This window comes from Streptomyces sp. NPDC030296 (assembly GCF_055572815.1).
Genome location: NZ_JBVICQ010000009.1, coordinates 227,281 through 283,378 on the forward strand (window position 1 = coordinate 227,281; position 56,098 = coordinate 283,378).

At 72.2% G+C, this 56,098-nt stretch carries 49 protein-coding genes and 5 pseudogenes (2 of these 54 running past the window's edge); 27 read left to right on the forward strand and 27 right to left on the reverse strand.

Annotated elements, in window-relative coordinates; all coding sequences use genetic code 11:
• A pseudogene (locus tag ACZ4Z3_RS26205) lies at positions 1-159 on the reverse strand (sigma-70 family RNA polymerase sigma factor); its annotated part reaches 383 nt to the left of the window's first position; the annotation flags it as partial.
• Between the two features lie 110 nt (positions 160-269).
• On the opposite strand from ACZ4Z3_RS26205, the gene ACZ4Z3_RS26210 reads away from it, so the two are divergent.
• Entirely contained in the window at positions 270-1,313 is a 1,044-nt protein-coding gene (locus ACZ4Z3_RS26210) for a MerR family transcriptional regulator (protein WP_468503294.1), read from the forward strand.
• Between the two features lie 47 nt (positions 1,314-1,360).
• Here the strand turns inward: ACZ4Z3_RS26210 and ACZ4Z3_RS26215 are convergent, their stop codons facing one another.
• On the reverse strand, positions 1,361-2,728 hold the full coding sequence (locus tag ACZ4Z3_RS26215; protein WP_468503295.1) for a cryptochrome/photolyase family protein: 1,368 nt from the start codon (positions 2,726-2,728) through the stop codon (positions 1,361-1,363).
• A gap of 115 nt (positions 2,729-2,843) precedes the next feature.
• Positions 2,844-4,376 carry an SDR family oxidoreductase gene (locus tag ACZ4Z3_RS26220; RefSeq protein ID WP_468503296.1) on the reverse strand — a complete coding sequence of 511 codons (1,533 nt, stop codon included), beginning with the start codon at positions 4,374-4,376 and terminating at the stop codon, positions 2,844-2,846.
• A gap of 133 nt (positions 4,377-4,509) precedes the next feature.
• Here ACZ4Z3_RS26220 and ACZ4Z3_RS26225 point away from each other — a divergent pair, with 133 nt between their 5' ends.
• Positions 4,510-5,007: a MarR family winged helix-turn-helix transcriptional regulator gene (locus tag ACZ4Z3_RS26225; RefSeq protein WP_468503488.1), complete on the forward strand. Its 498-nt coding sequence runs from the start codon at positions 4,510-4,512 to the stop codon at positions 5,005-5,007.
• 131 nt (positions 5,008-5,138) lie between these two features.
• Positions 5,139-7,223, forward strand: a complete 2,085-nt coding sequence (locus ACZ4Z3_RS26230; RefSeq protein ID WP_468503297.1) for an MMPL family transporter — start codon at positions 5,139-5,141, stop codon at positions 7,221-7,223.
• A gap of 19 nt (positions 7,224-7,242) precedes the next feature.
• On the opposite strand, the gene ACZ4Z3_RS26235 is transcribed toward ACZ4Z3_RS26230, so the two are convergent.
• Entirely contained in the window at positions 7,243-8,157 is a 915-nt protein-coding gene (locus tag ACZ4Z3_RS26235; protein WP_468503298.1) for a LysR family transcriptional regulator, read from the reverse strand.
• 143 nt (positions 8,158-8,300) lie between these two features.
• On the opposite strand from ACZ4Z3_RS26235, the gene ACZ4Z3_RS26240 reads away from it, so the two are divergent.
• From ACZ4Z3_RS26240 to ACZ4Z3_RS26260, 5 genes and pseudogenes are all read left to right on the forward strand, one after another.
• On the forward strand, positions 8,301-8,378 hold the full coding sequence (locus ACZ4Z3_RS26240) for a putative leader peptide (RefSeq protein ID WP_359700135.1): 78 nt from the start codon (positions 8,301-8,303) through the stop codon (positions 8,376-8,378).
• Between the two features lie 321 nt (positions 8,379-8,699).
• Positions 8,700-8,956 (forward strand): annotated as a pseudogene (locus tag ACZ4Z3_RS26245) (dimethylsulfone monooxygenase SfnG); the annotation flags it as partial.
• A 73-nt stretch (positions 8,957-9,029) separates the two neighbouring features.
• Positions 9,030-9,584: an NADPH-dependent FMN reductase gene (gene ssuE / locus ACZ4Z3_RS26250; protein WP_468503299.1), complete on the forward strand. Its 555-nt coding sequence runs from the start codon at positions 9,030-9,032 to the stop codon at positions 9,582-9,584.
• A 139-nt stretch (positions 9,585-9,723) separates the two neighbouring features.
• Positions 9,724-10,397, forward strand: a pseudogene (locus tag ACZ4Z3_RS26255) (acyl-CoA dehydrogenase family protein).
• Positions 10,398-10,447: 50 nt separating this feature from the next.
• Complete coding sequence (locus ACZ4Z3_RS26260) at positions 10,448-11,590, forward strand: LLM class flavin-dependent oxidoreductase (protein ID WP_468503300.1); 1,143 nt, start codon at positions 10,448-10,450, stop codon at positions 11,588-11,590.
• Positions 11,591-11,608: 18 nt separating this feature from the next.
• On the opposite strand, the gene ACZ4Z3_RS26265 is transcribed toward ACZ4Z3_RS26260, so the two are convergent.
• From ACZ4Z3_RS26265 to ACZ4Z3_RS26275, 3 genes are all read right to left on the reverse strand, one after another.
• Positions 11,609-12,520: a GNAT family N-acetyltransferase gene (locus tag ACZ4Z3_RS26265; RefSeq protein ID WP_468503301.1), complete on the reverse strand. Its 912-nt coding sequence runs from the start codon at positions 12,518-12,520 to the stop codon at positions 11,609-11,611.
• A 102-nt stretch (positions 12,521-12,622) separates the two neighbouring features.
• Positions 12,623-13,276, reverse strand: a complete 654-nt coding sequence (locus ACZ4Z3_RS26270) for a dihydrofolate reductase family protein (RefSeq protein ID WP_468503302.1) — start codon at positions 13,274-13,276, stop codon at positions 12,623-12,625.
• 89 nt (positions 13,277-13,365) lie between these two features.
• Positions 13,366-14,409 carry an acyl-CoA dehydrogenase family protein gene (locus ACZ4Z3_RS26275; protein WP_468503303.1) on the reverse strand — a complete coding sequence of 348 codons (1,044 nt, stop codon included), beginning with the start codon at positions 14,407-14,409 and terminating at the stop codon, positions 13,366-13,368.
• A 242-nt stretch (positions 14,410-14,651) separates the two neighbouring features.
• Here ACZ4Z3_RS26275 and ACZ4Z3_RS26280 point away from each other — a divergent pair, with 242 nt between their 5' ends.
• The 5 genes from ACZ4Z3_RS26280 (at position 14,652) to ACZ4Z3_RS26300 (ending at position 20,269) form a co-directional block, all read left to right on the forward strand.
• The gene (locus ACZ4Z3_RS26280) at positions 14,652-15,539 is read left to right on the forward strand and encodes a glycoside hydrolase family 19 protein (protein WP_468503304.1); all 888 of its coding nucleotides are present in this window, start codon (positions 14,652-14,654) and stop codon (positions 15,537-15,539) included.
• 109 nt (positions 15,540-15,648) lie between these two features.
• Positions 15,649-17,016 carry a phospholipase gene (locus tag ACZ4Z3_RS26285; RefSeq protein WP_468503305.1) on the forward strand — a complete coding sequence of 456 codons (1,368 nt, stop codon included), beginning with the start codon at positions 15,649-15,651 and terminating at the stop codon, positions 17,014-17,016.
• A gap of 142 nt (positions 17,017-17,158) precedes the next feature.
• Positions 17,159-18,412, forward strand: a complete 1,254-nt coding sequence (locus ACZ4Z3_RS26290) for a hypothetical protein (RefSeq protein WP_468503306.1) — start codon at positions 17,159-17,161, stop codon at positions 18,410-18,412.
• A 170-nt stretch (positions 18,413-18,582) separates the two neighbouring features.
• Positions 18,583-18,975: a VOC family protein gene (locus ACZ4Z3_RS26295; protein ID WP_099970141.1), complete on the forward strand. Its 393-nt coding sequence runs from the start codon at positions 18,583-18,585 to the stop codon at positions 18,973-18,975.
• 223 nt (positions 18,976-19,198) lie between these two features.
• Positions 19,199-20,269 (forward strand): adenosine deaminase, encoded by a 1,071-nt coding sequence (locus ACZ4Z3_RS26300; RefSeq protein ID WP_468503307.1) that lies wholly within the window; start codon positions 19,199-19,201, stop codon positions 20,267-20,269.
• On the opposite strand, the gene ACZ4Z3_RS26305 is transcribed toward ACZ4Z3_RS26300, so the two are convergent.
• A complete protein-coding gene (locus ACZ4Z3_RS26305; protein WP_468503308.1) occupies positions 20,251-20,766 on the reverse strand; it encodes a mycothiol transferase in 516 nt (171 codons plus the stop codon). The two genes, ACZ4Z3_RS26300 and ACZ4Z3_RS26305, sit on opposite strands and share 19 nt — an antisense overlap.
• 407 nt (positions 20,767-21,173) lie before the next feature.
• On the opposite strand from ACZ4Z3_RS26305, the pseudogene ACZ4Z3_RS26310 reads away from it, so the two are divergent.
• Positions 21,174-21,368: pseudogene (locus ACZ4Z3_RS26310) on the forward strand (transcriptional regulator); the annotation flags it as partial.
• Between the two features lie 111 nt (positions 21,369-21,479).
• Here the strand turns inward: ACZ4Z3_RS26310 and ACZ4Z3_RS26315 are convergent.
• Positions 21,480-22,372, reverse strand: a pseudogene (locus tag ACZ4Z3_RS26315) (LysR family transcriptional regulator).
• Between the two features lie 127 nt (positions 22,373-22,499).
• On the opposite strand from ACZ4Z3_RS26315, the gene mgrA reads away from it, so the two are divergent.
• Entirely contained in the window at positions 22,500-23,498 is a 999-nt protein-coding gene (gene mgrA / locus ACZ4Z3_RS26320; protein ID WP_468503309.1) for an L-glyceraldehyde 3-phosphate reductase, read from the forward strand.
• A gap of 74 nt (positions 23,499-23,572) precedes the next feature.
• On the opposite strand, the gene ACZ4Z3_RS26325 is transcribed toward mgrA, so the two are convergent.
• The 6 genes from ACZ4Z3_RS26325 to ACZ4Z3_RS26350 all read right to left on the reverse strand — a co-directional run bounded on the left by ACZ4Z3_RS26325 (position 23,573) and on the right by ACZ4Z3_RS26350 (position 32,439).
• Positions 23,573-24,433, reverse strand: a complete 861-nt coding sequence (locus ACZ4Z3_RS26325) for a 3-hydroxybutyryl-CoA dehydrogenase (protein WP_468503310.1) — start codon at positions 24,431-24,433, stop codon at positions 23,573-23,575.
• Between the two features lie 46 nt (positions 24,434-24,479).
• Complete coding sequence (gene icmF, locus ACZ4Z3_RS26330) at positions 24,480-27,707, reverse strand: fused isobutyryl-CoA mutase/GTPase IcmF (RefSeq protein WP_468503311.1); 3,228 nt, start codon at positions 27,705-27,707, stop codon at positions 24,480-24,482.
• Positions 27,708-27,820: 113 nt separating this feature from the next.
• Complete coding sequence (locus ACZ4Z3_RS26335) at positions 27,821-28,939, reverse strand: PDR/VanB family oxidoreductase (RefSeq protein ID WP_468503312.1); 1,119 nt, start codon at positions 28,937-28,939, stop codon at positions 27,821-27,823.
• A gap of 16 nt (positions 28,940-28,955) precedes the next feature.
• The gene (locus ACZ4Z3_RS26340; RefSeq protein ID WP_468503313.1) at positions 28,956-30,146 is read right to left on the reverse strand and encodes an acetyl-CoA C-acyltransferase; all 1,191 of its coding nucleotides are present in this window, start codon (positions 30,144-30,146) and stop codon (positions 28,956-28,958) included.
• 60 nt (positions 30,147-30,206) lie between these two features.
• Positions 30,207-30,812, reverse strand: a complete 606-nt coding sequence (locus ACZ4Z3_RS26345) for a histidine phosphatase family protein (RefSeq protein ID WP_468503314.1) — start codon at positions 30,810-30,812, stop codon at positions 30,207-30,209.
• Positions 30,813-30,900: 88 nt separating this feature from the next.
• Positions 30,901-32,439 carry an AMP-binding protein gene (locus tag ACZ4Z3_RS26350; protein WP_468503315.1) on the reverse strand — a complete coding sequence of 513 codons (1,539 nt, stop codon included), beginning with the start codon at positions 32,437-32,439 and terminating at the stop codon, positions 30,901-30,903.
• Between the two features lie 192 nt (positions 32,440-32,631).
• Between ACZ4Z3_RS26350 and ACZ4Z3_RS26355 the strand changes: the two genes are divergently transcribed.
• From ACZ4Z3_RS26355 to ACZ4Z3_RS26365, 3 genes are all read left to right on the forward strand, one after another.
• Positions 32,632-33,912: an acyl-CoA dehydrogenase family protein gene (locus tag ACZ4Z3_RS26355; RefSeq protein WP_468503316.1), complete on the forward strand. Its 1,281-nt coding sequence runs from the start codon at positions 32,632-32,634 to the stop codon at positions 33,910-33,912.
• Positions 33,913-34,180: 268 nt separating this feature from the next.
• A complete protein-coding gene (locus ACZ4Z3_RS26360; protein ID WP_468503317.1) occupies positions 34,181-34,945 on the forward strand; it encodes an SDR family NAD(P)-dependent oxidoreductase in 765 nt (254 codons plus the stop codon).
• A 3-nt stretch (positions 34,946-34,948) separates the two neighbouring features.
• A complete protein-coding gene (locus ACZ4Z3_RS26365) occupies positions 34,949-35,746 on the forward strand; it encodes a ThuA domain-containing protein (protein WP_468503318.1) in 798 nt (265 codons plus the stop codon).
• A 59-nt stretch (positions 35,747-35,805) separates the two neighbouring features.
• Here ACZ4Z3_RS26365 and ACZ4Z3_RS26370 read toward each other — a convergent pair whose 3' ends face one another.
• From ACZ4Z3_RS26370 to ACZ4Z3_RS26385, 4 genes are read right to left on the reverse strand one after another with little or no spacing between them, the layout of a single operon-like run.
• Positions 35,806-36,849, reverse strand: a complete 1,044-nt coding sequence (locus tag ACZ4Z3_RS26370) for an NAD(P)-dependent alcohol dehydrogenase (RefSeq protein ID WP_468503319.1) — start codon at positions 36,847-36,849, stop codon at positions 35,806-35,808.
• Complete coding sequence (locus tag ACZ4Z3_RS26375) at positions 36,846-37,979, reverse strand: ABC transporter permease (RefSeq protein ID WP_468503320.1); 1,134 nt, start codon at positions 37,977-37,979, stop codon at positions 36,846-36,848. Before ACZ4Z3_RS26375 ends, ACZ4Z3_RS26370 begins: the two co-directional genes overlap by 4 nt.
• A gap of 33 nt (positions 37,980-38,012) precedes the next feature.
• The gene (locus ACZ4Z3_RS26380) at positions 38,013-39,524 is read right to left on the reverse strand and encodes a sugar ABC transporter ATP-binding protein (RefSeq protein ID WP_468503321.1); all 1,512 of its coding nucleotides are present in this window, start codon (positions 39,522-39,524) and stop codon (positions 38,013-38,015) included.
• Positions 39,521-40,663: a sugar ABC transporter substrate-binding protein gene (locus tag ACZ4Z3_RS26385; protein WP_468503322.1), complete on the reverse strand. Its 1,143-nt coding sequence runs from the start codon at positions 40,661-40,663 to the stop codon at positions 39,521-39,523. The genes ACZ4Z3_RS26380 and ACZ4Z3_RS26385 overlap by 4 nt, the downstream gene beginning before the upstream one ends.
• Before the next feature lie 437 nt (positions 40,664-41,100).
• On the opposite strand from ACZ4Z3_RS26385, the gene ACZ4Z3_RS26390 reads away from it, so the two are divergent.
• The 4 genes from ACZ4Z3_RS26390 to ACZ4Z3_RS26405 are packed head-to-tail and all read left to right on the forward strand — an operon-like array spanning position 41,101 to position 44,079.
• Positions 41,101-42,510, forward strand: a complete 1,410-nt coding sequence (locus ACZ4Z3_RS26390; protein ID WP_468503323.1) for an aromatic ring-hydroxylating oxygenase subunit alpha — start codon at positions 41,101-41,103, stop codon at positions 42,508-42,510.
• Positions 42,507-42,821, forward strand: a complete 315-nt coding sequence (locus ACZ4Z3_RS26395) for a 2Fe-2S iron-sulfur cluster-binding protein (RefSeq protein WP_468503324.1) — start codon at positions 42,507-42,509, stop codon at positions 42,819-42,821. Before ACZ4Z3_RS26390 ends, ACZ4Z3_RS26395 begins: the two co-directional genes overlap by 4 nt.
• 6 nt (positions 42,822-42,827) lie before the next feature.
• Entirely contained in the window at positions 42,828-43,043 is a 216-nt protein-coding gene (locus tag ACZ4Z3_RS26400) for a hypothetical protein (RefSeq protein WP_055716137.1), read from the forward strand.
• Between the two features lie 4 nt (positions 43,044-43,047).
• Positions 43,048-44,079, forward strand: coding sequence for an NADP-dependent oxidoreductase (locus ACZ4Z3_RS26405; protein WP_468503325.1), 1,032 nt, complete (start codon positions 43,048-43,050; stop codon positions 44,077-44,079).
• Positions 44,080-44,132: 53 nt separating this feature from the next.
• On the opposite strand, the gene ACZ4Z3_RS26410 is transcribed toward ACZ4Z3_RS26405, so the two are convergent.
• The 4 genes from ACZ4Z3_RS26410 to ACZ4Z3_RS26425 all read right to left on the reverse strand — a co-directional run bounded on the left by ACZ4Z3_RS26410 (position 44,133) and on the right by ACZ4Z3_RS26425 (position 48,382).
• Entirely contained in the window at positions 44,133-44,447 is a 315-nt protein-coding gene (locus ACZ4Z3_RS26410; RefSeq protein WP_055537338.1) for a putative quinol monooxygenase, read from the reverse strand.
• A 70-nt stretch (positions 44,448-44,517) separates the two neighbouring features.
• Entirely contained in the window at positions 44,518-46,254 is a 1,737-nt protein-coding gene (locus ACZ4Z3_RS26415; protein WP_468503326.1) for a PEP-utilizing enzyme, read from the reverse strand.
• Between the two features lie 32 nt (positions 46,255-46,286).
• Positions 46,287-47,111 carry an SDR family NAD(P)-dependent oxidoreductase gene (locus ACZ4Z3_RS26420; protein ID WP_468503327.1) on the reverse strand — a complete coding sequence of 275 codons (825 nt, stop codon included), beginning with the start codon at positions 47,109-47,111 and terminating at the stop codon, positions 46,287-46,289.
• On the reverse strand, positions 47,108-48,382 hold the full coding sequence (locus tag ACZ4Z3_RS26425; RefSeq protein ID WP_468503328.1) for an aromatic ring-hydroxylating oxygenase subunit alpha: 1,275 nt from the start codon (positions 48,380-48,382) through the stop codon (positions 47,108-47,110). Before ACZ4Z3_RS26425 ends, ACZ4Z3_RS26420 begins: the two co-directional genes overlap by 4 nt.
• A 220-nt stretch (positions 48,383-48,602) precedes the next feature.
• On the opposite strand from ACZ4Z3_RS26425, the gene ACZ4Z3_RS26430 reads away from it, so the two are divergent.
• From ACZ4Z3_RS26430 to ACZ4Z3_RS26445, 4 genes are all read left to right on the forward strand, one after another.
• Positions 48,603-49,058 carry a VOC family protein gene (locus ACZ4Z3_RS26430; RefSeq protein ID WP_468503329.1) on the forward strand — a complete coding sequence of 152 codons (456 nt, stop codon included), beginning with the start codon at positions 48,603-48,605 and terminating at the stop codon, positions 49,056-49,058.
• Between the two features lie 96 nt (positions 49,059-49,154).
• Positions 49,155-50,156, forward strand: a complete 1,002-nt coding sequence (locus ACZ4Z3_RS26435) for a thiamine pyrophosphate-dependent dehydrogenase E1 component subunit alpha (RefSeq protein WP_468503330.1) — start codon at positions 49,155-49,157, stop codon at positions 50,154-50,156.
• Between the two features lie 4 nt (positions 50,157-50,160).
• Entirely contained in the window at positions 50,161-51,186 is a 1,026-nt protein-coding gene (locus ACZ4Z3_RS26440; RefSeq protein WP_468503331.1) for an alpha-ketoacid dehydrogenase subunit beta, read from the forward strand.
• Positions 51,183-52,838 carry a 2-oxo acid dehydrogenase subunit E2 gene (locus ACZ4Z3_RS26445; RefSeq protein ID WP_468503332.1) on the forward strand — a complete coding sequence of 552 codons (1,656 nt, stop codon included), beginning with the start codon at positions 51,183-51,185 and terminating at the stop codon, positions 52,836-52,838. Before ACZ4Z3_RS26440 ends, ACZ4Z3_RS26445 begins: the two co-directional genes overlap by 4 nt.
• Positions 52,839-52,976: 138 nt before the next feature.
• Here the strand turns inward: ACZ4Z3_RS26445 and ACZ4Z3_RS26450 are convergent, their stop codons facing one another.
• Entirely contained in the window at positions 52,977-53,588 is a 612-nt protein-coding gene (locus tag ACZ4Z3_RS26450; RefSeq protein ID WP_468503333.1) for a TetR/AcrR family transcriptional regulator, read from the reverse strand.
• Positions 53,589-53,729: 141 nt separating this feature from the next.
• Between ACZ4Z3_RS26450 and ACZ4Z3_RS26455 the strand changes: the two genes are divergently transcribed.
• Positions 53,730-54,386 carry a TetR/AcrR family transcriptional regulator gene (locus ACZ4Z3_RS26455; protein ID WP_468503334.1) on the forward strand — a complete coding sequence of 219 codons (657 nt, stop codon included), beginning with the start codon at positions 53,730-53,732 and terminating at the stop codon, positions 54,384-54,386.
• A 37-nt stretch (positions 54,387-54,423) separates the two neighbouring features.
• On the opposite strand, the gene ACZ4Z3_RS26460 is transcribed toward ACZ4Z3_RS26455, so the two are convergent.
• The 3 genes in view from ACZ4Z3_RS26460 to ACZ4Z3_RS26470 are tightly spaced (at most 18 nt apart) and all read right to left on the reverse strand, a layout consistent with a single transcriptional unit that may run on beyond the window.
• Positions 54,424-55,578: a thiolase family protein gene (locus tag ACZ4Z3_RS26460; protein ID WP_468503335.1), complete on the reverse strand. Its 1,155-nt coding sequence runs from the start codon at positions 55,576-55,578 to the stop codon at positions 54,424-54,426.
• Positions 55,575-56,000, reverse strand: a complete 426-nt coding sequence (locus ACZ4Z3_RS26465) for a Zn-ribbon domain-containing OB-fold protein (RefSeq protein ID WP_468503336.1) — start codon at positions 55,998-56,000, stop codon at positions 55,575-55,577. Before ACZ4Z3_RS26465 ends, ACZ4Z3_RS26460 begins: the two co-directional genes overlap by 4 nt.
• A gap of 18 nt (positions 56,001-56,018) precedes the next feature.
• On the reverse strand, positions 56,019-56,098 hold the 3' portion of the coding sequence (locus tag ACZ4Z3_RS26470; protein ID WP_468503337.1) for an acyl-CoA dehydrogenase family protein. It continues 1,039 nt past the right edge of the window; only the last 80 of its 1,119 coding nucleotides appear in the window; its start codon lies off the right edge, out of view; its stop codon occupies positions 56,019-56,021.

Consider the following 56,098-nt stretch of genomic DNA (forward strand, 5'->3'; position numbering starts at 1 on the left):
GCTGGGTGACGTCCTCCGCCTCCGCCGTGTCGCCGAGGCTCCGCCGGGCGAGCGCGTGCACCAGCGCCGACCGGCGTTCGTACGCGACCGCAGACATGTCTCGTCGCCCACCGCCAGACCCCGCGCCGGTTCGTCGTCGGCGGGCGGCGCGCCGTGCACACAGGGCTCATGAGGACGGCTCCTCGCGTAGCCGGTGGGAATGCCGTCATCGTGCGAGGCGGGGCAGAACCCCCTCAACTCGCATCGATTCTGCATCGTACAGTCGTCGTATGGGTCTGTTCAGGGACGAAACCCCCGTCGACGCGGGGCTCACCACCGGGGCCGTGGCGCGGAGACTGGGCGTGTCGCCCACGACCCTGCGCTCCTGGGACCGGCGATACGGCATCGGGCCCGCCGTCCGCCCCGACGGGCGGCACCGGCGCTGGACCCCGCAGGACGTCGCGATGGTCGAGACGATGTGCCGCCTGACCTCCGCCGGGGTGCCGACGGCGGAGGCGGCGCGCGCGGCGAGGAAGGGCACGGGAGAGGGCGCCCCCGATGACTGGGAGGACGGCGGAGACCTGGGTGTTGCCGTGAGCGGTGGACGAGCGCCCGCCCGCGCACGGCCGCAGCCCCCGGCCCCCACTGCCTCGGCCGCCGGGGCCGCCGCTCCCTCCGCCGCCGATGTGCGCCAGGCGTGCCGGGGGCTCGCCCGGTCCGCCGTACGGCTCGACGCGCCGGCCGTCGAGGAGCGGCTCGCGGGGGTCGTCGAGCAGTACGGCCTCACGGTCGCCTGGCAGGAGGTGATGGTGCCGACGCTGCACGCGGTGGGCCGCAAGTGGGAGTCGTCCGGGGACCGCTACGTCGAGGTCGAACACCTGCTGTCGTGGCACGTCTCCACGGTCCTGCGCCGCTGCGCCCGACCCGCCGGATCACGGCACGAGACCGCGTCCCCCGGCCCGGTGATCCTCGCCTGTGTCCCCGGTGAACAGCACACCCTTCCGCTGGAGGCCCTCAACGCCTCCCTGAGTCAACTCGGCCTGCCCAGCCGGATGTTCGGCGCCGCCGTACCCGCCGAGGCCCTCGTCGCGGCGGTCGACCGGCTGGGGCCGACCGCCGTCGTCCTCTGGGCGCAGGCCCGCTCCACGGCGAGCGTGCCCCTGGCCCGCCATGTCGCGGCCGCGCGCTGGGGCGTGAAGGGCGCGCGCCGCCAACCCGTCGTCGTGCTCGGCGGCCCCGGCTGGCACGGGCGCCCCGCGGAGGACATGGTCCGCCCGTCGGCGCTCGGCGAGGCGGTGGACGTACTCACCGACCTGTACGGCCGGGCCTCCTGAGCCGCCGGGCGCGGCGACGCGCCTGTCTCCGGCGTGTGGTCCGGGAGTTACCGCGCCCCCGTGCGCCCGCGCAGGAAGCGCTCCCGGCCCTCGGCGAGGTCGACGATCGGGTCCGGGTAGTCCAGCGCGGCGCGGTCCAGGCCCTGGAGCTTCCACGGCTCGTGCACGGCCGGTCCGGCCACGTCCGCCAACTCCGGTACCCAGCGTCGTACGTACGCCCCGTCGGGGTCGTACCGCTTGGCCTGGGCGACCGGGTTGAGGATCCGGTTGGGGCGGGTGTCGGTGCCGGTTCCGGCCATCCACTGCCAGTTGAGCTGGTTGTTGGCCATGTCGCCGTCGACCAGCAGGTCCAGGAAGTGCCGGGCGCCGACCCGCCAGTCGACGTACAGCGTCTTGGTGAGGAAGCTCGCGACGAGGAGGCGGCCCCGGTTGTGCATCCAGCCCTCGTGGAGGAGCTGGCGCATGGCCGCGTCCACCACGGGGTAGCCGGTGCGGCCCTCCCGCCAGGCCCGGACCTCCTCCGGCGCGGACCGCCAGGTGTCGTGCTTGGCCCGGTAGTCCACGGCGGCCGCAGCGGGCCGGGCGGCCAGCACCTGGCGGTGGAAGTCCCGCCACGCCAGCTGCCGTACGAACGCCTCCGCGCCCGGACCGCCCACCCGGCGGGCCCGGTGGACCAGCTCGACGGGGGAGAGGGTGCCGAAGTGCAGATGGGGCGAGAGCCGCGAGGTCGCGTCGCCCGCCAGGTCGTCGTGGCGGTCCTCGTACACGGCGATGCCCCACCGCAGCCAGTCCGCGAACCGTGCGCGGCCCTCCCTCTCGCCCCCCGCGGCCAGCCCCGGCGACAGCCCCGCCAGCGCGTCGCGCGCCGGGAGTTCCTCCGAGCCGACCCCGTCCGGCACCCGCACGGTCCGCGGCGCGGCCAGCGGGTCGCGCAGCCGCTGCCGCGACCAGTGGCCGAAGTACGGCGTGAAGACCGCGAAGTGGTCCGCGGAGGCGGGGGCCACCGCGCCGGGATCCACCGCGCCCACCACCGTGTCGTGCACGTGCAGGCGTACGCCCTCCGCCTCCAGGGCGTGCCGCAGCCGCTCCTCGCGCCGCCGCGCGTACCCGCTGACGTCCGCCGCCACATGCACCTCGTCGGCGTCCGCCTCGGTGGCCACCTTGCACACCTCCCGCACCACGTCCCCCGAGCGCACCACGAGTCGGCCGCCCCGCTCCCGCAGTCCCGAGTCGAGATCGCGGAGGCAGTCGGCGAGGAACGCGAGCCGGTTGGGCACCGCGAAGCCGGCCTCCGCCACGGCCCGGTCCCGCACGAACAGCGGGACCACCTCACGCGCCCCGTCGAGGGCGGCGCGCAGCGGCGGATGGTCGTGCAGCCGCAGGTCGGAGGTGAACAGGACGACCGAGACGTTCATGGGGGCTCCGGGGGCGAGAAGACGGATCACCTGCTGCTTCCGGGCAGCGGCCTCCGACGGATGCGCCGGGCGTGTGCCGTGACGGGTGGTCCTCCGGGGCGCGTCACGGCGCGCGTCACCGTGTGGGGGCTCGCTCGCTCGCGCGGGCGGCGGCGTCCGACACGGCGGCCCGCGCGATGTTGCGGGCCATGCCGCCGAACACGACGGAGTGGAAGGGGGCCACGCTCCACCAGTAGGCGTGACCGAGCAGCCCGCGCGGATGGAACAGCGCGCGCTGGCGGAAGACCGTGCGGCCGGCGTCGTCCGTGTCGGCGTACATCTCCAGCCACGCCAGACCCGGCAGCCGCATCTCGGCCCGCAGCCGCAGCAGCCGCCCCCGTTCGATCTCCTCCACCCGCCAGAAGTCGAGCGAGTCGCCCACCCGCAGCCGGGTGGCGTCCCGGCGGCCCCGGCGCAGGCCCACCCCGCCCGCCAGCCGGTCCAGCCAGCCCCGTACGGCCCAGGCGAGCGGGAAGGAGTACCAGCCGTTGTCGCCGCCGATGCCCTCGATGACCCGCCACAGGGACGCGCACGGGGCGTCCACGCACAGCTCGCGCCGGTCCGTGTAGAGGCTGCCGCCCGCCCAGTCGGGGTCGGTGGGCAGCGGATCGCTGGGCGCGCCGGGCAGGGAGGCGGACGACCAGCGGGTGGTCACCCGGGCCTCGCGCACCCGCCGCAGGGCGAGCCGCACCGCCTCGTCGAAGTCGACCGGATGGCCGGGCGGGTCCGGCACGTACCGCGCGATGTCGTGTTCGTGGCACACCACCTCGTGCCGCAGCGACTCGGTGAGCGGGCGGGCGATGGAGGCCGGCACGGGCGTCACCAGCCCGACCCAGTGGCTGGACAGACCGGGGGTGAGCATCGGCACGGACAGGATGAGCCGGGGCTGCAGCCCGGCGACGGCCGCGTACCTGATCATCATCTCGCGGTAGGTCAGGACGTCCGGGCCGCCGATGTCGAAGGCCCGGCTGACGTCGTCCGGCAACCGGGCGCAGCCCACGAGGGCGCGCAGCACGTCCCGGACGGCGACGGGCTGAATCCGGGTGTGCACCCAACTCGGCGTCACCATCACCGGGAGACGCTCGGTGAGATAGCGCAGCATCTCGAAGGAGGCCGACCCCGAGCCGATGACGACCGCCGCCCGCAGCACGGCCGTGGGCACACCGCAGCCCAGCAGGATCCGCCCGACCTCCGCGCGGGAGCGCAGGTGCGGCGACAACTCCTCCTCGGGCACGCCGTGCGGGGTGAGACCGCCCAGGTACACGAGCCGGCCCACGCCCGCGGCGCGCGCCCGCCCCCCGAAGATCCTCGCGGCCCGCCGGTCCGTCTCCTCGAAGTCGTCGCCCGTGCCCAGCGCGTGCACCAGGTAGTAGCCGACGTCGACCCCGCGCATCGCCCGGGCCACGGACTCCGCGTCGGTCACGTCCCCGCGGACCACCTCGACCGCCTCCGCCCACGGATGGTCGCGCAGCCGCTCCGGGGAGCGGGCCAGACAGCGCACCCGGAAACCCGCCTCCAGCAGTTCCGGTACGAGCCGGCCGCCGATGTATCCCGTCGCACCGGTCACCAGGCACAGCGGCCCGGCGCCGCGCTCGACTTCTCCCGTCATCGGTCCCTCGGTCCTCCGCGTCGGCGTCCCCCGGTCATCACTTCCCCCTCGGGGCCGGTCCCGGACGCACCGGCGGTCCGGCGCCGCGCGATCGAGTGATCGGTACGCCGACTACCCTTGCCGCGTGGCCACAGTGAACGACCCGCGACGGGGGACGGGGGACGCGGAGCGGGGTCCCGCCGCGGCGGCGACCGATCTGCACGCCTTCGCCGTCGCCCTGCGCCGGATGAACGGCGAGATCAACCGGCTCGTGCACGCGTTCGCGGGTGACCACGGGCTGCACGCGACGGATGTCCAGGCGCTCGCGGCGATCCTCGACGCGGACGCGCCCATGACTCCCAAACGCCTGCGCGAACACCTCGGACTGACCTCCGGGGCCGTCACCGCCTGCGTGGACCGGCTGGAGCGCGCCGGACACGTACGCCGGGTCCGGGAGAGCGCCGACCGCCGAGTGGTCCACCTGTACTACGCGGCCGACGCCCGTTCGGCGGCCCGCACCTACTTCCGGCCCCTTGCGGAGGCCACCCAGGCGGCCCGCTCTCGCTTCACCGGCGAGGAACTGGCCGTCGTCCTGCGGTTCCTCGCGGCGATGAACGAGGAACTGGGCATGGGCGCCGACCGCCACCGCTGATCGTGCGGCGGGTGCATCCGAAGGCCGGGCGACCGTGGAAGAACAGGCACCGGCTATGATCGCGGCCACCCAACAAGTTCAATCATTGAGATTGTTTTTCGTTGAGTCATCTTTCTTCCGCCTGGAGCACCATGCCCACCACCCCCCGACGCGCCCGCCGGCTCGTCCCCCTCCTGCTGATCGCCGTCTGGCTCGTCGTCGGAGGCGTCCTCGGCCCCTACGCCGGGCGCCTCGGCGAGGTCGCCACCAACGACCAGGCCGCGTTCCTGCCGCGCAGCGCCGAGTCCACCGAGGTCATGGCCGCGCAGCGGGCCTTTCGTCAGGGGGAGACGCTCCCGGTGATCGTCGTGTGGACGGGGGAGGACATGCCCGAGCGCCGGGCCGCCGCCGACCGCGCCCTCGCCTCCCTGGCCGGCACCCCCGGCCTGGCCGGACGGGTCTCGCCCGCCCTGCTCTCCGACGACCGGAAAGCCCTCCAGGGCGTGATCCCGCTACGGCCCGACCTGGGCGACGACCTGGCCGGCACCCTCGACGGGATCCGGGCCTCCGCCGAACGCGTCCCCGGCACCACCGTCCGGCTGGCGGGGCCCGCGGCCAGCCAGGCGGACCTGGCGGACGCCTTCGCCGGCATCGACGGCCTCCTGGTCGCCGTCGCGCTGGTCACCGTGCTGGTGATCCTGCTGCTCGTCTACCGCAGCGTCCTGCTGCCGCTGCTGATCATCCTCGGCGCCGTGTTCGCCCTCGGTCTCGCCTGCGCCGTCGTGTACGCCCTCGCCGACCGGGGAGTCGTCCGCGTCGACGGACAGGTCCAGGGCATTCTCTCCATCCTCGTCATCGGCGCGGCCACCGACTACGCCCTTCTCCTCACCGCCCGCTTCCGCGAGGAACTCGCCGCCGGAACCGACCGCTTCACCGCGATGCGTGAGGCCCTCCGGCGGTCCTGGGGCGCGATCGTGGCGAGCGCCGGGACCGTCGCGCTGGGCCTGCTCGCCCTGCTGCTCAGCGACCTGACCAACAACCGGGCGCTCGGACCCGTCGGTGCCATCGGCATCGGCTGCGCCGTCCTCGTCACGCTCACGTTCCTGCCCGCCGTCCTCGTCGCGCTGGGCCGCGCCGCCTACTGGCCCGCGAAGCCCGGCGTCCGGCCCGCGTCCGCGTCGACCGGCGAGGGCGTGTGGCGACGCGTCGCCGCCCTCGTCGACCGGGCACCGCGCCGGGTCTGGGCGGTGACCCTGGCCGCCCTGCTCGCCGGGGCCGCCTTCGCGCCGACGCTCACCTCCAAGGGGGTCCCGCTCGACGAGACCTTCGTCAACGACGCCCCGTCCGTCGCCGCCCAGCAGACGCTCGGCGACCACTTCCCCGGCGGCTCGGGCAACCCCGCCGTGGTCATCGCCGACGCCGACCGCCTGGACCGGGTGCTCGCCACGGCCCGGGACACCGACGGGGTCGCCTCGGCGGCCGCGGTCAGCGGCTCCGCGCGACCCGGCGGCCGGCCCCTGGTCGTCGACGGGCGCGTCCGGGTCGACGTCACCCTCACCGCCGCGGCGGACAGCGACGCCGCGAAGGACACCGTGGCGCGGCTGCGCACCCAACTGCACGCCGTACCCGGCGCGGACGCCCTCGTCGGCGGCTACACCGCCCAGCAGTACGACACCCTGCGCACCGCCGAACGCGACCGCACCCTGATCGTCCCGGTCGTCCTCGCGGTCATCCTCCTCATCCTGGTCGGCCTGCTGCGTTCGTTGCTGCTGCCGCTGCTGCTGGTCGCCACGGTGGCCCTGAACTTCCTCGCCACGCTGGGCGTCTCCGCGCTCGTGTTCCAGCACGTGTTCGGGTTCACCGGCACCGATCCGTCCGTGCCCCTCTACGGCTTCGTGTTCCTGGTCGCCCTGGGCGTCGACTACAACATCTTCCTGATGTCCCGGGTCCGCGAGGAGTCCCTGCGGCACGGAGCGCGCGAGGGCGTGCTGCGCGGGCTGGTCACCACGGGTGGCGTCATCACCTCCGCGGGCGTCGTGCTCGCCGCGACCTTCGCCGCGCTGGGTGTCATCCCGCTGGCCTTCCTCGCCCAGATCGCCTTCATCGTCGCCTTCGGCGTGCTCCTCGACACCCTCGTGGTGCGCTCGCTGCTGGTGCCGGCCCTGGTCCGGGACATCGGGGAACGCGCCTGGTGGCCGAGCCGCATGAGCCGCGGCACGACCGTGGCCGACGGCTGAGAATCGGGGGCCCTCGGGGTCATGGTCCGGTCCGCGCGCCCAGCTCCCGTGCCCGGCGCACGAACGCCTCGCGCAGCTCCCGGGCCGCGCGCGGCACAGACTCCGCACGGCGCCGCTGGAGCATCAGCAGCACCCGGGTCCGGTCGTCCGCGACCGGTCGGTGGGTGAGTACCCCACGCCGCTCCAGCGGATCGCCGACGACGCTGAAGTCCGGCAGGACCGTGGCCCCGAGCCCTTCCGCGACCAGCAGCTTGCCCATCTCCGCGCCGTCCGTGGAGTACGCGAAGGAGGGCGTACGGCCCTCCAGCAGCCGGTGGACATAGCGGTGCATCACATACCCCGAACGCATCCCGATCAGCGGCACATCGAGCAGATCGTCCGGTGACACCGAGGGCAGGGACGCGGGGGGGCTGTCCGGGCGGACGACCACGACGGGGCGGCCCCGCAGCAGCTCGACGGCTTCGAGCCCGGAGGGCACGTCGTCACCGTCCAGGTGGTTGACGAGGCCGAGGTCGAAGGAGCCCTCCAGCAGGGCCCGGTGGATGTCGGTCTGCTGGGCGCCGACCACTTCGACCTGGGTGACCGGGTGCGTGGCGCGGAACTCCCGCACCACGGGGATCAGCAACGGCACGGTGGCCGCGTTCACCGTGCCGACCCGCACCATCCGGCTGATCCGGTGCTGCTCGCCCGCCGCCGCCCGCAACCGGTCCACCGCGTCCAGCACCTCTGCGATGAGCGGCAGCAACTCCCGGCCGGACGCGCTCATCGTCGCACCGGACCGCTTGCGCTCCGGCAGATCCACCCCGAGTTCCCGCTCCAGGTTCCGCTCGGTCTCGCTCAACGCGGGCTGCGGCAGGCGCGGTTCCTCGGCCGCGCGGCACAACGACCCGAGTCTCGTCACCGCCGCCAGGTATTCGAGCTGTTCGGTTCGCACCGCAGCAGAATGCGTGCGGATTTCCGGGCCGTTCAAGGGTTTCCCTGTCACACCTTCGTGAAATTCAACGGTCCGCGATACGAGACCGGTCGGGTTCTCCTTGACTGCCGTCACCGGCGACTGCCACGATCGACGGCATGAAGATGCGACTGGAACTCACGCGGCGACGCCATGTCGACCTCGCACGCGTCTCCAGCGCCTCCTGTCGCGCCACGGCCTGATCGCCTCCCCTCTCTCCGCGATTCGCCGCGCACCCCTCCCTTTTCCCGCCTGAATTCAGCGCGCCCCGCACGCTTTTCGCGGCTCTCGCGCGCCCGTGAATTCGGCGTGCCCGAAACCATTCCGCGACAGGAGTTTCCGCATGCCCGCCGCACCCCTGAAATTCGCCTACCGGGTCCCCAATGTCAGCGAAGGACTCGTCACCAGCAAGATCGAGCAGCGCACCGACTGGGACTACGCCTACAACCGTGAACTCGCCGTCCTCGCCGAGAACAACGGCTTCGAGTACGCCGCTCTCGGCGAACCCTGGCTGGAGCACGACGAACGAGGACCTGATCCAGTACAACGACGGCTTCCGTACGGGGCTCATCGGCACCCCCGAGCAGATCGCCGAGCGCGTCGTCGCCTACAAGAAGCTCGGCGCGTCGACCTCTTCCTGCTGGGCTTCCTCCACTACCACGAGGAGGTCGAGTACTTCGGCCGCCGCGTCCTGCCCCTCGTACGCGAGTTGGAGGCGCAGCTTCCTGAGACCGGGCCCGAAACCGAGGCCGAGGCAGTGACCGTCCCCGCGCACGTCTGACCGCCCCACTCGACCGTACGCCTTCCCGGGACGCCGCTCTCGCCGCGGCGCCCGTTCCACAGAAAGAGAAGCCATGGCCACCGTCCTGTCCGTCTCCGGCAGCCCCTCCGTCTCCTCCCGCACCGCCAGGCTGCTGCGTCACCTCGACGCCCGCCTGACCGCCCACGGGCACGAGGTCGTCCCGCTCGACGTCCGCACCATCCCCGCCGACGCCCTCCTCGGCGCGGACTTCACGCACCCGGCCGTCGTCGAGGCCGCCGCGCTGTTCGAACGCGCCGACGGCGTCGTCATCGGCACCCCCGTCTACAAGGCCGCCTACTCCGGAGTCCTCAAGGCCCTGCTCGACCTGCTCCCGCAGTACGCCCTCACCGGCAAGACCGTGCTGCCCCTGGCCACCGGAGGCAGCACCGCCCACGTCCTCGCCCTCGACTACGCGCTGCGTCCGGTCCTCAGTTCCATGGGCGCCCGGCACATCGTCCCCGGCTGGTTCACCCTCGACAAGGAGATCACCGTGGCCGAGGACGGCAGGGTCACGGTCGCCCCGGCCACGGCCGAGGCGCTGGGCCAGGTCGTCGACCAGTTCCTGACCGCCCTCGGCCCTGTGCCCGTCCTGGCCGCGGCGAGCTGACACCGTGACGGGCGCACCGACCGACACGCGGACCGGCACACCGACCGGTACGCAGATCAGCACACCGACCGCCGTCCCGACCGACGCTCCCACCGACGGGCCGACCCACGCCCCGGCGGGCGCTCCCGCCGCCGAGGTCATCGCGGACGACGCCGAGGCCCTCACCGTCGCCGCCGAACTCGCCGAGGAGTTCCGCGCCGGCGCCTCCGAGCGGGACGCCGAACGACGGCTGCCCCGAGCCGAGTCGGACCGGCTCTCGGCCTCCGGGCTGCTCGCCGTCACCGTTCCCGCCGAGCACGGCGGAGCGGACGTACGCCAGGAGACCCTGGCCGAGATCTTCCGGCTGCTCGCCTCCGCCGACGCCAGCCTCGCCCAGATCCCGCAGGCCGCCGCCTTCGTCCGCACCACGAGCCGGCCGTGGTTCGAGGCCGAGGTCGAGACCCCGGCCGAGGACCCGCTCCTCGTCCAGCGCTTCGGTGAACTCGCCGTCGGGCACGGGCGTCCCGCGCGCTGCTGCGGGAGGCCGCCCCGCGCCGTGGACGCGGCCCGCGCCGATCTCACCGACGACTCGGCGGCCGAGGCCTCCATCGCCGTGGCCGCCGCGAAGGCGCACGCCGCGCGGAGCGCCGTCGAGGTCGCGAGTTCCCTCTTCGAGGTCTGCGGCACCCGCTCCGCCCTCGCCTCCCTCACCTGCACCGCTACTGGCGTGACGCCCGCACCCACACCCTGCACGACCCGGCCCGCTGGAAGGTCCAGCACATCGGCCGGTACGTGCTGAGCGGCACCCGGCCCCCACGCCACGGCCTGCTCTGAGCGGCATCCCCGACGACCTGATCCGGACCTTCCCGAACGGAGACCCCCACGTGTCCCTCGCCTTCCACTGGTTCCTGCCCACCAACGGCGACAGCCGCCACGTCGTCGGCGGCGGCCACGGCACCCCCGCCACCGAGTCCGGCCGGGACCGGCCGCCCACGGTCGCCTATCTGGGCCAGATCGCCCGCGCCGCCGAGGACCTCGGCTTCGTCGGCGCGCTGACCCCCACCGGCGCCTGGTGCGAGGACGCCTGGCTGACCACGGCCATGGTCAGCCAGCACACCGAACGCCTGCAGTTCCTGGTCGCCTTCCGCCCCGGCTTCGTCTCGCCCACCCTGGCCGCGCAGATGGCGTCGACCTTCCAGCGGCAGTCCGGCGGGCGGCTCCTCCTCAACGTCGTCACCGGAGGCGAGAGCCATGAGCAGCGGGCCTACGGCGACTTCCTCGACAAGGACGACCGGTACCGCCGTACGGGTGAGTTCCTGGAGATCGTGCGGGATCTGTGGGCGGGGAAGACCGTCGATCTGAAGGGCGAGCACCTGCGGGTCGAGGACGCCAAGCTGGCGCGGGTGCCCGACCCGGTGCCGGAGGTGTACTTCGGCGGCTCCTCGCCCATCGCCGGGGAGATCGCCGCCCGGCACGCCGACGTCTACCTCACCTGGGGCGAGCCACCGGCCCTGGTCGCCGAGAAGATCGCCTGGATCAAGGGGCTCGCGTCCGAACGGGGCCGCACCCTCCGCTTCGGGATCCGGCTGCACGTCATCACCCGTGACACCGCCGAGCAGGCCTGGGCGGAGGCGAACCGCCTGCTCGACGGCTTCGACCCGGCCACCGTACGGTCCGTGCAGGCCGGGCTCGCCCGCAGCGAGTCCGAGGGCCAGCAGCGCATGCTCGCCCTGCACGGGGGCCGCCGCGACAGCCTGGAGATCCACCCCAACCTCTGGGCCGGGATCGGCCTGGTGCGCGGCGGCGCGGGGACCGCCCTGGTCGGCAGCCACGCGGAGGTCGCCGAGCGCGTCAAGGAGTACCACGCCCTCGGCATCGACGAGTTCGTCCTGTCCGGGTACCCGCACCTGGAGGAGGCGTACTGGTTCGGCGAGGGCGTCCTCCCGCGGCTCGCCGCCGAGGGCCTGTGGCGGCACCCCTCCGCCGGGCGGGCCGCGCCGCCGGCCCAGGTGCCGTTCGCGAGCTGAGGGGACGTCACGTCGTCGTCAGGGACGGTGCTCCCAGTGGCGGTCGGTCCGGGTCAGTTCGCGGAAGCCCGCCGAGGTCAGCCGGTCGATCGCCGCCCGGTCGGCCGCCGCCTCGTAGGCCAGCAGACGGTCCACGCCGCACAGGCGCAGCCAGTCGGCGGCCTGCCCGAGAAGCCAGTGCTCCAGTCCGTCCGTGTGCGCCGAGGGGGCGATGCTGAGGTTGCCGATGTCGGCGAGGCCGGAACCGCGGGTGTGGCGCTCGGGGCGGAACAGGGCGGTGTCCACCTCTATGAAACCGATCACCCGACCGGCGGCGCGGGCCGTGAGGCGGGTGCCGCACTCGCCCAGCGTGCGGTCGACCGTGATGCCCCGCCTCGGCTCGGCGGACGGCAGGTCGCCGACGCGGGCGATCAGGACGACCTCGGTGTCACCCACGTGCCGGAAGCCTGCGCGTTCGTACACGGCGCGGACGTGCGGCCAGGCCCGTGGCACCCCGTACACGGCCGGGGCGGGAAGCCCCCCGTCCGCGTACCGGGCGCGCACGCCCCACCGGGCCAGTTGCGCGAGACAGGCACTCATCAGCAGGTCCGCGGCCTCCTCGGTGTCCGGCAGGAAGGACGCCGGCACCCGGCCGACGAACCAGCCGACCTCGCCGACGTCCCGGTAGTGCGGGCCGACCTCGTCGTCCGCCCGGTAGCGCAGCAGATGGGCGGCGGCCACGATGTGGTCGCGCCGCTCGGCGACGAGGGTGACCCGCTCGCTCACCCAGGGGTCGGTGAGGAATTCCTCCGGGCGGCGTTCGAGATCGCTGAGCACCGTGTTCACCGACACGGACACACCGGGGACGACGGCGGCGACATGCGTGTTGATCAGATCGGTGAGCTGGTCACGGTCGGCGCGGCGGAACGGGCGCACCTGCGGCGCGGGCATGGGGGACCTCCGGTCGGAGAACGTGTCGGAAGCCCGCCATGCGATGCGGTACGGGGTCGAGGGTACGGCGGCGGCGCGCCCGGCTCCAGGGGATCGCGGACATCACGGTGCGACGCCCGCCCGGGTGAACGTCACATGGGTGACGCCGCTGGGCGAGGACACGGACTCGACCGCGTAGTCCTCCTCCACGCCCTCCAGCCCGTCCCAGAGACGGACGCCTCGGCCGAGCAGGAGTGGGACCACCACGACGTGCAGATGGTCGATGAGCCGGGCGGCGAGGAAGTCGCGGACCACCGTGGGTCCTCCGCCGATCCGGACGTCCTGGCCGCCCGCGGCCTCACGGGCCCGCTCCAGCGCTTCGGCGGGTGAGGCGTCGAGGAAGTGGAACGTCGTCCCGCCCTCCATGGCGAGCGACGGGCGCGGATGACGGGTGAGGACGAAGGCCGGTGTGTGGAACGGCGGGTTGGGGCCCCACCATCCCTTCCACTCGGGGTCGTCGTGCCATCCGGGGTAGCCGAACTTTCCCGCGCCCATGATCTCCGCGCCGATGCCGGGCGCGAACCGCCGCGCGAAGATGTCGTCGAGCCCGCCCTGCCCACCGGACCCGCCGGTCAGCTCGTGCCACCACCGGGTCGCGAACATCCACTGGTGCAACCTCTCACCGGCGTGGCCGAAGGGCGCGTCCCGGCTCAGGCCCTCACCGGTGCCGTAACCGTCGAGCGAGATGGAGAAGTTGTGGACGCGGGCGAGGGACATGGCCGGCGCCTCCTTTCCGCTGCCGTTCGGGCCGCGCCGGACCGACGCGGTGCTGGAACGATGATGGCCCCTCAGGAGGCGTCGCTCCTTCAGTACGCGGCCGACAGTGCCCCCAGATGGGCCCGGCGCACCTCCGCGGTCTGCCCCTGCACCAGCAGGAACATCGCCTCACGCGCGAGACGTTGTGCCCGGCTGTCCAGGTCGAGGGCGCGCCCGCCGCCGGTGACGAGCGCGGCGGTCGTCGCCGTCCGCATCAGATCGAACGCCTTCGTCTTGAGCGCCAGCCGCTCCTCCAGGTGCTCGTGCGGCGCCGGGTGGTCGGCGAGGGCGTACGCCTGGCGCCGCACCTTGTCCAGCCGCAGTCGCAGCCCCTTCGTCGTGGGGTCGTCCTGGTCCAGCAGCGCCAGCGCCGACTCGGCGACACCGAACACCGCCGGCGAGGCGTTCGCCGGTTTGGGCCGGTCGCCCGCCGCCCAGCTCTCGTACGGGGCGTGCAGGGCCACCGCCTCGTCCGGGATCCACAGCCCGTCGAGCTGGAGCGAGACCGTGCGGGTGGCGGTCAGCGCGGCCAGCCGCATCGGCGGCGACGCCTTCAACCCCGACTGCTGTCTGGCCTCCGTGAACGCGAACACCACCTCGTCGGCGTCCGTGACCCCGGCCAGCAGCATCACATCGTTCAGGCCCCACCCCGTGTACCAGGGAACCGTCCCGTGGAAGCGCCAGCCGCCGCGCTTGGGCACGGCCCGGACCGGTACCTGCGGATACCTCCGCAGATGCGCGTACGCCACCCCGGACAACAGCTCACCCGTCGCCAGCTTCGCCAACAGCCTCTCCTTGGCCGGGAGTTCGGTCTTGGTGAGGGTCAGTACGGGTGTGTAGTGCTGGGTCTGCACGAACCACGTCGCGCAGCACGCGCCCGCCAGGATCTCCGCGATCTCCCGCGCCACGGAGTTCGGCGCCCCCGAACCGCCGTACGCCTGCGGCGCGTTCACCCCCAGCAGCCCCGACCTCTTGATCGCCTCGATGCTGCTCGCGGGCACCTGCTCCTGATCGACGCGCTCGGCCTGAGGCGCCAGCACTTCGGCGGCGAGACTGCGCGCCCGGACGACGAGAGGATGCGGTGACGTGGTCATGGGGGGATTCTCCCCGCCCCCGGCACTGGAAGATCACCTTTTCGCGTCGTCGACGTGTCTTTGACTGGTCTACACCCTTGACTGGTACAGACCAACGCGGTTGAGTGTGCCACCACACCCCCCACCACGGCCGCCCCGCACCGTGGCCGGCTCCGCCGGCGCGTGCGCGCGAGGTCCGTCCCCGTCATGCCCCGCGGAGCCTCGCCCGGGTGCGGCCGTGCCCCCACGAAGGAGTTGATCCCGTGTCCAGGCGCCGACTCTCCGCCCTGGTGACCGCGCTGGTCATCGGCGGTTCCACACCCCTGCTGCTGCCCGCCCAGAGCGCGAGCGCCGCTCCCTGTTCCAGCTACCCGAACTGGGTGGCGGGCCGCTCCTACGCCGCCGGTGACATCGTCCGCTACACCGACGGCCGGGCCTACATAGCCGAGCATGCCAACCCGGGCTACGACCCCACCATCAGCACCTGGTACTGGGAGCCGTACGCCTGTGAGAACGGCCCCACCAACCCCTCCGGGTTCGTGGTGAGCGAGGCGCAGTTCAACCAGATGTTCCCGAACCGGAACTCGTTCTACTCGTACAGCGGGCTGCGGGCGGCCATGAGCGCGTTCCCGGCCTTCGCCACCACCGGCAGCGACACCGTCAAGAAGCAGGAGGCGGCGGCGTTCCTCGCCAACGTCAACCACGAGACGGGCGGGCTGGTCCACATCGTCGAGCAGAACACCGCCAACTACCCCACCTACTGCGACTGGAGCAGGCCCTACGGCTGCCCGGCCGGACAGGCGGCCTACTACGGCCGGGGCCCGATCCAGCTCAGCTGGAACTTCAACTACAAGGCGGCCGGGGACGCGTTGGGCCTCAACCTGCTGGGCAACCCCTGGCTGGTGCAGAACGACGCGGCCGTCGCCTGGAAGACCGCCCTGTGGTACTGGAACACCCAGACCGGCCCCGGCAGCATGACCGGCCACAACGCGATGGTCACCGGAGCGGGCTTCGGCCACACCATCCGCAGCATCAACGGCTCGCTGGAGTGCGACGGCAAGAACCCGGCGCAGGTACAGAGCCGGGTGAGCGCTTACCAGCGGTTCGTACAGATCCTCGGGACTTCACCGGGAGGCAACCTGTACTGCTGACGGCGACCCCTCCGCCGTGATGTCATGCACCTGACTTCGACTCGGGGTCCGGCCACCCTCGTCGCGGCCGGGCCCCGCTCCTGTCCCCGTTCCGACGAAGGGCACCCCCATGCCAAGTCCCCGTACCACCTCGCTCGCGGCCGCCGTGGCGCTGGCGGCCGTCGTGGCCGCGCCCGCGCCCGCGGCCTCCGCCGCGGTTCCCGCTCCGGGCGCCTACTACGTGCAGAGCGCCGTCACCGGGCTCAACGCGGCCGACAGCGGGGGAGTGGTGGAACAGCACCGCCCCAAGGGCAACGAGGACCGCCAGCAGTGGACGCTGCGGGCGAGCGGAGCCTCGTACGTGCTGGAGAGCGTGGACGCCGGGGGTAGTTGCCTCGGCCGCTCCGGTGACCAGGCCAGAACGGTCGCCTGCACCAGCGGCGACGCCGTCTGGGACATCACCGACCTCGGCTCCGGCCGCCACCGGCTCAAGGTGCCCGGCGCCGAGCGCTACCTCACGGTCGGCGCCAAGCCCTCCGGCGCCAACTACCCCGCCCCGCTGGTCACCGGCGGCGCGGGCGACCTGGCCGCCTGGTACCTCACCCCGGTCAGCCCCACCACCAACCCCATGCCTCCCGCCGGGCAGCGCACCCTGGACCAGGTCACGTTCCTCACCGCCCACAACGCCTACGCCAACGGCGTCGACGGCGGCTTCGCACCCCCCTTCGTCAACCTCGTCCCGAACCAGACACGCGGCATCAACCAGCAACTCGCCGACGGCGTACGCGGATTCATGCTGGACATCCACCAGACCCCCGACGGCGCGATCCTCTGCCACAACAGCTGCACCCTCGTCAGCCGGCCCGTCGCCCTGTGGGTCGACATCCAGCGCATGGTCGACTTCCTCAAGCAGAACCCCGACCAGTTCCTCACCGTGTTCCTGGAGGACTACGTCGACCCGGCCGTCCTGCGCTCCGAACTCGCCCGTGTCAACGGTCTGTCCGACGTGCTGTACCGACCCGACCAGACCGGCGTGCGCACCAGCGGCTGGCCGAGGATGGCCGATCTGATCGCCGCGAACGACCGCCTGCTCCTCTTCACCGACCGCAGCCGCGCCTCCGACCAGGCCGCCGGGCTCACCCGCGACACCTTCGGCGTCATGTACCAGAAGGAGTGGACCGTCGAGAACTACTGGTCCATGGGCGGCGGCATCGGCTCCTCCGACTGGTCCTGCTACAGCCGCTGGTACGACGCCAACACCAACATCCCGCTCACCCGCACCGATTCCGCCTTCAAGCCGCTGTTCGTCATGAACCACTTCCGTGACGTCGGCATCACCGGCACCGCCGGCAACGACAACGCGAAGCTGGCCGACCGCGCCCAGCGCTTCTGCCAGCCGGCCGCCCGCAAGAAGCCGAACTTCCTCGCGGTCGACCACTACAACCTGGGCAACGCGGCATCGGCGGTCACGACCCTGAACACGTACACCTATCCGTAGGGTGGGAGTACCTCGCCGGCGGACTCCTCCGGGCGGGGCGAGCGCCGACACACACGCGCGGTCGGGCGCAAAGCGGCACCAAGCGGTTCATATAGGCTGCCTGTTCTGCCCTGTCGTTCGTCACCACTCGGGAGAGTCATCCGTGAGCGTAGCCACCGCCCACTCCGCGTCGGCCGTACCGCCCGCCGACGAGACGCCGGCGGCCGGGGGAGTGCCGGCGCAGGACGAGGGAATCTGGGTCGAGCCGGGCGCCGCCACCGCCGACGCCGACGCCGGGGTCCGGCAGGACGAGGCGCGCGGTGCGGGCCCGTCCGAGGCGTCCGCCGGACAGGTACCGGCCCAGGTGTCGGGCGACGCGCCGGCCCCGACCGCTGTGGACGGCGACGCGGTCGACGCCGAGGACGTCGTGGACGAGCAAGTCGCCCGTGACGCACGCGACTTCGGGGTGTACGCCCGCACCGGCGGCTGGGCGTTCGCCCTGAAGGTGGCGCGGAGCGTGCGGCCCGGCGGCGAACTGCCCGGCGAGACCGTGAAGGTGTCCGCGAAGCGGTTCGCGGAACTGGCCGGGTGCTCGGCGGAGCGCGTCATGCGCTACTACAAGGCGTGGGACAAGGCGGCCGACGACGGCATGGTCCCGCACTTCGAGGCGCTCGCCCCCGGCGCCGAGATCGACCTGCCCGACTCGGACGTCTGGCTGTCGTACTACAGCTCCCGCTCCAGCGCGACCTCCGACCGGGGCACCGCCATCACCGCGGCCGCCGAGGCCGAGGGCATCCGCCCCACCAAGGCCCTGGAGGTCGCCGAGAACCCCACCGCGCTGCGCGCCGCGATCCTCGCCGACCCCTCCACCGCCCAGGCGGCCCGCACCGCTCTCCTCGACCGGCTCAAGGAGGACCCGTCCCTCCAGACCGAACTCGCCCGGGACATCGCGCGCACAGAGGAGCTGAAGAAGGCGGTCGCCAGCGAGACCCAGGCCGCGACCCGTATCGGGTACGTCCGGCAGATCGTGGAGAACGGCCAGGTCAAGACCCCCGCCGGGCAGGTCATCGACGCCCCCGCCGAACTGCGCGCCGAGGCCGAGCGGCACCTGTCCCTCATCGACGAGCTGGACGACGACGAGGACACCGGCGAGTGGGCGACGGAGGCGTACGACACCGTCAAGGAGCTCGTCGTCCAGACCGTCGAGTCCAACCCCGAGCTGCGGGTCCAGGAGCGCCGCACGAAGTTCTACAGCAGCCTCCAGAAGGCGACGAAGGTCTTCGAGGAGCTGACCCTCGACGACGCCGTGGACCTCGACGCGATCTACGAGGACGACATGCTCCAGCGCCTGGAGGAACTCCAGGAGGCGCTCAACACCTGCATCGCCGCCCTCCGCAAGGCCTCGCCGGGCGACTGACCCGGCGTTCCCACCGGTGGGGCCCCCTGCGTCGGCAGGGGGCCTCCGTCGTCCACGCCAGTTGCCGTCCGGTAGGTGTTACGTATAACCTCCCGGGAACCCCGAGCGAACCTCGGTAGAACCCCGCTCCGCCCCGCGCGTGAACCGCGCCCCACCCGAGAGGCCCTCCGATGAGACGCGTCGCCCTGGTCACCCTCGTGGTCGACGACTACGACGAGGCGATCCGCTTCTACACCGAGGCGCTCGGCTTCCGGCTCGTCGAGGACGCCCCGAGGCCCGACGGCAGCCGCTGGGTCGTCGTCGAGCCGGGCACCGGGGGCGCGGGCAGCGGACTGCTGCTCGCCCGGGCCAAGGACGAGGCACAGCGTGGCCGGATCGGCGACCAGACCGGCGGACGCGTGGGCTTCTTCCTCCACACCGACGACTTCGCCCGCGACCACGCCCGGATGCTGGCCTCGGGCGTCAGGTTCCTGGAGGAGCCGCGCCACGAGCCGTACGGCTCGGTCGCCGTCTTCGAGGACCTGTACGGAAACCGCTGGGACCTCCTCCAGCCGGCCGACTGAGCCACCGCCGACTGAGCCACCGCCGGCCGAGCCGCCCCGACCCGACCGCCACCGACCGAGCAGCCCCGGCTCAGCAGCCACCGACCGAGCCGCCTTCGCTCAGCCGCCACCGGCCGAGGAGGCACTGACTGAGCCGTCTGCCGGGCCGCCCACCGGACCCGATTGGCGCACCAGCCGCACACCCCCGCACACCCACCGCACCACCTGCCGAGGAACGAACGCCATGACCGCGCCCCGCATCGACGCCGACACCATCCGCCGCCTCCCCAAGGTCGTCCTGCACGACCACCTCGACGGCGGTCTGCGCCCCGCGAGCCTCGTCGAGCTCGCGGCGGAGGTCGGCCACACCCTTCCCGAGACCGACCCGGAGGGCCTCGCCGCCTGGTTCTACGAGGCCGCCAACTCCGGTGACCTGGTGCGGTACATAGCCACCTTCGAGCACACGCTCGCCGTGCTGCAGACCCGCGAGGGCCTGCTGCGCGCCGCCGAGGAGTACGTGCTCGACCTGGCCGCCGACGGGGTCGTCTACGGCGAGGTCCGCTACGCCCCCGAGCTGAACACCAGGGGCGGGCTGGCCATGGCCGAGGTCGTCGAGACCGTGCAGGAGGGCCTCGCCGCCGGTATGGCCAAGGCGGCGGCCCAGGGCACCCCGGTCCGCGTCGGCACCCTGCTGTGCGGGATGCGCATGTTCGACCGGGTCCGCGAGGCCGCCGACCTGGCCGTCGCCTTCCGGGACGCCGGTGTCGTCGGCTTCGACATCGCGGGCGCCGAGGACGGCTTCCCGCCCGCCGACCACCTGGCCGCGTTCGAGCACCTGCGCCGCGAGAGCGTCCCCTTCACGATCCACGCCGGTGAGGCCCACGGCCTGCCCAGCATCCACCAGGCCCTCCAGGTGTGCGGCGCCCAGCGCGTCGGCCACGGCGTCCGCATCACCGAGGACATCGTCGACGGCAAGCTCGGCCGCCTCGCCTCCTGGATCCGCGACCGCCGAGTCGCCCTGGAGATGTGCCCCACCTCCAACCTCCAGACCGGCGCGGCCACCTCCATCGCGGAGCACCCCATCACCGCCCTGAAGGACCTCGGCTTCCGCGTCACCCTCAACACCGACAACCGTCTGGTGTCGGGGACCACCATGACCCGGGAGATGGGCCTGCTCGTCGAGGAGGCCGGCTGGACCCTCGACGACCTGCGCACCGTCACCGTCAACGCCCTCAAGAGCGCGTTCATCCCGTTCGACGAGCGGAACGCCCTGATCCGTGACGTCGTGCTGCCGGGCTACGAGTCCGCGCGCTGAAGCAGACCCCGTACGTACGCGGCCTGGCCGGCATGCTGAAGATCGTCGGCCAGGACGCTCACCAGGCGGACGCCCAGGCTGACCGGCGGATCCCAGCGCTCGTCCACGATGCGGCCGAGACTCCGGCCGGTCAGCCCGCGCACATACCCGAGGGTCTGGTCGTGCACGGCGTCGTAGTACCCGGTCAGCAGGTCCGCGGAGGCCACCCGCACCTTCCCGACCTGCGCCGCGCTGTGCCCGTAGCCCGTGTCGTGGCGCGGCAGACCCAGCCCGAAGCGCTTCTCCCAGTCCTGGGACAACCAGACCTGGTCGAGCCCGGCGACATCGGCGACATGATCGTCCTGGATCCGGCTGAGGTGCCACACCAGCCAGGCGACGGAATTGGCGCCGGGAGCGGGGCGGGCGTGGAGGTCGTCGGCGGAGAGTCCGTCCACCGCGGCATGGACCTCCTCCTTGATCCGGCCGAACGCGTCGATGAGAACGTCCTTCACATCCATACGTCCACCATCGGCCATCGGCACCGCCCCCGCACGGCCCCCCGTCCGTCAGCTGCCGGACGCTCCCTTCGTGCCGATGTGGAAGATCCTGTAGTCGCGCCTCGTGTCGACGACGAGCTGGTCTTCTGCCGCTGCCCCAGGTGAAGGTGATCCCGGCCTCCGTGTGGTTCGCCGAGCTTGCCGCCGCCTGCCGGGCCGCTCTGCGCGTCGAGGTAGGCGCCGTAGAAGTCGGCGATACGGGTCACCGCGTCGGACGGCTCGCCGCTGACGGTGCGCGGACCGCCGGCGGACGCCGTGGCCGTCATGCCGAGGCCGAGGGCCAGGGCGAGGCTCGCGGCAGAGTACGGCGGATGGTGCGCGTGCTGTTCATGTGAACATGAACACGTCGACACTGCACCGCTACTGCGGCCGCGACGCGGCAGGCGGTGCACGGCCGGAAGACGCTCGTGGAGATCTCGGTGCAGGGGCGGTCGTCGAAGGCGGTGGTCCTCAAGGCGCTGCGCGTGTGTGTCGTCGGCCGCAGCGCTCCCACCGAGGGCAACGTCTACGCAATGGACCAGGGCTGCGGCGGAGAGATCAGCCCCCGCTACTTCGATGTCGATCACGCCACCTGGAAGCACCAGTGGGCGCCCCTGACGGACGGACGACCGGCTGACTGACCGACCGACCCGGCTGACCGACCAACCGGCTGACGGGCTTACCGGCCGGCCGGCTCAGAAGGTGTCGATCCGCGGTTCCAGCAGCCCCAGCAGGGCCCGTGCCGCCGGGCTCATGGCCTGCGGGGGCGGCAGCAGGGCGACCGTCTCGTACACGGTGTCGCCGGTGCCCTTCAGGGGGACGGCGGTGAGCGACGCGCGCTTGTGCCGGAAGTGGCGCGGTACGACGGCGATGCCGAGGTTCTCGTCGACGAGGTCGAGGAGGCTGTGCACGTCGTTGACCTCCAGAGGCACCGTCCTGCGGACGCCCGCGGCGGCGAAGACGGCGTCGGTCGTGCGGCGCGGCCCCCAGTCCGGGTGAAGTCGACGAAGACCTCACCGCCGAGGTCCTCGGGCGTCACGGCCGCGCCGGCGGCCGCGAGACGGTGGCTGGGATGGCACAGCACGGTCACCGGCTCACCGGTCAGCGGGACGACCCGCAGCTGGTCGGTGTCCTCCTGCGCGGTCCGCACCGCGAAGGCCAGGTCGAGCCGCCCGCTCGCCACCTCGTCCGCGAGGGCGCCGGAGCCGGCCTGCCGCAGACAGATCTCCACATCCGGGTGCCGGCGCCGGAACGCGGCGAGCAGCCCCGCCACATGTACCCCGGCGATGCACTGCTCCGACCCGAGCGCCAGCATGCCGCGCAGGACACCCTGCACCGCGGCCACCGCCTCGTGCGCCGACCGCACCTGCGCCAGGATCCGCTCCGCCTCCGTCAGCAGCGCCCGGCCGGCCGGTGTGAGCGTCACCCGGCGCGTCGTCCGTACGAACAGCGGCGTCTGCAGCTCCCTTTCCAGCGAGCGGATGGACGCGGACAGGCCGGACTGCGAGACCAGCAGCCGTTCGGCCGCCCGGGTGAAGTGTTCCTCCTCGGCGACCGCGACGAAATGCTGCAGATGACGGAGCTCCATGACTGAGAAGCGTAAGCGCTGAATCCCATCGGATTCTTCTGTTGGACCGATGCCCCCAGGTCGCGAAAGAGTGGACACCGGTTCTCAGGGAACCCGGACCCACCGTGCCAACCCCTCTGGAGTCGCGTTGTACACCGCACACCACGACCGTTACGCGGACATGCCCTACCGGCGCACCGGACGCAGCGGTCTGAGACTGCCGGCGCTCTCACTCGGCCTGTGGCACAACTTCGGCCCCGACCGGCCCGTCGAGACCCAGCGCGAGATCCTGCGCCGCGCCTTCGACCTGGGTGTCACCCACTTCGACCTGGCCAACAACTACGGTCCGCCGCCCGGTGCCGCCGAGTCCGCGTTCGGCGAGGCGCTCAGGGCCGACTTCGCCCCGTACCGCGACGAGCTGATCATCTCCACCAAGGCGGGCTATCTTATGTGGCCCGGCCCGTACGGAGAGTGGGGCTCCCGCAAGTACCTGCTGTCCTCGCTCGACCAGAGCCTGAAGCGCATGGGCGTCGACTATGTCGACATCTTCTACTCCCACCGTCCCGACCCGGACACCCCGCTGGAGGAGACGATGGGTGCCCTGCACTCGGCGGTGCAGCAGGGCAAGGCGCTGTACGTCGGCGTCTCCAACTACTCGGCCGAGCAGACCCGTGAGGCCGCCCGCATCCTGGGCGAGCTGGGCACCCCGCTCCTCATCCACCAGCCGCGCTACTCGATGCTCGACCGGCGCCCCGAGAGCGAGGGCCTGCTCGACGCCCTCGACGAGCTCCAGGTGGGTTCCATCGTCTTCTCCCCGCTGGAGCAGGGACTGCTGACCGGCCGCTACCTCGACGGCATCCCGGAGGACTCGCGGGCGGCGAGCGACAGCCCGTTCCTGAACTCCGACGCCGTCACCGAGGACCTGGTGGGCCGGCTGCGCGCCCTCGACGAGGTCGCCAAGTCGCGCGGCCAGTCGCTGACCCAGCTCGCCCTCGCCTGGGTGCTGCGCAGCGGCCGGGTGACCTCCGCGCTGGTCGGTGCGAGCAGCGCGCGCCAGATCGAGGACAGTGTCGGCGCGATCCGCAACCTCGACTTCGAGGCCGACGAGCTGGCCCGTATCGACGCGATCATCGAGGGCAAGGCGTAGTCTCCTGGCCCGGTGGAGGGGGCGTGACGACCGCGGTCGTCACGCCCCCTCCGCGTGTACCTGCCCGGGGTGCCTCATGTGTCGTACGTGTAGAAGCCGCGGCCGGTCTTGCGGCCCAGGTGGCCCGCGGCGACCATGCGGCGCAGGAGGGCCGGAGGCGCGTAGAGCGGCTCCTTGAACTCCTCGTACATGGACTCGGCCACCGCCTGCGCGGTGTCGAGGCCGATGAGGTCGAGCAGGCGCAGGGGGCCCATGGGGTGGGCGCAGCCGAGTTCCATGCCCTGGTCGATGTCGTCGGGGAGGGCGCCGCCCGACTCCACCATCCGTACCGCGCTGAGCAGGTACGGCACGAGCAGCGCGTTGACGACGAAACCGGAGCGGTCCGGCGCCTGGATGACCTCCTTGCCCAGCTGACCGGCGAAGTCGCGGGTGCGCCGCACGGTCTCCTGGCTGGTGGTCAGGGCGGGGACGACCTCCACCAGCCGCTGCACGGGCACGGGGTTGAAGAAGTGCATGCCGACGACCTGCGCGGGTCGCTCGGTGACGACCGCGAGGTCGACGACGGGGATCGACGAGGTGTTGGTCGCGAGGATCGCCGCGGGGTCCTCCACCGCCTTGTCCAGGGTGCGCAGGACGTCGGTCTTGATGTCGCGGTTCTCGGCGACGGCCTCGACGACGAACTGGCGGTCGGCCAGGTCGCTGAGGTCGTGGGTGAAGGACAGCCCGGCGAGGGCCTGGTCCCGCCGCTCCTCGCTGAGCCTGCCGCGCCGTACGCCCCGGTCGAGGGAGGCGGTGATCCGGCGGCGGCCCGCGTCGACGGCGTCATGGGTTGCTTCGGCGATCCGGACGTCGAGGCCGCCGAGGGCGGCGACCTCGGCGATGCCGGAGCCCATGAGGCCGCAGCCCACGACGCCGAGACGGGTGACGGGATCCATCTGAGGTCCTCTCTGATGATGCTGCGCGGGGTTCGGTGGAGCGGCCTCAGACGTTGCGGCGGTACTGGCCGCCGACCTCGAAGAAGGCCTCGGTGATCTGTTGCAGCGAACAGACGCGGGCGGCGTCCATGAGGACCGCGAAGACGTTGTCACCGCTCACCGCCGCGTCCTTGAGTGCGGCCAGGGCGGCGTGGGCCTGCTCCCGGTGGCGGGCCTGGTGGTCCCGTACGCGCTCCAGCTGGGACTGCTTCTCCTCCTCGGTGGCGCGGGCCAGTTCGATGGCGCCGGGTTCGGCGGTCCCGGCGTGCGGGTTGCGGAAGGTGTTGACACCGATGATGGGCAGCGTGCCGTCGTGCTTGCGCTGCTCGTAGAGCATCGACTCGTCCTGGATGCGGCCGCGTTGATAGCCGGTCTCCATGGCGCCGAGCACACCGCCGCGCTCGCTGATCCGCTCGAACTCCTGGAGCACCGCCTCCTCGACCAGATCCGTGAGCTCGTCGATGACGAACGAGCCCTGGAGGGGGTTCTCGTTCATCGCGAGGCCCCATTCCCGGTTGATGATCAGCTGGATGGCCAGGGCCCGGCGGACGGATTCCTCGGTGGGGGTGGTGACGGCCTCGTCGTAGGCGTTGGTGTGCAGGCTGTTGCAGTTGTCGTAGATCGCGATGAGCGCCTGGAGCGTGGTGCGGATGTCGTTGAAGTCCATCTCCTGGGCGTGCAGGGAGCGGCCGGAGGTCTGGACGTGGTACTTCAGCTTCTGGCTGCGCTCGTTCGCGCCGTACTTCTCCCGCATCGCCACCGCCCAGATCCGGCGGGCGACCCGGCCGAGGACCGAGTACTCGGGGTCCATGCCGTTGGAGAAGAAGAACGACAGGTTGGGGGCGAAGTCGTCGATGTGCATGCCCCGGGCGAGGTACGCCTCGACGTAGGTGAAGCCGTTGGCCAGGGTGAAGGCGAGCTGGCTGATGGGGTTCGCCCCGGCTTCGGCGATGTGGTAGCCGGAGATGGACACCGAGTAGAAGTTGCGCACCTGGTGGGCGATGAACCACTCCTGGATGTCGGCCATCATCCGCAGGGAGAACTCGGTGGAGAACAGGCAGGTGTTCTGCCCCTGGTCCTCCTTGAGGATGTCGGCCTGCACCGTGCCGCGCACGTTCGCCAGCGCGTGCGCCCGCAGCCCGGCCGCCTCCTCGGGCGAGGGGTCGCGGCCCTCGACGGCGCGGAACCTCTCGGTCTGCTGGTCGATGACGGTGTTGAGGAAGAACGCCAGGACGGTCGGCGCGGGCCCGTTGATCGTCATGGAGACCGAAGTCGTGGGGGCGACCAGGTCGAAGCCGTCGTAGAGCGCCTTCATGTCGCCAAGGGTGGCCACCGACACCCCCGAGGTGCCGACCTTCCCGTAGACGTCGGGGCGCTCGTCGGGGTCGCGGCCGTAGAGCGTGACCGAGTCGAACGCGGTGGACAGACGGGTGGCGGGCTGGCCCTCGGAGAGCAGCTTGAAGCGGCGGTTGGTGCGGAACGGGTCGCCCTCACCGGCGAACATCCGGGCCGGGTCCTCACCGTCGCGCTTGAAGGGGAACACCCCTGCCGTGAAGGGGAAGTGGCCGGGCAGGTTCTCCCGGCGCCAGAACCGCACCAGCTCACCGTGGTCGCTGAACCGGGGCAGGGCGACCCGGGGGATCTTGTTGCCGGAGAGGGACTCGCGGGTCAGCCTGGTGCGGATCTCCTTGTCCCGGACCTTCACCACCTGCTCGTCGCCGGAGTAGGAGGCGACGACCGCGGGCCAGTTCTCGATCTGCGCCGTGATGTCGTGCGGCAGCCGGCCTCGGGCGTCGTCGAGCAGCGACTCCACGTTCCCGGCGTCGGAGCCGGACTCGACGAGTTCTCCCCGGACCAGGTCCAGCCGCTGCACCCGCCGGGCCGCCTCCGCCAGCCGCTCGGTCGCCGCGTGGTACCGGCGGACCGTCTCGGTGACCTCGGCGAGATAGCGCACCCGGTCGGCGGGAACCACCTGCCGGATACCGGAGGAGTGACGCGCCTCGACCCTCGGCAGAACGCCCTCGGACAGCGGCAGCCCCTGCTCGGCCAGGGTGGCGCGCACATGCTGGTAGAGCGCGGTGACCCCGTCGTCGTTGAAGGTGGCAGCCGACGTGCCGTACACCGGCATGTCCTCGGGCCGCATGCCGAACGCCTCGCGGTTGCGGACCAGTTGGCGTCCGACGTCCCGCAGCGCGTCCTTGGCACCGCGCCGCTCGAACTTGTTGATCGCCACGACGTCGGCGAAGTCGAGCATGTCGATCTTCTCCAGTTGCGAGGCCGCGCCGAACTCCGGCGTCATCACGTACATCGAGGTGTCGACGAACGGCACGATCGCCGCGTCGCCCTGTCCGATGCCCGGCGTCTCCACGACCACCAGGTCGAACCCGGCGGCCTTGACCACGTCGATCACGTCGGACAGGTGCTCCGGCAGCTCACGGCTGCCCCGCGTGGCCAGACTGCGGAAGAAGACCCGGTTGCCGTCCAGGGTATTCATCCGGATCCGGTCGCCCAGCAGGGCGCCTCCGCCCCGACGGCGGGTCGGGTCGACCGCGATCACCGCGATCCGCAGCTTGTCCTGCTGGTCGACGCGGAAGCGGCGTACCAGTTCGTCGGTGAGTGAGGACTTCCCCGAGCCGCCGGTGCCGGTGATGCCGAGGACCGGGGTACTGCGGGCCGCCGCGGCCGCGCGCAGCCGGCCGAGGAGGTCCGCGGGCAGTTTGCCGAGTTCCGCGCCGGTGATCGCGCGAGCGATCGCGAAGCGGTCCCCGGACAGGACGTCCGCCGCGTCGACCGGTCGGCCGTCCCAGAGGTCGAAGTCGCAGTCCCTCACCACCGAGTTGACCATTCCGGCCAGGCCCATCCGCTGGCCGTCCTCCGGCGAGAAGATGGTCACCCCGCTGCCGCGCAGCCGGGCGATCTCCTCGGGTACGATCACGCCGCCCCCGCCGCCCACCACGCGGATGTGGTCGGCTCCCCGGTCACGCAGCGACTCGATCAGGTACTCGAAGTACTCCACGTGCCCGCCCTGGTAGGACGAGACCGCCACACCGTGGGCGTCCTCCTCCAGCGCCGCGTCCACGACCTCCCGCACCGACCGGTTGTGTCCGAGGTGGATCACCTCGGCTCCCTGGGACTGGAAGATGCGCCGCATGATGTTGATCGACGCGTCGTGCCCGTCGAACAGAGCCGAAGCGGTGATCAGGCGGACTGGGTGCACGGGTCGGTGCAGGGTCATGAAGGCCTTCTCGGAGGGTGGGGAGAACGCTGACGAAGTGATAGTAGGATGTCCTAGTAAATTGCGGGGAGTCCCCACGCGATGAGATCTACGGTCGAGGGCGAGCCTGCCGCTCACAGGTCCAGGACCAGGCGGGGTCCGCACGAGCGGGAGACGCAGATGAGCATGGTGTCGCCGCAGTCCCGCTCCTCCTCCGTCAGCAGGGAGTCACGGTGATCGGGCGTCCCTTCGAGCACGTCGGTCTCGCAGGTGCCGCAGGTGCCCTCCCGGCAGGAGAAGTCCACCGTCACACCGGCCTCCTCCACGGCCTCGAGCACCGATCGCCCCGGCGGCACCGTGAGGGTGAGACCGGAACGGGCCAGTTCGACCTCGAAGGCCTCGGCCGGGCCCGCGGCCGTCGCCTCGACCGGGGCGAACCGCTCGACCCCCAGGGTGCCCGGCGGCCAGTCCGCGCACGTTTCCCGCAAGGCCTCCAGCAGGGGTTCCGGACCGCAGGCGTGCACCAGGGTGTCGGGTTCGGGCGGGCCGACGAAGGCGGCGAGGTCCAGCAGGCCGTAGGCGTCCTGAGGGCGGATCAGCACGCGCTCACCGTACGGGGCGAGGCGGTCCAGGAAAGCCATGGACGCGCGGGTGCGGCCGCCGTACAGCAGACGCCAGTCGGCCCCCGCGGCCTCGGCCGCCTCGATCATGGGCAGGATCGGTGTGATCCCGATGCCGCCCGCGACGAACAGATGGCGCGCGGCAGGGCGCAGCGGGAAGTTGTTCCGTGGGCCGCGGACCCGGACGGCGTCGCCTTCGCGCAGGTGGTCGTGGACGTGGGCCGAGCCCCCACGGCCTCGCGGCTCGCGCAGCACGGCGATCCGCCAGACGTCCCGTTCCCCGGGACGCCCGCACAGGGAGTACTGGCGGATCATGCCGCCGTCCGAGCTGTCGCCGCCGTCCAGTACGACGTCGATGTGGGCACCCGGCGTCCAGGGCGGGAGTGCCCCGCCGTCCGGGCGCCGCAGGGCGAGGCAGACGACACCGTCGGCGGCCAGGACGCGGGTGGCCACGGTGAGGACGAACCCGGCAGGGTCAGGGGTCGCCTCGGCGGTGACGGCCCCGAAGGGGCCGGGGCCCGACACGGTGGTGACACGTTCGGCCGGCGGGTGTGTCGCCGCCGGGAGGGCGGTCACGGCGGTGCGGTTCGTCAGGGCGAGGAGGGTGCCGGCGGGGGGCAGTCGGTCGTTCATGGTGGTCGGCTCCGGGTCAGGTGTGTGCGGGCACGTGCAGCAGGAGTGCGTCGCCCTGGCCGCCGCCCCCGCAGAGGGCGGCGGCTCCGCGGCCCCCGCCCCGGCGCCGCAGCTCCGTCGCGAGGGACAGCACCAGGCGGGCACCCGTCATGCCGACCGGGTGACCGAGGGCGATGGCGCCGCCGTTGACGTTCACCTTCTCCAGGGGGATGTCCAGCTCGCGTACGGAAGCGAGGGCAACCCCGGCGAACGCCTCGTTGATCTCGAACAGATCCAGGTCGGCGGCCTTCGACCGGCCGTCCCGGGAGAGGGCGTCGCGGACCGCGCCGGCGGGCTGGACCAGCAGGGAGGCGTCGGGGCCCGCCGTCGTGCCGTACGCGCCGATCTCGGCCAGCGGGGTGAGGCCCTCCCACCGGGCGCGTTCGGCGCTCATCACGACGACGGCCGCGGCGCCGTCGGACAGCTGGGAGGAGTTGCCCGCGGTGATGGTGCCCCCGCTGGAGAACGCCGGCCTCAGCCGCCCCAGGCTCTCGGCGGTGCTGTCCGGCCGTACGCCCTCGTCGGTGTCCACCACCGACTCGCCGTGCCGCCCGGTCACAGTGAAGGGGACGATCTCGCCGGCCAGTATCCCGGACTCCTGGGCGCGGGCGGCCCGCCGGTGGGAGAGCGCGCTGTACTCGTCCTGCTCCTCGCGGCTCAGCCCGTACGGCCGCTGGTGGCGCTCGGTGGCCGCGCCCATGGAGACGCCGTCGAAGGCGCAGACGAGGGCGTCGCGGTCCAGGGCGTCCTCCATGGGGGCCGCGCCGTACTTCCAGCCGGCCCGAGCCCCGCGCAGCAGGTGCGGGGCGCCCGACATGGACTCCATGCCGCCCGCGACGACCACCTCGTGCCGCCCGGAGGCGATCATGAGGTCGGCCAGGGCGATGGCGTGCAGACCCGACAGGCAGAGCTTGTTGACGGTGCTCGCGGGCACGGCGAACGGGATTCCGGCGCGGACCGCTGCCTGCCGTGCCGGATTGGGACCGGCACCGGCCTGGACGACATGGCCCATGACGACGGCTTCCACGGCGGCCGGGTCCAGGCGCGCGGCGGCCAGCGCGCCGCCGATGGCATGGGCGCCGAGGTCGACGGCGGACGCGGTGCTCAGGGCGCCCATCAGTTTGCCGATGGGTGTTCTGGCTCCGGCGACGATGACGGATCCGGGCACGGCCGGGACCTCCTGCGGAACGAGGGGCGTCGGGCCCCAAGGGGGAGAAGCGCGATGCGGTCAGGCGACCGTGTCGAGGGCGCGTTCGGCGATCATGTGGGCCGTCTCGTTCACCGAATGCAGCACGATCCGGCCGCCCGGCAGTCGGCGCACCCTGCTGATCGAGGTGTAGCCGGGGTGGAACCAGAACATCGTGGGCAGGCCGAGCACGGTCGCCAGATAGGTGTTGGTGATGCCGCCGTGGCACACGGCCGCGACCCGCCCCCCGGAATGGGAGTCGAAGACGGTCTCCATGGCCCGTACGGCACGCGCGCGGAAGGCGTTCCAGTCCAGATCGGGCACGAAGTCCTCGTACCGCCCCTCGGCGAGTGCCGCTGCCCGGGGATCGTCGGCGCCGATCTGCTCCGGTGGCGTGTAGGGGTGCGAGACGTCCGTGTCCCATTCGCGGAGGTCGTCCAGCACGGTCGCCGTCATGCCGGTGCGCCGTTCCAGGGGTGCCACCGTCTCGCGTGCGCGCCGGAAGGGGCTGGTGTACAGGGCGTCGATGTCGTCGTGCGTGAGCCAGGCGGCGAGGCGTTCGGCCTGGGCGGTGCCCTCCGGCGACAGCCCCGGGTCGAACACTCCTGCCAGGGGGAGGCCGTGGCGGATGAGGAGGAGTTCGGTCATGGGTGATCCTTCGTACGAGGGGCAGGGGGCGTCGGTTGCCCCGGGGGACGCGTGGTGGGGCTAAGAGCTCCCCTTTAGTTCGGAGCTCTTAGCCCGCGATGGTCCGCTCGGAGTGCCAGTAGGGGCGGCGCATCGTGCGTTTGTCGAGCTTGCCCATGGCGTTGCGCGGGAGCTCGGACACGAACTCGTAGGACTTGGGGCACTTGTAGGCGGCCAGCCGGTCGCGGCAGAACCGGTCCAGTTCCTCCGCGGGTGCGCCGTCCCCGGCCGCCACGACCAGCGCCCGCAGGGCCTCGCCGAAGTCGGGGTCGGGCACGCCGATCACCGCCACCTCGGCGACCGCCGGATGCTGCCCCAGCACGGCCTCGCTCTCGGCCGGGTAGAGGTTGACGCCGCCGGAGACCACGACGTCCGCGGCCCGGTCGGTGATGAAGATGTAGCCGTTCGTGTCGACGTAGCCGATGTCGCCGAGGGTGAAGACACCGGGGGAGAGGTAGGCGGACCTCGTCTTGTCCGGGTCCGCGTGATAGCGCACGCCCCGGTCCTCGGGTGCCCGGAAGGCCAGCAGTCCCCGTTCGCCCGGCGGCAGCGGCCGGCCGTCGTCGTCGGTCACCAGCACCTCGAACGGCGGTTGGACGCGCCCGACCGAGCCCGGATGGGCCAGCCACTCGGCGCTGCCGATGCGGGCCATGGTGCCCGCCTCGCTGGCCCCGTACGACTCGGTCAGCACCGGACCGAACCACTCGATCATGGCTCGTTTCACGTCCGGGGGGCACGCGGACCCCGTGTGGGAGACCTGCGTGAGGCTGGACACGTCGTACCGGGCACGCACCTCGTCCGGCAGGGCGAGCAGGCGCTGGAAGTGGGTGGGCACCATGACCGTCGAGCTGACCCGCCATTTCGCGACCCGGCTCAGGAAGATCGCCGGGTCGTATCGTCCGAGGACGACCACCTGCTGTCCCGCCGCCAGATGGCGCAGAGCCGTCAGCGGCGCGTTGTGCTGCAGCGGGCCGCACACGAGGTGCGGTCCCGGCGGGAATCCGGATCGGGTGGACATCGCGGCGAGATAGGCGGAACTGTCGGCCACCGGGCCGCTCACCCAGCGCACCTCGGTGCCGCGCGCCCGTCCCGTGGTGCCCGACGTGTAGACGAGGGGCGGACGGGCGGGCCGGTCCCCGGGAACGGTCGCCCCGGCGGGCGCGGCCGCCAGCCACAGGTCCCAGTCGAAGGCGTGCCCGATCGCGGGGGTCCCGTGCATCACGAGGGGAAGGCCCAGTTCGCGGGCGGCGTCCAGGGCTGATCCGGCGCCCGCCGGGCCGGTGACGATCCCGGTCGCCCCGGAGTCGATGATCTGCTCCACGAGTTCACCCGGCGTCAGATGCCGGGACGCGGCCACGGTTCCCACACCGGCCCGGAGTCCCGCGAGATGGGCCACCAGCGTCGGTGCCGCGTTGTCGCCGAGCACCACGACCCGGTCATGGGGACCGGGGGCGATCTCCAGCAGTCGTAGCGACGCCCGTGTCACCTGGTCCGCGAGTCCGGACCAGGACAGCACCTCCCAGTCGTCCACCAGGGCGGGCTCGTCCGGGGTCTTCTGGGCGCGACGGTCGAGTGGCAGCTGCGACATGGCTCCTCCGGCGGCTCTCGGCCCCCTCCCGGCTGACGGGAGAGACGATGCCGAGACTGTAGCGTTTCTCAAGAAAGTACGGAACACTCTGAGGTGAGTCAGAGGTATCCGCCTGTTCCAAGGGTGAGCCGACCTTCTCGTCCTCCTCCGTTACTCAAGCTTCCATCTGGTAAGTGTTCTCAGGGAGGTCCCATGTCCCGGCAGGATCTGGACACATGGCGCGCACAGGCCCGGAAGTGGCTGGCCACGCAGCTCGAACCGCGTGACCCGTCCGCGTCGGCGTCCGCGGAGGAGCCGGCCGACCTCGCGGTGTTCCACAACCTCCCCGAGGACCGGGAACTCGCGCTCATCGAGCGCTGCCGCGCCTATCAACGGGCCCGCTTCGACGCCGGTTACCAGGCACTGACCCTGCCCGCAGACCGGGGCGGGGCGGGCCTGAGCGCCGCCCATGCCGCGGCCTTCGCGGAGGAGGAGTCCGCCTTCGACGTGCCACCGTCCACCGAACTGATCAGCGTCACCGTGCGCCTGGTCGCGATGGCCGTCTCGCTGTTCGGCACGGACCGGCAGCGCCTCGACTTCGCGCGCGCCTTCCTCCGCACCGACCTGCTGGCCTGTCAACTCTTCAGCGAACCCGGCGCCGGCTCGGACCTCGCGGCCCTGCGGACGCGCGCCCGGCAGGAGGAACCCGGAGAGCCCGGCGCCGACGAAGCCGGGAGCGGTGGGGACTGGGTGATCGACGGCCAGAAGGTGTGGACCTCGGGAGCCCGGTTCGCCGACTACGGCCTGCTGCTCGCCCGCACCGATCCGGACGTCGTCAAGCAGGCGGGCATCACCGCCTTCCTGGTCCCGATGGACGCCGCCGGCGTGGAAGTGCGCCCCATCCGGCAGATGAGCGGGGGTGCCTCCTTCAACGAGGTCTTCCTCAGCCAGGTCCGCGTCCCGGACCGGCTCCGGATCGGCCGCCCGGGCCAGGGCTGGGAGGTCGCCACCGCCACCCTCGGCTTCGAACGGACCGCCTCCGGCAGCGGCAGCCGACGCAAGGGCGGCACCTTCACGGACGTGCTCGCCCTCGCCCGCTCGCTCGGCCGCACCGCCGACCCGCTGGTCCGGCAGCACCTCGCCGACCTGTACGTCCGGACCGTGCTGCGCGCCGCGACCGTGGACCGTGTCGCCCGGACGAGCGCCGCCGGCGGCCGGCCCGGCCCCGAGGCGTCGCTGACCAAGCTGATGGCCAGCGACCTCCTCACCCGGACCGGGCAGGTCGCCGCCGACCTCATGGGCGCCCGGATCTGCGCCGACACGGGAGAGCCGGGAACCTTCGCCTGGACCGAGCACCTGCTCGGCGCCCCGGGCTACCGGCTGGCGGGAGGCACCGACCAGATCCAGCGCAACCTGATCGGCGAGCGCGTACTGAAGCTGCCGCCGGAACCGCGGGTGGACCGGGTGCCGTTCTCGCAACTGCCCGGCGACTGAGTCAGCACGGGCCGGCAGGTTCCGGGGCTGCCGCGCCCGAGGCGTCGAGGCTGCCGGGGACTTTGCGCCCGGGGCTGCGGGTCCTCCAGAACCCTCGATTCCGCCGCGCTCTCCAAGCCCCCTCGCGTCCGCCGCGCGTTCAAAGCCCCCTCACGTCCGCCGTGCCGCGACGAGCAGGCCGCGCCCCGGCCGCACGGAGCCGTTCCGCGTCCGCGGGGACGGCTCGACACCCTCTGGACCCTTCCGCAATCACCAAGGAGTGACACCGATGGATCTGGGACTGACAGGCGCGAAGGCGCTGGTGACCGGCGCGAGCCGGGGTATCGGCCGGGCGATCGCCGGCACCCTGGCGGGCGAGGGCTGCTCCCTGGCGCTGTGTGCCCGGGGCGAGGAGGCGCTCGCCAAGACTGCCGCCGAACTGCGCGGTGAGGGAGCGACGGTGTTCGCCGAGCCGGTCGACGTCAGCGACCCGGCCGCGCTCGCCGCCTTCGTGGAGCGCGCGGCCGCTGAACTGGGCGGCCTGGACCTGCTGGTGTCCAACGTCTCCGCGGGCAACGTCAAGGGCCCTCAGTCGTGGGAAGCCAGCCTGCGTGGCGACCTGATCCCGTTCGCGGGACTCGTCGAGGCGGCCATGCCCCACCTGGAGGCCTCCGACCGGGCCGCCGTGGTCGCCGTCGGCACGACCAACGCCTCCGACACCGCCCGGCCCGCCGGCGCCAACTCCTACTCCGCCCTCAAGGCCGCCGTGGTCCAGCACGCGTCGGCCCTCGCGCACGCACTCGCCCCGAAGGGCATCCGGGTCAACACCGTCTCGCCCGGCCCCATCGACTTCCCGGGGGGCGCCTGGGAGACCATCCGGGTCAGCCGGCCGGAGGTGTACGAGGAGGTCCTCGCCAAACTGCCGATCGGCCGCTACGGCACCGCGGAGGACGTGGCGGCCGCCGTGGCGTTCCTGCTCGGCCGGACCGGCTCCTTCTGCGTCGGGGTCAACCTCGTGGTGGACGGCGGGCTGTTGACCCGCGTCCAGTACTGAGCCGTGGGGGGCCCGGCCGGCCGTACGGACGCCGTACTGGTCTGCGGAGGCAGATGGCACGACTTCGACTACGCGCGGCTGCGCCTGCTGGAGCTTCTCGGCGAACATCCGCAGGTGCGTACGACGGTCTTCCAGGACTACGACTGTCCCGCCGCGCTGGACGAGGCGGACCTGCTGATCACCTACACCTGCGATGTACGGCCGAGCCCGGCCGAAGGGGCGGCGCTGGCACGGTTCGTGGAACGGGGCGGGCGCTGGCTCGCCCTGCACGGCACGAACGCGGTGATCGAGCCGCCCGCTCCGGGCGGGCCGCGGGTCTTCAGCACGCCGCGGCTCCTGGGTGACGTGGCGGCCGTGCTCGGCAGCCAGTTCCTGGCACATCCACCGATCGAACCGTACGAGGTGCGGGTGACCCGGCCGGGTCATCCGCTGGTCGCCGGGATCCAGCCGTTCACCGTCACCGACGAGCTGTACGTGTGCGAGCTGCACGGGGAGTCGGAGGTGCTGCTGCACGCCGAGTACACGGGTCCGTGCCGCGGTTTCGCCGAGGGGGACGCGGCGGCCGTCGACAACGCGCCCCGGCCGGTGCTGTATCTGAGACGGCACGGCCTCGGCGAGGTCTGCTACTTCACCCTCGGCCACTGCCGGGGCCGCTACGACATGCAGGACCTGGGCGTGGCGGACACCGGGAGTGTGGACACCGGGCCGTGGGGCACGCCGGAGTTCCTGACGGTCCTGCGGCGCTGCGTGGCACGGACGGTGGGGGAGCGGGGCCCGACGGAGGCTTCGGCGTGCCGCTGAGCGCGACGGGGCGGCGGGGGCGAAACTCTCTTGCCCCGCCGCCCGCCGCCCCGCCGTGCTCAGCCGTGCGGCAGTACCACCGCGCGGCCGTTGATCAGGCCGGCGTGCAGGCGCTCGTAGGCCGCCGGGGCCTCCTCGATGGAGAAGGTCTCGACGTGGGAGGAGACGAGGCCCTGTCGGGCCAGCGCGATGACCTCGACGAGTTCCGTACGGCTGCCCCAGTAGGGGAACGTGGCGGACACCTCGAACGGCAGTCCGCCGCCGAAGCCGACCGCCAGGGTGCCCCCGCCGAGGCCGACCACGGTCACATCGCCCTCGACGGCCACCGACGCGGCGGCGACCGCCAAGGTCGTCGGGGCCCCGACGAAGTCCAGGACCACCTCCGCCCCCGTCCCCCCGGTGAGTTCCCGGATCCGCCCGGCCGCCGTGTCGTCGGGGAGCAGCACCTCATGGGCGCCGACGGACTTGGCCAGTTCCAGCTTCTCCCCGGTCAGGTCGAGGGCGACCACCCGGGCCGGCGTCAGTGCGCGCAGCAACTGCACGGCGAGATGCCCGAGCCCGCCCACGCCGATCACGATCGCGGTGCTGCCCGGCACGAGCTTCGGCAGCGACTTCACGATCGCGTGATACGGCGTCAGCCCGGCGTCGGTGAGGGGCGCGGCCCGCACCGGGTCGAGGCCGTCGAGGGCGACCAGGTGGCGGGGTGAGTTCACCAGCATGTACTCGGCCAGGGCGCCGGGCGCCCCGAGGCCGGGCGGCAGGATGCCGAGTTCGGCGGCGTACGGACAGCAGTTCTCCCTGCCCTGGGCGCACCTGCGGCAGCGACCGCAGCCCCACGGCCCGTACACGGCCACCGCTTCGCCCTCCGCCAGTCCCTCGACTCCGCTGCCCATCGCGGCGACGGTGCCCACACCCTCGTGCCCGAGTGTCATCGGCAGCGCGTAGGGGAACTGCTCCTCGGGCCAGCTCATGACCGCCAGGTCGGAGTGGCAGAGCCCCGCCGCCGTCACCTTCACCAGCACCTGGCCGGGGCCGGGTTCCGGTACGGGAACCTCGACGACCTCGGGGGCGTGTCCCACCGTCCGGTACTGCACTGCCCTCATCCTCGGTTCTCCTCACTGGCGGCGGGCACGGCGGGCACCTCGGCGGGAGCCTCGGAACCGGCGTGCGGGGGTGCCTTCCGACGGCGCAGCACCGCGGGCAGGGCGATCCGGCCGCCGGTGAGGACGAGCGCGATGATGAGTACCGAGCCGGTGAACAGGCTCGCGGCCCACGGGGCACTCGTGGCGAGTCCGAGTCCTGTGACGCCGGTGCCGAGCAGCAGGACCGCGAGCACCGTGCCCCAGGCGTTGAAGCGTCCCGCGCGCAGCTGCGTCGCCCCGACGAAGGCCGCGGCGTAGGCGGACAGCAGATACAGGCTGCCCGCCGTCGGTGAACCCGAACCGACGGAGGACGCGAAGACGATCCCGGCGAAACCGGAGAGCAGCGCGGAGGACACCAGGGTCAGGAAGCGCAGCCGGTCCGTGCGCACCCCTTGCAGCCGTGCCGCGTCGGCGTTGAACCCGGTCGCGTACAGGCGGCGCCCGGTGGCCGTGTGCTCCAGCAGGAACCAGATGGCCACCGCGGCGAGCAGCAGGTACAGCACCGGAAGCGTGATCCCGCCCCCGTCGAGCTGGGCGATGCTCGCGAACGGCTCGGCCAGCAGCCGCACCCCGGTGATGGAGCTGTCGTCGGTGACCATGGTGATCAGCGACTGGATCAGCGCACCGGTCGCCAGGGTCGCGATGAACGAGTCGACGCGCAGGACCACGACCACGATCCCGTTGACGACCCCGACGAGCAGCGCGGCGGCCATCGCCAGCGCGATCGCGGCGAACGGACCGAGCCCGGTGGAGACCAGGAACCAGGCGGTCAGCACGCTGGTGAGCGACATCGTGTAGGCGACCGAGAGGTCGAAGACACGCGCGGCCAGCGGCGGTACGACACTCAGCGCCACCAGCCCGGCGACGGCGTTGCCGTTGAGCACCTGCTTGACCGTGGTGGCGGTCGGGAACGTCTCCGGCGCCCAGACGGAGAAGAGCACGACGATGACCAGCCACACGTACACGGCGCCGATGTTCCGGAACGACAGGGCGGCCGCCGCCCGCCGTACCGGAGTCCCGGCGGCGAGCACGCCGGGCCGGTCCGGTGCGGGCGGCCGGAGCGCCGCCGCCGGGGTCGGGGTGGATGTCATGTCACTCGGTTCCTTCCCACTCCAGGGCTCATGTCAGTCGGTTCCTTCCATGGCGTGCACGAGCGCGGGTTCGGTGATCTCGTGGCCGCCGAGCTCCCGTACGATCCGGCCGTCCCGTACCACCAGGACACGGGTGCACAGGGCGAGCAGGTCCTGTGTGTCGGACGAGGAGACGATGACGCCCATGCCCTCCTCGGTCTGACGCTCTATCAGGTCGTACAGCTGGAGTCGGGTCGCGATGTCGACGCCCGCCGTCGGCTCGCACAGCGCCAGCACCGGCGGGCTCTGGGCCAGGCAGCGGGCCATGACGACCTTCTGCTGGTTGCCGCCGCTCAACGTGGTGATCCGCGCCCCGCGCCCCGCCGTGCGCACCCCCACCCGCTGGATCCAGTCCTCGGCGAGCGACGACTCGCGACGCCGGTGCAGCCGTCCGCCACGGGCGCGGAGCCGGTGAAGGAGGGGGAGAGTGAGGTTCTCGCCGACCGAGAAGCCACCGATCACCCCCTCGCCCGCCCGGTCGGCGGGGACGAGGGGAAGCCCCAGTCCGCCGGCGTCGCACGCGTCGGTCCACCGCTCGGCACGCTGCGGCAGCCGCAACCGTCCGCTCACCCGCCCGGCGTGGGCCCCGCACACCGCGTACGGCACGATCTCGTGGCCGGAGCCGACCAGCCCGGTGATGCCCAGCCGCTCGCCCCCCGCCAGATCGAAGCCGATGCCGCGCAGCGGGCCCGCCCACAGGTCGCGGACCTCGAGCACCGCCCCGGTGGCGGCGGAACGGGCGGCGGGCCGGTGGTCGGTCGCCATCTCCTCGCCCGCCATCAGGGCCGCCAGGGACCGTGGGGTGAGGTCGGCGACCGCGCGCGTGGCGATGCGGCGTCCACCGCGGATCACGGTGACCCGGTCGGCGAGCGCGAAGATCTCGTCCATCCGGTGCGACACGTACAGCACGCTCGCGCCCGCGTCGCGGACCTCCCGCACGATGTCGAAGAGCCGGGCCACCTCGCCGGGGGGCAGCACGGCGGTGGGCTCGTCGAGCACCAGCACCCCGCGCCGGCCCTCCCAGCCCTGCAACGCGGCGGCGATGGCCACCACCGCGCGCTGGACCGGGGTCGCCGCCGACAGGGGTCGGCGCACGTCGATGCCGAGACCGAACCGTTCGACCAGCGCGGTCGTCCGTCGCTCCATCTCCGGCCAGCGGATGTTGCCGAGGGCCGTGCGGGCGAAGCCATGGCTGAGGGCGAGGTTGTCGACGGCGCTCAACTCGCCGACGAGGCCCAGCTCCTGGTGGACGAAGCGGAGCCGGTCGTGCCGGGAAGCCGTGATCTGGCCGAGATCGAAGGGCTCGCCGTCGAGTTCGGCCACGGCGCCGGGTTCCGCGTGGTGGTAGCCGGCGAGGATCTTGATCAGGGTGGACTTGCCGGAGCCGTTGGGTCCGATCAGGGCGTGGATCTCGCCCGGCCGGACCTCCAGATCGACGTCCCTCAGTGCCTGGGTTTCGCCGAATCTCTTCGACAGGGCGGCCACCCGGAGCACCGGCCTGGTCAACTCAGCCCCCACAGCGCCTTGAACTGCGCCTGGTAGTCCTCGACGATCGGGAAGTCGCCGTCGGCCGAGGGCAGGTTGTCCTTGGTGACGAGCATGTTGGGCAGTGCGGCCTTCTGGTCCACGTCCATGGGCTGGCCGGTGAAGTGCCGGGCCAGTGCGTCGGCCTGGAGCCACGCCGTCTCGTGGGAGTTGAGCGCCATCGCGCCGTCGGTGAGACCGCTCTGGATGTACTGGTAGTTCTGCGCGTCACCGACGTTGACGACGATGTGCCTGCCGGTGATGCCGGCGGTCTTCAGCGCGGCCGGCACGCCCACGTTGAGCAGGCCCAGGGAGAACACGACATGGGTCACCTTCGGGTGCGACCGGAGGTACGACACCACGCGGTCCGGCATGTCCTTGCCCACGGCGGTGATCGGCACATCGACGTCGTCCAGCCCGCAACCGTCGCACCACTTCCTGTACTTGGCGGCGAAGGAGTCCTTGACGGGCTTCAGGATCGTGTACGCCGGAAGGTCGAAGTACACCGTGTTCGCCTTGGCGTCACTGTTCGACACCACCCATGAGGCGAGCATCTCCCCCTGGACGCCGACGTCGTCCGGCCCGTTCTTGAGCAGGGAGACACCGTCGCCCAGCAGGTCGTCCGCGTTCGACTGGATGACGGGGATCTCGGCGGCCTTCAGCTTGGCCAGCTGCTTGGCGTAGACGGCGCGCGGGAAGCCCGAGGCGACGACGGCGTCCGGCTTGTCGCGCAGGGCCTGCTCGTAGGCGGCCTGGACGGACTCCGGGGTTCCCCGGGTCGCGATCTGCTTCACCTTCCAGCCGAGTTCCCCGGCGGCCTCGGTGAAGAAGTCGGCGAGGTCCTTGCAGGACTGCACGCCGCAGAGGATGAAGTCGATCCTCTTGCCCTTGGGGATCTTCTTGCCGACGGGCTCGGTGACGGAGATCGTGGTCGGCCGCTGGGAGTACTTCTCCAGGGCCGCGCGGGCCGCCGCGAGGCCGGGTGAACCGGGTGCCGCCGCCTGTGAGGTGTCGGTGGCCGGAGTCGAGTCGCTCCCGCAGGCCGCCAGGGTGAGCAGGGCGGTGACGGGCACGAGTGCGGTGAGGGCGCGGCGGAACGCGCTGCCGGGTGTGGAACTCATCGTCGAGTACTCCCGTGGTGAGGTGCCCGCGCTGCCGGGCCGCGCGTCGCTTGCGCGTCCGTGGCGACCGGCTCGGGCCAGGCGGATCCGGTGCCGCCCGGACGGGACGGCACGCAGGGGGTGCTGAGGGGACGAGGGCTGCGTCGATCGCCGGCGTGGGGCACGGCGCGGGCCGCCGGAGCGACCCCGCGGCGCGGGGGCCGGGACGGGCGGACACCGCACCGGCACGAGAAACTTTTGAGGCACTACAGCCTCAAGTGCGTCGGAGTGTGGCATGACCGGACGTACTTGGGGAGGGGGCCGTCGGAAAATTCCCGGTGGATCCGCCGGGTGTTCGCGAGTGACCTCGGGTGATGCGGCTCTGTTCGCCGTCGTGAGTGTTGCTACCGGGCGAGGCCGGTAACTACACTCACTCTAAAGTTTCTGTCGGAGGAGAGATGATGGACGAAACTTCGGAGTCGGTCACCGCACGGTGCCCCGGGCCCAGCGTCCAGGACTACCTCGACCAGGACAGCCGGCCCGTTCCCGCCGCCCTGAGGTACGAGCGGAACGACCCCCTCGGCAGCGAGGACATCGACACATCACGCTTCACCTCCCGCGACTGGGCCGAACGCGAGATGCGGCAGGTGTGGCGCCGCGTCTGGCAGTTCGCCTGTCTGGAGAGCGAGATCCCCGAGGTCGGCGACCACGAGGTCTACGAGATCGGCGAGGACTCGCTCATCGTCGTGCGCACGGCCCCGGGGGAGATCCGCGCCTTCGTCAACGCCTGCCTGCACCGCGGCCGCAAACTGCGCACCGGCGGCGGAAACGTCGGCGAGTTCCGCTGCCCGTTCCACGGCTTCGCCTGGAACCTCGACGGCACCATGCAGAGCCCGCCGTGCGCCTGGGACTTCCCGCACGTCAGCCCGGAGAAGTTCGCGCTGCCCGAGGCCCAGGTGGCGACCTGGCGCGGTTTCGTCTTCATCAACATGGACCCCTGCGCGGAGTCCTTCGACAGCTACCGCGGCACCTTCGACGACTACTACATCTGGCCGCTGGAGGACCGCTACAAGTCGCTGCACATCGCCAAGGTGCTGCCCTGCAACTGGAAGGTCGCGCAGGACGCGTTCATCGAGTCCTTCCATGTGATCGCCACACACCCGCAGATGCTGCCGTGGCTCGCCGACGCCAACTCCCAGTACGACGTGATGGCCGACCAGCCCCACTGGAACCGGATGATCAACATCCAGGGCGCCCCCAGCCCGCACGTGGCCGACTCCGTCACGGAGGAGGACGTCCTGGAGACCTTCTACGACTCACGCGCCTTCTACTCCGCGGCCCAGGGCCGTGACCTGGTGATGGGCGAGGGCGAGGAACTGCCCGCGATCCCGCCCGGGGGCACCGCCCGCCAGGTCCTCGCCCAGCGCATGCGCGCGCAGCTCGCGGCCACCTCGCACCAGGACTTCTCGCAGACCCCCGACACCGAACTCCTGGACGCCATCAACTATCTGCTGTTCCCCAACTTCAACCCGTGGGGCGGCGCCAAGTCCAACATCGTCTACCGGTTCCGGCCCCACGGCCTCGACCCGGACTCCTGCATCGCCGAGATCATCTTCATGTCGGCGCCGAAGCAGCCGGGCGAGACGCCCCCTCCGGCCCGCGTCCGCTGGGTGCCCGAGGACATGCTCTTCGCGGACATCCCCGAACTCGGCGTGCTCGGCCCGGTCTTCGACCAGGACTGCGAGAACCTCCCCTATGTCCAGCAGGGACTGAAGACGATGCGCAAGCCCGGCATCACCCTGGCCAACTACCAGGAGAGCCGCATCCGCCACTTCAACCGGACCCTCGACCACTGGATGGACAAGTGACCCACCGTGTGGCGGTCCGGCCGTCCGACGTCGAACTCGACGTCCTCGACGGCGAGGACGTGTTCAGCGCCGCCGGGCGGCTCGGCTACCGCTGGCCCACCGTCTGCGGTGGCCAGGGCACCTGCCGCACATGCTTCGTCCGGATCGAGGAAGGTGCCGAGAACTGCTCCCCCGTGGACCCGCTGGAACGCGAGGGCATCGAAGCCCTGCGCATGCCGGTGGACGGCCTGACCCGGCTCGCCTGCCGGCTCCGGGTCGTGGGCCCGGTGACCGTGACCAAGCGCGGTGTACGCCGCCGACCGCAGGAGTGAGGGCCCATGGCCAAGCAAGTGATCCACCCGCTCACCGGGCATGTGTACCGGCTCACCGAGGACGGTCTCGTCGAGGTGACCGACCCGAGGACCGGCGCGCGGGGCGTGTTCGACTTCCAGGCCCGGTGGCAGTCGGGCGAACTGCGCCACGCCGATCTCCAGATGGCGGGCTGGGTGGGGCGCCTCGCCCGGCGGCGCGGCGCCCCACGGCCGGGGGAGTGACCCGGTGACACCCCGGGCCACACGCGTGGTCTGTCTGGTGCGCCGGCCCGAGGGAGAACCGGCACCCGGTGACTTCGCCGTCGAGGAGCGGCCGCTGCCACCCGTCGGCGAGGGTCAACTCCTCGTCCGCAACCTCTACATGAGCGTCGACCCGTCCATGCGGGGACGGCTGGAGAGCACCGAGAAGCACTACACGCACAACTTCACCCCCGGCGCACCGCTCGACGGCCGGGCTCTCGGCGTGGTCGAGGAGAGCCGCTGCCCCTCGGTGCCCGTCGGCGCCTACGTACGCCACCAACAGGGCTGGCGGGAGTGGGCCGTGCTGGATGCCGTGGACACCGACGGCGCGGACCGCGTCGACCCGAGCCTCGCCCCGCTGCCCACCTGGCTCGGACTGCTCGGGCAGACCGGCTTCACCGCCTACGTCGGACTCACCCGGATCGCCCGACTCCGCCCCGGCGACACCGTCCTCGTGTCGGCGGCGGCCGGGGCCGTCGGCACCGCCGCCGGTCAGTTCGCTCGGTTGCTGGGCGCGGACCGGGTCGTCGCGACCGCCGGAGGGCCGGACAAGTGCGCCCTGCTGGTGCGGGAGTTCGGCTACGACGCCGCCGCGGACCACCGCGCCGAGCCGGTCCGCGAAGCGCTGGCCCGGCTGGCGCCCGAGGGCATCGACGTCTACTTCGACAACGTCGGCGGTGAGCATCTCGCCGCCGCCCTGCACTCCCTGCGCACCGGCGGCAGGGTCGCCCTGTGCGGCATGATGTCGCAGTTCGGCGGCGAGCGACGGTCCGCGGACATCAACCAGTTGATCCAGGCCGTCCTCAAGCGGCTGACCCTGCGCGGTTTCATCGTCCGCGACCACGACGACCTGCGGCCGGAGTTCGAGCAGCGGGTCACGGGCTGGCTCGCGGAGGGCCGGATCACCGCGCGTGAGACGGTCGTGGACGGCCTGGAGAACGCCGCCGGCGCCCTGCTGTCCCTGCTGGACGGCGGCAACGTCGGCAAGATGCTGGTGAGGCTGGACGACAGTGACTGAGGGGGTGCCCCGGCCAGGGGCACCCCCTCAGTGCGTCGAATCCGCCGACGGGTTCAGCGCATGGGGCGCGACGCGGACACGGTGTGGGCAGTCAGGCCGACCCCGAGCCGCGTCAACCCCGCCACCGCCGCCCGGAAGTCCTTGATGTGCGGCGTCGTGAAGTGCTCGTCGAGGGCCTGTTGCGAGGTCCAGTGCTCGTACACCCGGATACGCCGCTCGTCGGCGGGGTCGGCGGTCATGGCGTAGTCCAGGCAGCCGGGTTCCCGCTCGCGGGTGCGCCGGCCCAGTTCGACGAGGGCCTTCAGCATGGTGTCGCGGTCGCCGGGCTCGTAGTCCATCCAGCCGGCGACGATGATGTCCTCGGTCACGGGAGTCCTTTCGCGGTCCTGCCCGCGGGCCCGCCGCTCCGGTGAAGGGGAGCGACGGGCCCGGGGTGTCTCAGACGCCGAGCGGGGCGGGGACGGCCTCCACGGTGACCGTGCCCCGGTCTCCGTCGACCGTGATCACCATGCCGTCCCGCAGCCGGCGTGTCGCTCCTTCGACGGAGATGACGGCCGGGATGCCCAGCTCCCGACAGACCACCACCGCGTGGCTGTTGAGCGCGCCCACGTCGACCACGGCCGCACCGGCGACCAGGAAGAGCGGGGTCCAGGCCGCGTCCGTGATCGGCGCGACCAGCACCTCTCCCGGCTCCAGCGCCTCGCAGGACGCCGGGTCGGTGACCACGCGCACCCGGCCGGTGTACGTCCCGTGGCTGCCGCCCACGCCGCTGAGCGCATCGCCCTCGACCGCGGCCTCGGCGCGCTCCTCGGTGCGCCTCGGCCAGGTGTCGACCTCGGTCCCGGCGTCGTCCGCGACGAAGAACGGTGGCTCCAGCTCGTGCAGGAGCGCGTACTCCCCGAGCCGCCGTGCGATGACGGGGCCGAAGGACTCCGGGTCGGCGACGTAGTCGTCGAGTTCCGTGTCGAGCAGCATCATCACGTCCCCCGGCTCGGTCAGACGCCCCGCCTCGACCCCGCGCCGGCCGAGCTCTCGCATCGCCATCCGGATCTCGTTGACGACGGTCACGCAGTTCGCCTTGGTGCGCTCGCGGGCCGGGATCCACACCTGGGAGGCGTGCATGCCGGCGTCGAACATCGGCTGCGCCTCCTCGGGCAGCGCGGAGCGGACCTCCCCGGCGGTCCGCTCGCGCCGCTCGGTGAGGCGCGTCCGCCGGGCGGCCGGGGAGTCGTCGTCGGAGCTGTGCCGGATCCGGTCGACCAGGGCCAGTGCCTGGACCGGCGCCGCCTCCCACGAGAGCGCGTGGATGTCCCACTCGTTGGGACCGCGGTCGCCTGACCCGGCCAGGAACTCCTCGAAGGCGTCACGGAACGCCTTCACGTCCCCGGTCGCCCCGTCGAGCGCCCGCTCCACCGCGGCCGGGCCCCGGTCGAACAGCGCGGTCAGCTCGGCCGAGGCCGCCACCTGGCGCGACAGCGTCCACAGCCCGTCCGAGGGGGAGGCCGAGTCGACGTCACCGAGACCGCCGATGAGGTCCAGCATGGCGCCGGGGCGGTCCACGCTCGCGCAGAGCGGACCGAGGATCGCCGGTCCGACGGACGCGGGCAGCGACGACTCGACGTGCCGCTGGAAGGTGGTCTCCACCTCGTCCAGCAACGAGCGGGCGCGAGCCACCAGTTCGGCGTCGGACAACTCCGTCAGGTCGGGTCGATCGCGGCGCAGTCCGCGCAGCCGCTCCCGGTCGGCGTCGGCCTCCGGGAACGTGCTCTGGCCGAGCATCCGCTGGAGAGTGCCGCCCGCCTTGGCGGTCAGTTCGGCGTCCTGGTCGTCCGGGTGCGCCACGTACACCGGGGTGTCCGAGCGCTGGCCGACGAAGGCGGCGTCGATCTGGTCCGCCGTCTGGCCCATACGGATGCCGAACAGCCGCATGTGCGACAGGTTGAGGTAGAAGTAACCGCCGAACATCCCGACGAAGGGCGGACGAGGGCCTGCCACCTCCTCCTCGCGGTAGATGCCGAAGCCGACGAAGCCCTTTCGCCAGCCGCGCAGTCCGCGCCCCCAGACGAGGGTCCAGCCCAGCGGGCTGGCCGGATCCGGCAGGGTCTCGCCCGCGTTGGCCCGGGTGTAGTGCGGCAGTCGCTCACTGCGCTGCCAGTCCGTGATCCAGCTCTTCATGGCCGAAGGTCTCCCGTCGTCCGTCCCGGTGCCTACCACTGTGCCGTTCCGCCGTCGACGCTGATCAGCGTGCCCGTGATGCCGGCGCCGGCGTCGCTCGCGAGCAGCGAGGCGACCGCCGCGATCTGTTCCACGGTGGTGATCTGCTTGGTGGCGGCGTGCTCGGCGAAGCGGCCCAGCCACTCCTCGTAGCTGATTCCCTCGGCCTCGGCCGCGGCCGGTCCCGCGGCCCGCATCAGGTCGGTGTCCACGGCGCCGGGGCAGATGGCGTTGCAGGTGATGCCCTGGGTGCCGTATTCGAAGGCGGTCGCCTTGGTCAGTCCGTGGATGGCGTGCTTGTTGGTGATGTAGTGGCTGATCGCGGGCTTGTTGGCCTGCTTGCCCTCGACGGAGGAGATGTTGATGATCCGGCCCCAGCCGCCCTCCAGCATCCTCGGCAGCGCGCGTCGGGTGCCGTAGAAGTAGGCGTTGAGGTTGAGCCTGAGTGCGTCGTGCCAGGCCTCGTCGCTGAGTTCGTGGACCGGGGCGAAGCCCGAGGTGCCGCCGGCGTTGTTCACCCAGATGTCGAGCCGGCCGAAGCGTTCGGCGGCGAAGTCGGCCAGGTTCTCGATGTCCTCCTGACTGTTGGCGTCGCAGGGGTGGAAGACGGCCCGGTCCCCGGCGTCCAGCTCCGCCAGGGCCTGCTTGCCCTTGATCTCGCTGCGGCCGCTGAGGACGACCGTGGCACCGCCGGCCAGGAATGCCTCGGCGATGCCGCGGCCGATGCTGCGCGTGCTGCCCGTGATCACCGCGACACGTCCGTCGAGGCTGCCCGTAGCCACCATGTTGTTCTCCCGCGAGTGTTGTCGGTCCGTCACCTGGCGGCTCTTTCGGCGTCTTCCAGGTGCCGGTGAATGGTGCGGTGGAAGTGCTGGAGTCCGGGTTCGTTGCGTCCGAAGACGAAGTCGGTCCCGTCGAGGGCGGCGAGGCCCTGCTGGACTCCGTAGGTGGTCGCGTAGTCCTCGTCGCGGACCACCTCGTGGAACCATTCGCCGAACCGGTCGGCGGCCTGGCGCTCCTCCTCGGTGACCGCCGGTTCCCGCAGCAGGATGATCTGCTGGGTCACCGACTCGGTGGCCGTCCGGGGGAGCACCAGGGAGACGGCGATCTTCTGCCGCCAGCCGCCGGCGATCGCCAGGCCGGGGAAGAGCCAGTAGATGGGACCGACACAGTCCCCGGGGTCCCGCTGGTCCGGCGGCAGCTCGACCGCCCGCGCGATGGGACGCAGGGCCGGCGCGATGCGCTGGTGGGGGCCCCAGGTGTCGTGGGCCATCATGTTGGAGAGGTTCGTCTCGAACACCGTCTTCGGGTGCAGCGAGGCGAAGTGGTACGTCTCCAGATACCCGTCGAGGGTGACCTTCCAGTTGGGACTGGTCAGTTCGCCCGTGGAGTAGTGGTGGCACTCCGCCAGCCGCAGCCCTTCGAGGAGCGGCAGCAGATCACCGAGCCAGGCGTCCAGGTCGGGCTCGGCGGCCGGGTCCAGCGAGACGAAGACGATCCCCGCTCGCTCCCCGGCCGGAAGCCTCACGAGACCGCGGCCCTCGCGCGGAACGTCACCGAAGGTCTTCTCCGCGTACACGCCCCGCAGCTCCCCGGTCAGGTCGTACGACCAGGAGTGGTACGGGCAGGTCAGCCGCCTCGACACCCCGCAGCCGGGTTCCATCAGCTTGGCCCCCCGGTGCCGGCAGGCATTGATCATCGCGTGCACGACGCCCTGCCGGTCCCGGGTGATCAGCACCGGTACGCCGAGCACGTCCAGAGCCTTGTAGGTGTTCGGCCCCGGGAGCTCGCAGGACATGGCGAGCGGCAGGGGAACGCTCCGGTGGACGGCGTCCGTCTCCCGGCGCCAGCGGTCGGCGTCGAGATAGTGGGCGACAGGTTCCGTCCACTGGCCGTCCGCCTGGTGCGTGGTGCCGTCGCGATAGTGCGTCACCACGCGTTCGACGAGTTCGGCGGCCTCCCGCCGCATCGTCACGGACGCGGCGTCGGTGGACCGGTCCCGGCTGATCCACGAGGAGTACTCGGGGGCCGACGGCGGCGTGCGCCCGGCTTCTGCTTCCCGAATCTCCGGCGAACTGGTCTGGACCACGGTGTCCTCACAATCCTCCCAGCCGCGAGCCGGTGACCGGCTTCGGAGAGCGACAGCTGGGCTGTGTCCGAAACGACAACAGGACTTAGTGTGCTCTGTCAATAGAAAGTGGCGAAGTTGCCGTGTCGGGGGCGCGGAATCGCCCCGGCTGCTTTCTGTTAACCGGATCCAGTCTCCGCGGCGACGGCGGCCGGGTCCCCGACGGAAGGTGGTGGCGGCTGTGGGGAAGCCCTTCGAGGCGGGCGTGGTCGTACGGGATCTGGGGTTGATGGAACGCTTCTACCGGGACGTGCTCGGCTGCTCTGTCGTGCGTCGATCCTCTGTGCCGGAGTCCGTCGCGGCACCGGCCGGGCTGGGCGGCGAGCTCCTGGTCGTCTGGCTGCAGGTGCCTTCCGGGGGGCGGGTCAAGCTGATCCTGCCTCAGGTGGTCGCGGACCCCGCCCAGTCGGCGCCGCCGCTGGCCGGATGTCGGGGTCTGTCGTACCTCACCTTCCATGTGGAGGACATCGACCCGATGGTGTCGTCCCTGGTGGCCGCGGGCGCGCGGCCCCTGTCGGAGCCGGTCGTGGTGCGGACCCCCGGTGGCCGGATCAGTTTCTGGGCGGACCCGGAGGGCAACGCGGTGGAGCTGGTGGACGAACGGGGCCGCGAGTCCCGTTCAGGGCGTAGTAATTAGAGACCCTCTTCAGTAAGGTGCACCTGCTGCTTACTGTAGACAAGCACCAGAAAGTAAGGGTGCTTGGCACACCTCCCTCGGGCGAAGGGGCGGGACATGGCTCAGAAGAAGCCGGCCGACACGGCAGAGCACCGGACATCCGCGCAGACCATCAGGGATCTGCACGAGCGCATGGTGCGCATCCGGCTGTTCGAGACCGAGGCGGGCAAGCTCATGGAGGCGGGCAGACTGCCCGGCTTCCTCCACCTCTACGTCGGCCAGGAGGCCGTGGCCGCCGGAGTGATGGCCGCGCTGCGCGACGACGACCAGATCACCTCCACCCACCGCGGCCACGGACACGCCGTCGCCAAGGGCGTCGGCTTCCGGGAGATGTACGCCGAGCTGTACGGCCGCGCCACCGGCGCCTGCCTCGGGCGCGGCGGAAGCATGCACATCAACGACGTCTCCCTCGGCATGCTCGGCGCCAACGGCATCGTCGGAGCGGGCGTCCCGATCGCCGTGGGTGCCGCCTTCGCCGCCCGGTACAAGGGCGAGGACAGCGTCGCGGTGACCTTCTTCGGTGACGGCGCCACCAACATCGGCGCCTTCCACGAAGGCGCCAACATGGCCGCCGTCCTCGGCCTGCCCGTCGTCTTCGTCTGCGAGAACAACGGCTACGCCGAGTTCACGCCACAGTCCGGGCACATGCTGCTCACCGACGTGGCCGACCGGGCCGCCGCCTACGGCATGCCCGGCGTGATCGTCGACGGCATGGACGCGGTCGCCGTCCACCGCGCCGCCACCGACGCCGTGGAACGCGCCCGGTCCGGCGCGGGACCGATGATGATCGAGGCCAAGACCTACCGCTACTTCGACCATCAGGGCGTCAAGGGACTGCGCCACCCCTACCGCTCGGACGAGGAGGTCGCCGAGTGGAAGGCCCGCGACCCCATCGACCTGCTGGAGGCCCGTGCCGTAGCCGACGGCACGGCCACCCGCACGGAACTGGACGACACCTGGCAGCGCACCCGCGACGAGATCGCCGAGGCCATCGCGTACGCCGAGTCGAGCCCGCTGCCCGACACCGCCGACCTGCTGCACAACGTCTACTCGGGATGACGCCATGACCACCCTCACCCAGGAACAGGCCGCCGCCCCGGACGGCACGGTCCGCAAACTCACCTACGTCAAGGCCTTCAACGAGGGCCTCGCCCAGGCCATGCGCGAGGACGAGAACGTCTTCGTCGCCGGCGAGGACGTGGCCGGCTACGGCGGCGTCTTCCGTATGTTCGACAACCTGCTCGACGAGTTCGGCCCCCGCCGCATGATCGACACGCCGATCTCCGAGGCAGCCCTGGTGGGCCTCGGGGTGGGGGCCGCCGCGCGTGGGCTGCGGCCCGTCGTGGACCTGATGTTCATGGACTTCATCGGCGTCTGCCTCGACCAGATCGTCAACCAGGCCGCCAAGATGAAGTACATGTTCGGCGGCGCCGTGTCCGTCCCGCTCACCATCACCACCGCCTCCGGCGCCGGCCTCGGCGCCGCCGCGCAGCACAGCCAGAGCCTGGAGGCCTGGCTCGCCCATGTGCCCGGCCTCAAAGTGGTGATGCCCTGCGACGCGTACACCGCCAAGGGCCTGACCGTCTCGGCCATCCGGGACGACAACCCGGTCGTCGTCATGCTCAACAAGGTCCTGCTCGGCAGCACCGGCCATGTGCCCGAGGAGATCTACGGCATCCCGCTGGGCCGGGCGCACACCGCCCGGGAGGGCTCCGACGCCACAGTGATCGCCCTCGGCCGCATGGTGGGGGAGGCCCTGGCGGCGGCCGACGAACTCGCCGCCGAGGGCGTGGAGATCGAGGTGATCGACCCCCGGACCGTGCAGCCCCTGGACACCGAGACCATGTTCGCCTCCGTCCGCCGCACCAACCGGGCGCTGGTGGTGCACGAGGCCGTCACCTTCGGCGGGCTCGGCGCGGAGATCGCCGCCCAGATCCAGGACGCCGCCTTCGACCACCTGGACGCCCCGGTCCTGCGCATCGGCGCCCCCTTCTCCCCGGTGCCCTTCTCCCCGGTCCTGGAGAAGGCCTACGTGCCCGACCGCGCCCGGATCGTCCAGGGCTGCCGGCGTCTCCTCGAAAGGGCGTGAACGACGTGGCGGTCGAGGTTCTGCTGCCGAAGATCGGGCTGACCATGCAGGAAGGCACGATCGAGGAATGGCTCGTGCCCACGGGCGCCGCGGTCGCCGAGGGCGACGCGCTGCTGCGGATCGCCACCGACAAGGTCGACGTGGATGTCGAGGCGGAGGCCGGGGGGCTGCTCCACCCGGTCGTCCCGGCCGGGACGACCGTCCCGGCCGGCGCGCTCATCGGCTGGCTCCTGGCCGAGGGCGAGCAGCCACCGGACCCGGCGGGTACGCCGATGCCCGCCGGGTCCGGGGCCGGCACCGGCACGGCCGGGGGGCCGGCGTCCGGGTGGTCGACCGCTTCGGGCGCCGCCACCGGTTCCCCGGTGCCGAAGACCGGTGTGGCCGGGGCGGGCGCGTCCGCCGGGCCGACGACGCCGGGCCCGGTCACGGACTTCCCGGCGCCGAAGCGGACGGTGGGCGCGCCGGGCGCGCTCGCCCGGCCGACGGCCTCTGGCGTCCTCCCTGCCTCTCGGGCGTCGGCGGCGCCGTCCCCGAACGGCGGTGGCGCCACCACCGGTCCTGCCAGGCGGCTCCTGGCCTCGCCCAACGCCCGACGGGTGGCGCTCGGGGCCGGTGTCGATCTCACCGCTGTCCGCGGCACCGGGCCCGGCGGTCGGATCGTCTCCGAGGACGTGGAGGAGTTCCTCGCGGAGCTGCCCGGCGAAGCGGCCCTCTCCGGCCTGTCGGCCCTGCCTGTGGTGTCCGCAGGCCGTATCCCGCCCGGAGCCCCTGTCCTGCCGGTCACCGCCGTCTCATCCGTCACCGCTGTGTCGCCGCTGGTCCGCCGGCTGGCGAAGGAGCGGGGCATCGACCTCTCCGAGGTGAACGGCACCGGGCCCGGCGGCCGGATCCGCAGGTCCGATCTCGACGCCGCCGACGCGGCGCGCGAACCGGCGGTCCGCCGCCGGAACGCCGACCCCCGGCCGGGAGACGTGCTCCCCCTCACCGGGATGCGCGGCACCATCGCCCGCCGTATGCACGCCAGCCTCCAGGAGATGGCCCAGCTGACGCACGGCTACGAGGTGCGGATGGACGCCGTGGTGTCCCTGCGCGACCGGCTGAGGGAGGAGTGGGCCGACACCGACCTGCCCGTTCCCACCCTGAACGACTTCCTGCTCAAGGCCGCCGCGCTGGCCCTGCGCGCACATCCACTGCTGAACGCGACGGTGCGCGACGACGGCATCCATCTGCTCGACGACATCCACCTCGGGTTCGCCGTGGCGGTTCCGGGCGGCCTGATGGTCCCCGTGATCGAGGACGCGGCAGCACTGCCGCTGCCCGAGATCGCCCGCACGGCGAAAGCCCTGGCCGAGGCCGCCCGCGAGGGCCGGATCACGCCGGACCGCCTGGAAGGCGCCACCTTCACCGTCACCTCGCTGGGCGGATACGGCGTCGACTTCTTCACCCCTGTCGTCAACCCCGGCAACGTGGCGATCCTCGGGGTCGGCAGGCTGAGGGACGGCGTCGAGTGGCTGGACGACCGGCCGCGGCGGACGCGGGTGCTCACCCTGAGCCTCACCTTCGACCACCGTGCCGTCGACGGCGCACCGGCGGCCGAGTATCTGCGCGCGGTCGGTGAGCTGTTGCGCAAACCGCTCCGGCTGCTGGTCTGATCCGCCGCTGCCCGTGTCCGCCGCCGCCGCCCGTCTCCGCCGCCGCCCCGGCCCGGCGTCGTCCCGGTCCGGCGTCGTCCCGGCCCGGCGTCGTCCCGGTCTCCGCCGGAGGACGGCCGGCGGCCACCGGCCCGGCGGCTATGCGGCCGCGGTCGGGTCGGCGATCCGCTCCGCGAGGTCGCCGACCTCGCGGACGAAGGAGCGGTGGCCCAGCGACCGATAGACGTCGTCCCCCCGGACCTGCGAGTTCGCCGCGGTCTCGAGCAGGGCCAGCAGGCCCAGTCCGATCACCGCGGCCTCCGCGTCGGAGACGGACGCACGGGCCTTGCGGATCAGCCGCACGAGCCCGCCCAACAGCTCCGAACGACTCTCCTGGCGCAGCGCCTCGGCCTCCTGGCTCATCCCGGCCGACGACACGAAGAACACCGTGGCCGCCGACCTGTGCTCGCCCAGCCACGCCACCAGCGCGGTGATCGTGGGCCCGACGTCCGAACCCGCCTTGTGCGCTTCGGCGAGTTCCTCCACCTGCGCGCACATCGCGGCGGCGAACACCCGCATCCCCTCCACCAGGACCTGGTCCTTGGAGGAGAAGTGGTAGTACACCGCTGCCGACGTCATCTCCGCACGGGCGGCGATGTCGGCCACCGTCACCTCGTCCGGCGGCTGGGTGGCGAACAGCTCCGTGGCTGCCTCGATCACCCACTGCTTGCGCGACGGACGGTGGGCGGCGCGGGTTCCGGATGTCGTCATGATGTCAAGTATGCCGGTCCCATGGCGCTCCGGTGCCCCAGGCGCAGCAGGAATTACGCGGTCGGTAGAGTCGAGTTACTGGATAGCATGGTCAGTAAACAGGGACCACGCTCGCGGGTTCACGGCAGTCGGCAGGGGAGCATGATGGCCACCACCAAGAACGGCAAGCAGCCCGCTCACCGGCCTTCGCGGCGGCAGCACATCATCGACGCCGCCGTACGGGTCTTCGGCCGCAACGGATTCGCGGAGACCAGCATCCAGGACATCGCGGACGAGGCCCAGGTGGTCCCCACGGCCGTCTACTACCACTTCGACGGCAAGGAGGAGCTGCTCGAACTCGCCATGCGCCGGGTCTTCGACCAGCTGAACGCGGTGGTGGAGGCGGCCCGTCCGGAGTCCGAGCCGGGCGACGCCGAGGGACTGCTGCGCGTCATCGACGCCGTGTGGGACTGGGTGGAGCAGAACCCGGACGAGGCTCGCCTCTACCAGGTCCAGATCGCCTCGGCGAACGGCAACGTCAAGGTCCTGCGCGACGAGTTCGAGCAGCGGCACATCCAGCGCGGCTACGACTACCTGCCCGAGGGCAACACACGCGGCCCCCGGGCGGCCAAGGCCCGCCACGCGGCGCAGGCCCTCGCGGTCCGCACCCTGATCAGCACCACCATGCTGGTCACGGCGCTGCGGGCGGAGGGAGGGCCGCTGTCCCAGCTGCCCCCGCAGGCCGTCCTGGAGGCGGTCAGGTCGCTGGCGCTGCGCATTGTCGCCGCCGACCGGAAGCCGACCACGGCACAGCGTTGAGACGACGGTGCGCGCGCCCCGCCCGGCGACGGGGCCCTCACACGGTCAGGACCGAGCAGGCGCTGATCCCGGGCGCCCCGTACACATGCGTGAAGCCCACCCGGGGCGCACCCGGCACCTGCACGCCCGGCGCGCGGCCCTGCAACTGCCGTACCACCTCGTGGAACTGACGCAGTCCCGAGGCGCCCACGGGCTCCCCGCCGGCGAGGCAGCCGCCATCCGTATTGACGGGGATCCGGCCCGTGGGCTCGGTGTCCCCGCCGGCCAGCAGCTCCTCCTGCTCGCCGTGTCCGCACAGTCCGGTCTCCGCCAGGTGGACCAGCTCCGAGCCACTGTCGGTGTCCTGCAACTGCGCCACCCGGACATCAGCGGGCCGGACCCCCGCCGTACGGAACGCCGCCTCGGCGGCGTCGACGCTGGGGCTGCGGTGCGGTCCCGGCGGCAGCCAGGGGGAGAACACCTCGAACGAACCGAACCGCCGGGTGCGGAACGCCAGCGAGGCCAGCCTCACCGGCCGTTCGCACAGGTCGAAGGCGCGGTCGCCGCGCGCCAGCACCAGAGCCGCCGCACCTTGCCCCGGTGAGCAGAACATGTACTGGGTGAGCGGGGGACTGACCTCCGCGGAGTCCAGGATCTCCCGCTCCGTCAACGCCTTGCGCCGCCATGCCAGCGGGTGGTGCGCGCCGTTGCGGAAGGCACGCGCGGCGACGACCGCCAGCGCCCGCTCCGAGATCCCGTGCTCGTACAGGTACCGCCGTGTCTTGAGGGCGAAGAACTGGGTCGTCAGCATCATGCCGGTCTCGGCGTACCAGTCGCCCAGGCCGTAGCGGGCCGCGGACACGTGGAAGGCGCCCCGCTCGTGCTTGTCGAAGCCCACCGCCAGTCCCAGGGACGCCTCCCCGGCACGCAGCGCTGCGGCCACCGTGAGCACGGTGGAGGCGCCGGTGGCGCAGCCGTTCTGCACATTGACGAACGGCACTCCCGTCAGGCCCAGGCGGCCCACCAGCGTGTCGGGTTTGCCGGACACGTCGGAGCCGCCGGCCGCGTAGCCGATGTCCTCCCAGGACACCCCGGCGTCGGCCAGCGCCTCCCGCACCGCGCGCTCGGCCATGTCCATCCCGGTGACACTCTCGTCCCGGCCGAAGGGATGCATCCCGCAGCCGACCACGTAGACGTCGTCGGTCCGACTCATCGCTCCCCCTCTTCCTCGTCGTCGGGGCGGAACGCGAAGGTCAGGACCTCGGTCCCGTCCTCGTCGTGGTACGCGGGCACCATGGCGAGCCGGACCGGCAGCCCGATCCGTATCCGCGCGCGGGGAACCGCCAGCCGCCCCTCGACCAGGAGCTCACCGAGGTCGACATAGCCCACGTGATACGGCCGGTGACCGCCGGCCGGTGGCCGGTACGGCGGCTTGGGCGGGAACGCCTGAAGCGTCCACGACCACACCCGCCCCCGCACCGGCAGCACATGAGCGGACATGGACCCGTCCGAGCATCGGGGGCACGAGTCCTGCCGGGGGAAGACGACGGTGCCGCACCCGGAGCAGCGCGCCCCCGCGAGACGCGGCGGGGCCACACAGTCGAACAGCGAGTCGTCGATGAGTCGGGTGGTCATACCGGTCCGCCTTCCACGTCACCAGCTCAGCAGCCCGGCCAGCCGTTCCCGGTGGAAGGCCGCGCCGCCCAGCAGGACGGCGTCGGACTGGGCCCGCC

Excerpts from the sequence above, each read along its gene's own strand:
- ACZ4Z3_RS26210 (WP_468503294.1), top strand. The coding sequence starts at position 270 with ATGGGTCTGTTCAGGGACGAAACCCCCGTCGACGCGGGGCTCACCACC.
- ACZ4Z3_RS26215 (WP_468503295.1), bottom strand. The coding sequence starts at position 2,728 with ATGAACGTCTCGGTCGTCCTGTTCACCTCCGACCTGCGGCTGCACGAC.
- ACZ4Z3_RS26220 (WP_468503296.1), bottom strand. The coding sequence starts at position 4,376 with ATGACGGGAGAAGTCGAGCGCGGCGCCGGGCCGCTGTGCCTGGTGACC.
- ACZ4Z3_RS26230 (WP_468503297.1), top strand. The coding sequence starts at position 5,139 with ATGCCCACCACCCCCCGACGCGCCCGCCGGCTCGTCCCCCTCCTGCTG.
- ACZ4Z3_RS26240 (WP_359700135.1), top strand. The coding sequence starts at position 8,301 with ATGCGACTGGAACTCACGCGGCGACGCCATGTCGACCTCGCACGCGTC.
- ssuE (WP_468503299.1), top strand. The coding sequence starts at position 9,030 with ATGGCCACCGTCCTGTCCGTCTCCGGCAGCCCCTCCGTCTCCTCCCGC.
- ACZ4Z3_RS26265 (WP_468503301.1), bottom strand. The coding sequence starts at position 12,520 with ATGCCCGCGCCGCAGGTGCGCCCGTTCCGCCGCGCCGACCGTGACCAG.
- ACZ4Z3_RS26270 (WP_468503302.1), bottom strand. The coding sequence starts at position 13,276 with ATGTCCCTCGCCCGCGTCCACAACTTCTCCATCTCGCTCGACGGTTAC.
- ACZ4Z3_RS26275 (WP_468503303.1), bottom strand. The coding sequence starts at position 14,409 with ATGACCACGTCACCGCATCCTCTCGTCGTCCGGGCGCGCAGTCTCGCC.
- ACZ4Z3_RS26285 (WP_468503305.1), top strand. The coding sequence starts at position 15,649 with ATGCCAAGTCCCCGTACCACCTCGCTCGCGGCCGCCGTGGCGCTGGCG.
- ACZ4Z3_RS26295 (WP_099970141.1), top strand. The coding sequence starts at position 18,583 with ATGAGACGCGTCGCCCTGGTCACCCTCGTGGTCGACGACTACGACGAG.
- ACZ4Z3_RS26300 (WP_468503307.1), top strand. The coding sequence starts at position 19,199 with ATGACCGCGCCCCGCATCGACGCCGACACCATCCGCCGCCTCCCCAAG.
- ACZ4Z3_RS26305 (WP_468503308.1), bottom strand. The coding sequence starts at position 20,766 with ATGGATGTGAAGGACGTTCTCATCGACGCGTTCGGCCGGATCAAGGAG.
- ACZ4Z3_RS26325 (WP_468503310.1), bottom strand. The coding sequence starts at position 24,433 with ATGGATCCCGTCACCCGTCTCGGCGTCGTGGGCTGCGGCCTCATGGGC.
- icmF (WP_468503311.1), bottom strand. The coding sequence starts at position 27,707 with ATGACCCTGCACCGACCCGTGCACCCAGTCCGCCTGATCACCGCTTCG.
- ACZ4Z3_RS26335 (WP_468503312.1), bottom strand. The coding sequence starts at position 28,939 with ATGAACGACCGACTGCCCCCCGCCGGCACCCTCCTCGCCCTGACGAAC.
- ACZ4Z3_RS26345 (WP_468503314.1), bottom strand. The coding sequence starts at position 30,812 with ATGACCGAACTCCTCCTCATCCGCCACGGCCTCCCCCTGGCAGGAGTG.
- ACZ4Z3_RS26350 (WP_468503315.1), bottom strand. The coding sequence starts at position 32,439 with ATGTCGCAGCTGCCACTCGACCGTCGCGCCCAGAAGACCCCGGACGAG.
- ACZ4Z3_RS26355 (WP_468503316.1), top strand. The coding sequence starts at position 32,632 with ATGTCCCGGCAGGATCTGGACACATGGCGCGCACAGGCCCGGAAGTGG.
- ACZ4Z3_RS26360 (WP_468503317.1), top strand. The coding sequence starts at position 34,181 with ATGGATCTGGGACTGACAGGCGCGAAGGCGCTGGTGACCGGCGCGAGC.
- ACZ4Z3_RS26370 (WP_468503319.1), bottom strand. The coding sequence starts at position 36,849 with ATGAGGGCAGTGCAGTACCGGACGGTGGGACACGCCCCCGAGGTCGTC.
- ACZ4Z3_RS26375 (WP_468503320.1), bottom strand. The coding sequence starts at position 37,979 with ATGACATCCACCCCGACCCCGGCGGCGGCGCTCCGGCCGCCCGCACCG.
- ACZ4Z3_RS26385 (WP_468503322.1), bottom strand. The coding sequence starts at position 40,663 with ATGAGTTCCACACCCGGCAGCGCGTTCCGCCGCGCCCTCACCGCACTC.
- ACZ4Z3_RS26390 (WP_468503323.1), top strand. The coding sequence starts at position 41,101 with ATGATGGACGAAACTTCGGAGTCGGTCACCGCACGGTGCCCCGGGCCC.
- ACZ4Z3_RS26400 (WP_055716137.1), top strand. The coding sequence starts at position 42,828 with ATGGCCAAGCAAGTGATCCACCCGCTCACCGGGCATGTGTACCGGCTC.
- ACZ4Z3_RS26415 (WP_468503326.1), bottom strand. The coding sequence starts at position 46,254 with ATGAAGAGCTGGATCACGGACTGGCAGCGCAGTGAGCGACTGCCGCAC.
- ACZ4Z3_RS26435 (WP_468503330.1), top strand. The coding sequence starts at position 49,155 with ATGGCTCAGAAGAAGCCGGCCGACACGGCAGAGCACCGGACATCCGCG.
- ACZ4Z3_RS26440 (WP_468503331.1), top strand. The coding sequence starts at position 50,161 with ATGACCACCCTCACCCAGGAACAGGCCGCCGCCCCGGACGGCACGGTC.
- ACZ4Z3_RS26450 (WP_468503333.1), bottom strand. The coding sequence starts at position 53,588 with ATGACGACATCCGGAACCCGCGCCGCCCACCGTCCGTCGCGCAAGCAG.
- ACZ4Z3_RS26455 (WP_468503334.1), top strand. The coding sequence starts at position 53,730 with ATGATGGCCACCACCAAGAACGGCAAGCAGCCCGCTCACCGGCCTTCG.
- ACZ4Z3_RS26460 (WP_468503335.1), bottom strand. The coding sequence starts at position 55,578 with ATGAGTCGGACCGACGACGTCTACGTGGTCGGCTGCGGGATGCATCCC.
- ACZ4Z3_RS26465 (WP_468503336.1), bottom strand. The coding sequence starts at position 56,000 with ATGACCACCCGACTCATCGACGACTCGCTGTTCGACTGTGTGGCCCCG.